General features: G+C 70.4%; 47 protein-coding genes (2 of these 47 running past the window's edge). 14 read left to right on the forward strand and 33 right to left on the reverse strand.

What is annotated here, in order from left to right; translation table 11 throughout:
• The 5 genes from OG698_RS19000 to OG698_RS19020 form a co-directional block, all read right to left on the reverse strand.
• On the reverse strand, positions 1-544 hold the 5' portion of the coding sequence (locus OG698_RS19000) for an ABC transporter ATP-binding protein (RefSeq protein WP_406104230.1). It extends 377 nt beyond the left edge of the window; only the first 544 of its 921 coding nucleotides appear in the window; it begins with the start codon at positions 542-544; its stop codon lies off the left edge, out of view.
• Between the two features lie 145 nt (positions 545-689).
• Complete coding sequence (locus OG698_RS19005) at positions 690-2,660, reverse strand: hypothetical protein (RefSeq protein WP_406104232.1); 1,971 nt, start codon at positions 2,658-2,660, stop codon at positions 690-692.
• Between the two features lie 143 nt (positions 2,661-2,803).
• Positions 2,804-3,283 (reverse strand): DUF6113 family protein, encoded by a 480-nt coding sequence (locus OG698_RS19010; RefSeq protein ID WP_406104234.1) that lies wholly within the window; start codon positions 3,281-3,283, stop codon positions 2,804-2,806.
• The gene (mshB, locus tag OG698_RS19015) at positions 3,283-4,176 is read right to left on the reverse strand and encodes an N-acetyl-1-D-myo-inositol-2-amino-2-deoxy-alpha-D-glucopyranoside deacetylase (protein ID WP_398375717.1); all 894 of its coding nucleotides are present in this window, start codon (positions 4,174-4,176) and stop codon (positions 3,283-3,285) included. The genes OG698_RS19010 and mshB overlap by 1 nt, the downstream gene beginning before the upstream one ends.
• A gap of 30 nt (positions 4,177-4,206) precedes the next feature.
• Positions 4,207-4,401 carry a hypothetical protein gene (locus OG698_RS19020; protein ID WP_406104236.1) on the reverse strand — a complete coding sequence of 65 codons (195 nt, stop codon included), beginning with the start codon at positions 4,399-4,401 and terminating at the stop codon, positions 4,207-4,209.
• 165 nt (positions 4,402-4,566) lie between these two features.
• Between OG698_RS19020 and OG698_RS19025 the strand changes: the two genes are divergently transcribed.
• Entirely contained in the window at positions 4,567-6,690 is a 2,124-nt protein-coding gene (locus tag OG698_RS19025) for a prolyl oligopeptidase family serine peptidase (protein ID WP_406104238.1), read from the forward strand.
• A 159-nt stretch (positions 6,691-6,849) separates the two neighbouring features.
• On the opposite strand, the gene OG698_RS19030 is transcribed toward OG698_RS19025, so the two are convergent.
• The 13 genes from OG698_RS19030 to OG698_RS19090 all read right to left on the reverse strand — a co-directional run bounded on the left by OG698_RS19030 (position 6,850) and on the right by OG698_RS19090 (position 25,810).
• Positions 6,850-7,923 (reverse strand): ABC transporter ATP-binding protein, encoded by a 1,074-nt coding sequence (locus OG698_RS19030; RefSeq protein ID WP_406104239.1) that lies wholly within the window; start codon positions 7,921-7,923, stop codon positions 6,850-6,852.
• The gene (locus tag OG698_RS19035; RefSeq protein ID WP_406104240.1) at positions 7,916-8,890 is read right to left on the reverse strand and encodes an ABC transporter ATP-binding protein; all 975 of its coding nucleotides are present in this window, start codon (positions 8,888-8,890) and stop codon (positions 7,916-7,918) included. The genes OG698_RS19030 and OG698_RS19035 overlap by 8 nt, the downstream gene beginning before the upstream one ends.
• 6 nt (positions 8,891-8,896) lie before the next feature.
• A complete protein-coding gene (locus tag OG698_RS19040) occupies positions 8,897-9,913 on the reverse strand; it encodes an ABC transporter permease (protein ID WP_406104242.1) in 1,017 nt (338 codons plus the stop codon).
• Entirely contained in the window at positions 9,906-10,829 is a 924-nt protein-coding gene (locus OG698_RS19045) for an ABC transporter permease (RefSeq protein ID WP_406104243.1), read from the reverse strand. The genes OG698_RS19040 and OG698_RS19045 overlap by 8 nt, the downstream gene beginning before the upstream one ends.
• A 63-nt stretch (positions 10,830-10,892) precedes the next feature.
• Positions 10,893-12,527 (reverse strand): ABC transporter substrate-binding protein, encoded by a 1,635-nt coding sequence (locus OG698_RS19050; protein WP_406104244.1) that lies wholly within the window; start codon positions 12,525-12,527, stop codon positions 10,893-10,895.
• A gap of 84 nt (positions 12,528-12,611) precedes the next feature.
• Positions 12,612-13,925, reverse strand: coding sequence for a serine hydrolase domain-containing protein (locus tag OG698_RS19055; RefSeq protein ID WP_406104246.1), 1,314 nt, complete (start codon positions 13,923-13,925; stop codon positions 12,612-12,614).
• Positions 13,926-14,065: 140 nt separating this feature from the next.
• Positions 14,066-15,193: an ABC transporter ATP-binding protein gene (locus OG698_RS19060; RefSeq protein WP_406104248.1), complete on the reverse strand. Its 1,128-nt coding sequence runs from the start codon at positions 15,191-15,193 to the stop codon at positions 14,066-14,068.
• A 12-nt stretch (positions 15,194-15,205) separates the two neighbouring features.
• A complete protein-coding gene (locus OG698_RS19065; RefSeq protein WP_406104250.1) occupies positions 15,206-16,267 on the reverse strand; it encodes an ABC transporter ATP-binding protein in 1,062 nt (353 codons plus the stop codon).
• Between the two features lie 10 nt (positions 16,268-16,277).
• Complete coding sequence (locus OG698_RS19070; RefSeq protein WP_406104252.1) at positions 16,278-17,255, reverse strand: ABC transporter permease; 978 nt, start codon at positions 17,253-17,255, stop codon at positions 16,278-16,280.
• 106 nt (positions 17,256-17,361) lie between these two features.
• Positions 17,362-19,152 carry an ABC transporter substrate-binding protein gene (locus OG698_RS19075; RefSeq protein WP_406104254.1) on the reverse strand — a complete coding sequence of 597 codons (1,791 nt, stop codon included), beginning with the start codon at positions 19,150-19,152 and terminating at the stop codon, positions 17,362-17,364.
• A 98-nt stretch (positions 19,153-19,250) separates the two neighbouring features.
• Positions 19,251-20,294 carry an ABC transporter permease gene (locus OG698_RS19080; RefSeq protein ID WP_406104255.1) on the reverse strand — a complete coding sequence of 348 codons (1,044 nt, stop codon included), beginning with the start codon at positions 20,292-20,294 and terminating at the stop codon, positions 19,251-19,253.
• Positions 20,295-21,180: 886 nt separating this feature from the next.
• Positions 21,181-23,055, reverse strand: a complete 1,875-nt coding sequence (gene typA / locus OG698_RS19085) for a translational GTPase TypA (RefSeq protein WP_100596599.1) — start codon at positions 23,053-23,055, stop codon at positions 21,181-21,183.
• Positions 23,056-23,392: 337 nt separating this feature from the next.
• Positions 23,393-25,810, reverse strand: a complete 2,418-nt coding sequence (locus OG698_RS19090; RefSeq protein WP_406111148.1) for an ABC transporter family substrate-binding protein — start codon at positions 25,808-25,810, stop codon at positions 23,393-23,395.
• Positions 25,811-26,242: 432 nt separating this feature from the next.
• Here OG698_RS19090 and OG698_RS19095 point away from each other — a divergent pair, with 432 nt between their 5' ends.
• The 4 genes from OG698_RS19095 to OG698_RS19110 are packed head-to-tail and all read left to right on the forward strand — an operon-like array spanning position 26,243 to position 30,118.
• Positions 26,243-26,530 carry a hypothetical protein gene (locus tag OG698_RS19095; protein ID WP_406104257.1) on the forward strand — a complete coding sequence of 96 codons (288 nt, stop codon included), beginning with the start codon at positions 26,243-26,245 and terminating at the stop codon, positions 26,528-26,530.
• A gap of 20 nt (positions 26,531-26,550) precedes the next feature.
• Positions 26,551-27,378: a hypothetical protein gene (locus OG698_RS19100; RefSeq protein ID WP_406104258.1), complete on the forward strand. Its 828-nt coding sequence runs from the start codon at positions 26,551-26,553 to the stop codon at positions 27,376-27,378.
• A 17-nt stretch (positions 27,379-27,395) separates the two neighbouring features.
• Positions 27,396-29,348, forward strand: coding sequence for a fumarate reductase/succinate dehydrogenase flavoprotein subunit (locus tag OG698_RS19105; RefSeq protein WP_406104259.1), 1,953 nt, complete (start codon positions 27,396-27,398; stop codon positions 29,346-29,348).
• The gene (locus OG698_RS19110; protein ID WP_326774265.1) at positions 29,345-30,118 is read left to right on the forward strand and encodes a succinate dehydrogenase/fumarate reductase iron-sulfur subunit; all 774 of its coding nucleotides are present in this window, start codon (positions 29,345-29,347) and stop codon (positions 30,116-30,118) included. The genes OG698_RS19105 and OG698_RS19110 overlap by 4 nt, the downstream gene beginning before the upstream one ends.
• 5 nt (positions 30,119-30,123) lie before the next feature.
• On the opposite strand, the gene OG698_RS19115 is transcribed toward OG698_RS19110, so the two are convergent.
• Positions 30,124-30,816, reverse strand: coding sequence for a hypothetical protein (locus OG698_RS19115; RefSeq protein ID WP_406104261.1), 693 nt, complete (start codon positions 30,814-30,816; stop codon positions 30,124-30,126).
• A gap of 124 nt (positions 30,817-30,940) precedes the next feature.
• Between OG698_RS19115 and OG698_RS19120 the strand changes: the two genes are divergently transcribed.
• Complete coding sequence (locus OG698_RS19120) at positions 30,941-33,037, forward strand: TPM domain-containing protein (protein ID WP_406104263.1); 2,097 nt, start codon at positions 30,941-30,943, stop codon at positions 33,035-33,037.
• 54 nt (positions 33,038-33,091) lie between these two features.
• Complete coding sequence (locus OG698_RS19125) at positions 33,092-33,805, forward strand: PspA/IM30 family protein (protein WP_406104265.1); 714 nt, start codon at positions 33,092-33,094, stop codon at positions 33,803-33,805.
• Positions 33,806-33,828: 23 nt separating this feature from the next.
• On the opposite strand, the gene OG698_RS19130 is transcribed toward OG698_RS19125, so the two are convergent.
• The 6 genes from OG698_RS19130 to OG698_RS19155 all read right to left on the reverse strand — a co-directional run bounded on the left by OG698_RS19130 (position 33,829) and on the right by OG698_RS19155 (position 40,875).
• Positions 33,829-36,537 (reverse strand): SpoIIE family protein phosphatase, encoded by a 2,709-nt coding sequence (locus OG698_RS19130; RefSeq protein WP_406104267.1) that lies wholly within the window; start codon positions 36,535-36,537, stop codon positions 33,829-33,831.
• 301 nt (positions 36,538-36,838) lie between these two features.
• The gene (locus tag OG698_RS19135; protein ID WP_406104268.1) at positions 36,839-37,306 is read right to left on the reverse strand and encodes an ATP-binding protein; all 468 of its coding nucleotides are present in this window, start codon (positions 37,304-37,306) and stop codon (positions 36,839-36,841) included.
• 154 nt (positions 37,307-37,460) lie between these two features.
• Positions 37,461-37,856 carry a (deoxy)nucleoside triphosphate pyrophosphohydrolase gene (locus OG698_RS19140; RefSeq protein WP_406104269.1) on the reverse strand — a complete coding sequence of 132 codons (396 nt, stop codon included), beginning with the start codon at positions 37,854-37,856 and terminating at the stop codon, positions 37,461-37,463.
• A gap of 31 nt (positions 37,857-37,887) precedes the next feature.
• Positions 37,888-38,079, reverse strand: a complete 192-nt coding sequence (locus OG698_RS19145; protein ID WP_100596587.1) for an SPOR domain-containing protein — start codon at positions 38,077-38,079, stop codon at positions 37,888-37,890.
• A gap of 203 nt (positions 38,080-38,282) precedes the next feature.
• Positions 38,283-39,968, reverse strand: a complete 1,686-nt coding sequence (locus OG698_RS19150; protein WP_100596586.1) for a cytosine permease — start codon at positions 39,966-39,968, stop codon at positions 38,283-38,285.
• Positions 39,969-40,122: 154 nt separating this feature from the next.
• Entirely contained in the window at positions 40,123-40,875 is a 753-nt protein-coding gene (locus OG698_RS19155; protein ID WP_399969927.1) for a GntR family transcriptional regulator, read from the reverse strand.
• 308 nt (positions 40,876-41,183) lie between these two features.
• Here OG698_RS19155 and OG698_RS19160 point away from each other — a divergent pair, with 308 nt between their 5' ends.
• Positions 41,184-43,835, forward strand: coding sequence for a glycosyl hydrolase family 65 protein (locus tag OG698_RS19160; RefSeq protein WP_406104272.1), 2,652 nt, complete (start codon positions 41,184-41,186; stop codon positions 43,833-43,835).
• An 82-nt stretch (positions 43,836-43,917) separates the two neighbouring features.
• Here the strand turns inward: OG698_RS19160 and OG698_RS19165 are convergent, their stop codons facing one another.
• The 5 genes from OG698_RS19165 to OG698_RS19185 all read right to left on the reverse strand — a co-directional run bounded on the left by OG698_RS19165 (position 43,918) and on the right by OG698_RS19185 (position 50,154).
• The gene (locus OG698_RS19165) at positions 43,918-45,345 is read right to left on the reverse strand and encodes a sodium:solute symporter family protein (protein WP_406104273.1); all 1,428 of its coding nucleotides are present in this window, start codon (positions 45,343-45,345) and stop codon (positions 43,918-43,920) included.
• On the reverse strand, positions 45,342-45,572 hold the full coding sequence (locus tag OG698_RS19170) for a hypothetical protein (RefSeq protein WP_406104275.1): 231 nt from the start codon (positions 45,570-45,572) through the stop codon (positions 45,342-45,344). The genes OG698_RS19165 and OG698_RS19170 overlap by 4 nt, the downstream gene beginning before the upstream one ends.
• A gap of 30 nt (positions 45,573-45,602) precedes the next feature.
• On the reverse strand, positions 45,603-47,054 hold the full coding sequence (locus OG698_RS19175) for an amidase (RefSeq protein WP_406104276.1): 1,452 nt from the start codon (positions 47,052-47,054) through the stop codon (positions 45,603-45,605).
• Positions 47,055-47,234: 180 nt separating this feature from the next.
• A complete protein-coding gene (locus OG698_RS19180) occupies positions 47,235-48,218 on the reverse strand; it encodes an Lrp/AsnC family transcriptional regulator (RefSeq protein WP_406104277.1) in 984 nt (327 codons plus the stop codon).
• 73 nt (positions 48,219-48,291) lie between these two features.
• A complete protein-coding gene (locus tag OG698_RS19185) occupies positions 48,292-50,154 on the reverse strand; it encodes a DEAD/DEAH box helicase (RefSeq protein WP_406104279.1) in 1,863 nt (620 codons plus the stop codon).
• 159 nt (positions 50,155-50,313) lie between these two features.
• Here OG698_RS19185 and OG698_RS19190 point away from each other — a divergent pair, with 159 nt between their 5' ends.
• Positions 50,314-50,547: a hypothetical protein gene (locus tag OG698_RS19190; RefSeq protein WP_406104281.1), complete on the forward strand. Its 234-nt coding sequence runs from the start codon at positions 50,314-50,316 to the stop codon at positions 50,545-50,547.
• A gap of 17 nt (positions 50,548-50,564) precedes the next feature.
• Here OG698_RS19190 and ychF read toward each other — a convergent pair whose 3' ends face one another.
• Positions 50,565-51,653, reverse strand: coding sequence for a redox-regulated ATPase YchF (gene ychF, locus OG698_RS19195; protein ID WP_376544793.1), 1,089 nt, complete (start codon positions 51,651-51,653; stop codon positions 50,565-50,567).
• Positions 51,654-51,802: 149 nt separating this feature from the next.
• On the opposite strand from ychF, the gene OG698_RS19200 reads away from it, so the two are divergent.
• Positions 51,803-52,474, forward strand: a complete 672-nt coding sequence (locus tag OG698_RS19200) for a DUF6542 domain-containing protein (RefSeq protein WP_406104283.1) — start codon at positions 51,803-51,805, stop codon at positions 52,472-52,474.
• A 50-nt stretch (positions 52,475-52,524) separates the two neighbouring features.
• Here OG698_RS19200 and ppgK read toward each other — a convergent pair whose 3' ends face one another.
• Positions 52,525-53,280, reverse strand: coding sequence for a polyphosphate--glucose phosphotransferase (gene ppgK, locus OG698_RS19205; protein ID WP_406104285.1), 756 nt, complete (start codon positions 53,278-53,280; stop codon positions 52,525-52,527).
• Positions 53,281-53,310: 30 nt separating this feature from the next.
• Positions 53,311-54,309 carry a 4-hydroxy-3-methylbut-2-enyl diphosphate reductase gene (locus OG698_RS19210; RefSeq protein WP_399969945.1) on the reverse strand — a complete coding sequence of 333 codons (999 nt, stop codon included), beginning with the start codon at positions 54,307-54,309 and terminating at the stop codon, positions 53,311-53,313.
• 98 nt (positions 54,310-54,407) lie between these two features.
• Here OG698_RS19210 and OG698_RS19215 point away from each other — a divergent pair, with 98 nt between their 5' ends.
• The 4 genes from OG698_RS19215 to OG698_RS19230 all read left to right on the forward strand — a co-directional run.
• Positions 54,408-55,796 carry an APC family permease gene (locus tag OG698_RS19215; protein ID WP_406104287.1) on the forward strand — a complete coding sequence of 463 codons (1,389 nt, stop codon included), beginning with the start codon at positions 54,408-54,410 and terminating at the stop codon, positions 55,794-55,796.
• Between the two features lie 169 nt (positions 55,797-55,965).
• Positions 55,966-57,192: an exodeoxyribonuclease VII large subunit gene (gene xseA, locus OG698_RS19220; RefSeq protein WP_406104289.1), complete on the forward strand. Its 1,227-nt coding sequence runs from the start codon at positions 55,966-55,968 to the stop codon at positions 57,190-57,192.
• On the forward strand, positions 57,189-57,425 hold the full coding sequence (locus tag OG698_RS19225; RefSeq protein WP_399969950.1) for an exodeoxyribonuclease VII small subunit: 237 nt from the start codon (positions 57,189-57,191) through the stop codon (positions 57,423-57,425). Before xseA ends, OG698_RS19225 begins: the two co-directional genes overlap by 4 nt.
• 192 nt (positions 57,426-57,617) lie before the next feature.
• On the forward strand, positions 57,618-57,671 hold the start of the coding sequence (locus OG698_RS19230; protein ID WP_406104291.1) for a malonic semialdehyde reductase. It continues 537 nt past the right edge of the window; 54 of the gene's 591 nt are visible here — the first part of the coding sequence; the start codon lies at positions 57,618-57,620; the stop codon falls past the right edge of the window.

A 57,671-nucleotide genomic window follows, 5' to 3' on the forward strand; every position in this document is an offset into this window, starting at 1 on the left:
CGGCCTGTTCGCGCATCGTGGCCCAGAACGCCTGGCGGGCCGAGACGTCCATGCCGGTGGTCGGCTCGTCGAGCACGATGAGGTCGTTGGCGCCCGCGGTGGCGAGGGCGAAGCGGACGCGCTGCTCCTGGCCTCCGGAGAGCTTGTTGACCTTGCGGTCGGCGATCTGCGCGATGCCCGCCCGGGACAGCACCTCGCCCGGCTTGTACGGCTTGGGGTGCAGGGCGCAGGCGAGCTTCACGAGCTCGGCCACGGTGACCTCGTCCATGAGGCCGCCGCTCTGCAGCATGGCGCCGACGCGGCCCTGGACTATCGCGTCCCGGGGGCTGGTGCCGAAGACGCGGACGGAGCCGGTGTCCGCCGGGCGCAGGCCGAGGAGGAGGTCGAGGGTGGTGGACTTGCCCGCGCCGTTCGGGCCGAGGAGGGCGACGGTCTCGCCCGGGTGCAGTTCGAGGGTGAGCCCGTCCACGGCCCTGACGTCCCCGTAGCTCTTGCTCACCCGCTCGAAGCTGACCACCTCGGTGGCCTGTGCTGTCGTTGTCATGGCATCCATGCTGGCGGGCGGGGGCGGGTGCCCGGCAGTGTCGGCAGGCCGGAGTCCGGGATGACAGATGTCATGTCCGCGGGCGGCAGCACAGCGGGCGGGCCCCCACGAAGGGAACCCGCCCGGTATGCGACGTACGTGCCGGCTAGCCCGGGTTGGTCTCGATGGTCCCGGTGCGCTCGGCGGGCGTCTTGCCCTTGAGGGCCTGCCGCATTGCGGCAGCCACGTCGTTCGCGTTCACCGGCGTCTTCTTGCCGGTGCCGCGCGTGATGAGGATGCCGTCGAACGTGTTGCCGTACAGCTTCTTCAGGGCCGGCAGGTCGTAGACGTCGACGAGCTTGCCGTTGACCGCCTTGACGCCGAGGATCTGCGGCAGCGACTTGGCGGGGCCGAACGGGATCTGTGCGTTGCCCGCCTTGATGACGACGTTCGCGGACATGGCGGGCTGCGCGAACTCCTTCATCATCCGGTCGACCTCGGCGTTCGAGACGGTGGGCTTGCGGGTCGTCGTCGCCATCGGCACGGCCCGCGCGGCGCCCGTCTCCACGTGCGCGCGGTACGCCTCCTCGACGGACGAGGAGGAACGGGCGACGTCGATGCCCTTGCCCGTCTTTCCGTACACGGCGATGGCCTTGCCCGGGACGAACTTGATCGTGCCGTCGCCCGTGGAGGCGTCGCCTGCGGCCCGTTCGAGGGCGGCCTGGAGCTTCTCCTCGTCCACGGGCATGACCGGCTCGACGACGCGTTCGTTGCCGAACAGCGAGCCGATCACGGAGACCGGGTTGTAGTCGCTGCCCGCGGCCGCCGCCACCGTCGCCGTGCTGTCCAGGCTCAGGCCCGCCTGGTCCGGCCTGAGCGGCACGGACTTGCCGTCGACCGACAGCTGGAGCGGGTCGGTGGTGCGCTTGCCGAAGGCGGTGTCGAGCTTGGCCGCGGCCTCGTCACGCGTGCCGCCGCCGATGTCGACGCCGAGCACGGTGGTGCCCTTGGGCACGTCCGAGTGGCTCATCAGCAGTCCGGCGCCGTACGCGACACCGACCAGGCCCACGACACCCGCGCCCGCGAGGACGAGCTTGTTGCGGCCCTTCTTCTTGCGGGGCGCGGCCGGGGCGCTCTGGCCGACCGGGTCGGGGAGCTTCGGCGGGGTGTGCGGCACCGGGCCTTCGGGGCGCGGGCCGGGCGCGAACGGCGCGTTCGGTCCGCCGAGGCCCGGCGGGACGACCGGGATACCGCTGGTCAGCGTCTCGCCGGAGACATGGCCGCCCGGGCCCGGCTCGGGCGCGGGCTTCTGCGGCGTCAGGATCGCGGTGTCGTCGCTCATCTGCGGCGGCCGCTGACCGCCGGGAGGGCCGCCGACCGGACCGCCCATAGGGCCGCCCATAGGACCTCCGGGAGGGCCGCCGACAGGTCCACCGGGGCGTGCCATCGGATTGTCACCGCCGGAGCGCGCCATGGGGCTGTTGCCGCCGACGGGCCCCGTGGTCGGTCCCGCGGGGCCACGCGGGGGGACGCCGGGGCCGGTGCCGTCGGCGTTCCCGGCGAAGTAGGGCAGGTCGCCGCGGTGCGGGTCGCCGGAGCTCCCGGGCTGCGGCGGCCGGCCGTGCGGCGCGGTGGCGCCGCCCGACTGGCCGGGCACCGTACCGGAGTTGCCCGGAGCGGGAGCGTCGGCGGAGGCGCCCCGCTGGGGCGGGCCCGACTTGCGCGGCGCGAACCAGTCGCTCGTCTTCTCCTCCGCGGCCGGTGCGCCCGGGCCGTCACCCGAAGGAGCGGACCGGGGAGCAGGCGGGGCGGGGGTCTCGGGTGCCGGGACCGGCGCGGCGGCCGGGTCCGGGGTGGCGGGTCCCGCGTCCACATCGCTCATGGGCGTGCGCATCACTACGGGCGGGATGGGGCGCGATCCGGGGATGTTGATCCGGATCCGCGTCGTCAGCGTGGTCTCCGTCTTGCGTTCCTCGGGGACCGGCCGGCCCTCGGCGGGCTGCCCGGCATCGCCGGGCGCACCGTCGCCGGACCCGGCGCCCTGGGCGGGGGTGCCGTACGGAGGCGTCCCCGAGGGGTACGCGGCACCGCCGCGCCCCTGGGGCCCGGAGGACGAACTGTCAGTTTCACGACTCAAAGCAGGTTCTCCCGGTTGGCTCCGCCGCCCGTCTCGACCTCACGCGGGCTGCTCGGCGGCGCGCACCACCATACTGGCCGCGGCCGGAACGCATCCGGTGACCGCCGACGAAACCCGTACGGGGCACGGGCCGAAGTGGTACGTCACTTCCCAAGTCGGGCGGCGGGTCGGGGTGGTTGCTGCGGCAGACCGAGGGTGGCGCACATCACAGCGACGGCCATCCCGCCGAGAAGGAACAGATAGGAGCCGGTTCCCGCGCCGAAGAGGAAGTCGCCCTCGGGCCTGGTCGCCGTGAGCAGGATGACCGTGACGGCCCAGCCCACGGCGGGCGCGACGGCCCCGCCCCGGGTGCCCGTCGCCCGTGCCCCGCCGAGGAACGCACCGGCCGCGCCGAGCAGCGCGAGGAGCAACCCGCCCGGAAACAGGCCGCCTTGGACCAGGGAACCCGCCACCCCGACAAGTGCGCCGAGCACGAGGAGCCCCGCCAGCACGGCGATGCGCCCGGCGCCGGGGCCGGTCCCCACCGGCTGGACCGCCGGGCCGGCCGGGGGCTTCGCGGCGCCGCTCGACGCCGCCGCCCGCCCGGACTTGGCCGGGTTGCCCGACTTTCCTGCGCCACTCATCACGCCACCACTCCCGCGAACAGGTCCGTCTCGTAGGGCGCCCCCGCCTCGCCCCGCGCCAGCTCGTAATACTCCACGTCGAAGACCGGCTGGGCGAGCCCGTTCGACAGGGCGAAGACCGGTTCGCCGCCGGGTGCGATCTCGACCTGGGTGGCGTGGGCGCGCATCGCGGCGGTCTTGGCCGCGGCGAAGGCCCTGCCGTCGATCTCGGCGGTGACCCGCTCGTCGTCCACGACGCCCGGTACGTCGCCGATCTCGGCCGCGGTCCCGTACGGAGTCGAGCCGAGGACACCGGCCAGCCAGCGGAAGCGCTCCTCGACCACGGAGCGGGGCACGCGGTTCCAGTAGATCTTCGCGACGGTGTGGGTGTCGCCGAGGTCCCGGCGGAACGCGGGCTCGGCCGCGAGCTCGGCGGCGCGCATGGCGACGCGGTGGGCCTTGATGTGGTCGGGGTGGCCGTAGCCGCCGTCCGGGTCGTAGGTGACCAGGACCTGGGGGCGGACCTCGCGGATCACCTCGACGAGATGGGCCGCGGCCTCGTCCAGGTCGGCGGCCCAGAAGGCGCCGGGCCGGTCGTTCTGCTCGGCGCCCATCATCCCGGAGTCGCGGAAGCGTCCGGGGCCGCCGAGGAAGCGGTGGTCGGTGACCCCGAGCTCCTTCATGGCGGCGGTGAGCTCGCCGATGCGGTGCGGGCCGAGGATGTCCTCGCGGTCCGGGGCGAGGTGCGCGAGAACGTCCGGGATGACCTCGCCCTCCTCGCCGAGGGTGCAGGTCACCAGGGTGACGTGGGCACCGTCGGCCGCGTACTTGGCCATGGTGGCGCCATTGTTGATCGACTCGTCGTCGGGGTGCGCGTGCACGAGGAGCAGACGCCGGTCGGGCAGTTCCGTCATGCGCCCCAGCCTAGGACGTCACGACTGGGCCTAGAACTTGATCCCGCCGATCACGCCCGCGACGTTCGTCGTGAGCTCGCTGATGGTGGGGGCGATGGAGGAGCTGGCGAGGTAGAACCCGAGCAGGACGCAGACGATCGCGTGTCCGGCCTTCAGACCCGACTTCCTGATCAGAATGAAGACGATGATCGCGAACAGCACCACTGCCGAAATCGAGAGTGCCACAGCGGTCCACCTCCCTTGATCCGAGTCCAACTGCCGTACGCCACGCGGGAGCCGACCGGTTTTTGCCCACGCAGCGCTATGGATCATAACTATCCGTCCCGCCGCATGAGTCGGTGCATGGCAGCAAGGGGGGCGCACGGCGGCACGGCCCCATAGGGTCGGGGGATGACCACCGAGCCTCTCTCCTTTCCGCGCCAGCACGCCCGCACCCAGCGCTTCACGCTCGGCGCACCACGGGCGTTCACGGTGGCGCCCGACGGCGAGCGCGTCGCCTTCCTGCGGTCCGGATCCGGTACCGATCGGGCGAACGCCCTGTGGCTCCTGGATGTGACGTCCGGCGAGGAGCGGATCGCCGCCGATCCCCGGGCCCTTCTGGGCGGCGCCGAGGAGGATCTGTCGGACGAGGAGCGCGCACGGCGCGAGCGCAGCCGCGAGGGCGCCGCGGGCATCGTCGCCTATGCGACGGACGCGGCCGTGGAGCTGGCCGCGTTCGCGCTGTCCGGCCGGCTGTTCACGGCGGAGCTGCGCGCGGGCACGACCCGCGAACTCCGCGTCCCCGGACCGCTGATCGACCCCCGCCCGTCTCCGGACGGCCGCCATGTCGCGTACGTGTCCGGGGGCGCCCTGCGCGTCGTCGGCGCCGACGGCGAGGGCGACCGGGCCCTCGCCGCTCCGGGCGAGGACGAGGCGTCGACCGTCACGTACGGGCTCGCGGAGTTCATCGCGGCCGAGGAGATGGGGCGCTCGCGGGGCTTTTGGTGGTCGCCCGAATCGGACCGGCTGCTGGTGGCCCGGGCGGACGACGCGGCGGTGCGGCGCTGGTGGATCGCGGATCCGGCGCACCCGGACCGCAAGCCCGCCCGCAACGCGTACCCGGCGGCGGGCACGCCCAACGCGCAGGTGCGGCTCTTCGTCATCGGTCTGGACGGGGCGCGCACGGAGGTGTCGTGGGACCGGGCGAGGTACCCGTATCTGGCGCGGGTGCACTGGTCGGCCGACGGGGCGCCGCTGATCCTCGTACAGGCCCGTGACCAGCTCAGTGAGCTGTATCTCGCGGTGAACGTCGGCGACGGTTCGACGCGGATGGTGCACGCGGACGAGGACGGGCAGTGGCTGGAGCTGTTCCCCGGTGTGCCGTCGTGGTCGCCGAGCGGGCAGCTCGTGCGGATCGCGGACGAGGGCGGGGCGCGGGTCCTCGCGGTCGGTGAACGGCCGCTGACCGGGCCGCAGTTGCATGTGCGGGCGGTCCTGGACGTGGGCGAGAGCGACGTGCTGATCTCGGCGTCCGCGGGCTCGGCGGCGGCGGTCCGGGAGACCGGCGAGGTGCATGTGTACCGGGTCAACGAGCTGGGCGTGGAGCGCGTCTCGGACGAGCCGGGCGTGCACTCCGCGGTGCGCGCGGGCGGCGTGACCGTCCTGGCGTCGGCGCGCACCGACGAGCCGGGCACGCGGGTGCGGGTGATGCGGGACGGCAAGCAGATCGCGACGGTCGCCTCGCACGCCGAGCGCCCCTCGCTGAGCCCCCGCCTGACGCTCACGGAGGCGGCCGGCATCCCGTGCGCCGTCCTGCTCCCGTCCTCGTACGAGCAGGGCGACGGACCGCTGCCGGTGCTGCTCGACCCGTACGGCGGCCCGCACGGGCAGCGGGTGCTCGCCGCGCACAATCCGCATCTGACGTCGCAGTGGTTCGCCGACCAGGGCTTCGCGGTGGTCGTCGCGGACGGCCGCGGCACCCCCGGCCACTCCCCCGCCCGGGAGAAGGCGATCCGCGACGACCTCACGCTCACGCTCGACGACCAGATCACGGCCCTGCACGCGCTGGCCGACGCTTTCCCGCTCGACCTGACCCGGGTGGCGATCCGCGGCTGGTCGTACGGCGGCTATCTGGCGGGGCTCGCGGTCCTGCGCCGCCCGGACGTCTTCCACGCGGGCATCGCGGGCGCCCCGGTCACGGACTGGCGGCTCTACGACACCCACTACACGGAGCGCTACCTGGGCGACCCGAAGGCCGCGCCGCAGGTGTACGCGAAGAACTCGCTGGTCACCGACGACGGTCTGGCCGAGGCGGCGGAGCAGCACCGGCCGCTGATGATCGTGCACGGCCTGGCCGACGACAACGTCGTGGTGGCGCACAGTCTGCGCCTTTCGTCGGCGCTCCTCGCCGCGGGCCGGCCGCACGAGGTGCTGCCGCTGTCGGGCGTGACGCACATGACGCCGCAGGAGCAGGTCGCGGAGAATCTGCTGCTGCTCCAGGTGGACTTCCTGAAGCGCTCGCTGGGACTGGTCTAGAAAGGCGACCGGCCGGAGCGACATGGCGCGCTCCGGCCGGTCCACGGCACCCGCACGGCCGTACGCTGTTCAGCCTGACGCGTTCGTATATCGGTGCCGCGACGGTCAAGTTGCCTGTGTGTTAACGAAGTTGATGTGCATTTATCACGACACGTACGCCTACTCGCTGGGGACGACGTGCTTCTCCTCGGCGAAGTGACAGGCCGAGTCGTGCTTCGCCGGCGACTCCCCGATGCGGAACACGGCGGGCACCGCGAGCGCCGGCACCTCCAGTTCGCACCGCTCCTGCGCCTTCCAGCAGCGGGTGCGGAAGCGGCAGCCCGAGGGCACGTTGGCCGGGGACGGCACGTCGCCGGTGAGGATGATCCGCTCGCGGTGCTCGCGCGCCTCCGGGTCGGGGACGGGCACGGCGGACAGGAGCGCCTGGGTGTAGGGGTGCGTGGGGTGTTCGTAGATCTGCTCGTCGGTGCCGATCTCGATGATCCGCCCGAGGTACATGACGCCGACCCGGTCGGAGATGTGGCGGACGATCGACAGGTCGTGGGCGATGAAGACGTAGGAGAGGTCGAACTCGTTCTGGAGGCTGTCGAGCAGGTTGATGACCTGCGCCTGCACGGAGACATCGAGTGCGGAGACCGGCTCGTCGGCGACGATGATCTCGGGGCGCAGGGCGAGGCCGCGCGCGATGCCGATGCGCTGGCGCTGGCCGCCGGAGAACTGGTGCGGGTACCGGTTGATGTATTCCGGGTTGAGCCCGACCACGTCCAGAAGGTCCTGCACCTTGCGGCGCCGGTCGCCCTTGGGAGCGACCTCGGGGTGGATCTCGTACGGCTCCCCGATGATGTCGCCGACGGTCATGCGCGGGTTGAGGGACGTGTACGGGTCCTGGAACACCATCTGGATGTTGCGGCGTACGGCCTTCAGAGCGCGCCCGGACAGCTTGGTGATGTCCTCGCCCCTGTACTTGATCTGCCCGGCGGTCGGCCGCTCCAGGTTGACCAGCATCTTGGCGACGGTCGACTTGCCGCAGCCGGACTCGCCGACGATGCCGAGGGTCTCGCCCTGGCCGAGCACGAAGTCGACGCCGTCGACGGCCTTGACCGCGCCGACCTGCTTCTTGAAGAGGATCCCCTGGGTGAGCGGATAGTGCTTGACCAGGCCGCTGACCTCAAGGATCGGCTCGCGGGCCGGCACGGGGGCGGCGGCTCGCGCCTCTTTCGCCAGGTCAGCCATCGAGCGTCTCCTTCCAGAAGTAGCAGGCGCTCCGGCGCGTCGGGCTCACCTCGAAGAGCGGGGGAACGTCCGCGCGGCACACGTCCTTGGCCAGCGGGCAGCGCGGGTTGAAGGCGCAGCCGGGCGGGATGTGCATCAGGTTGGGCGGCAGGCCCTTGATCGCGTACAGCTCCCGGCCCTTCTGGTCCAGGCGCGGGATCGATTCGAGCAGGCCCTTGGTGTACGGGTGGGCGGGCGCCTTGTAGATCTCGTGCACGGGCGCCGTCTCGACGATACGGCCCGCGTACATGACGGCGATCTTGTCGGCGACGTCGGCGACCACTCCGAGGTCGTGGGTGATGAGGATGAGGCCCATCCTGAGTTCGCGCTGGAGGTCGGCGAGCAGCTCCATGACCTGGGCCTGGACGGTGACGTCGAGGGCGGTGGTGGGCTCGTCGGCGATGATCAGGTCCGGTTCCAGGGCGAGCGCCATCGCGATCATGATGCGCTGGCGCATGCCGCCGCTGAACTGGTGCGGGTACTGGCCGACCCGCTCCTTGGCGGCGGGGATCCTGACGCGGTCCATCAGCTCGATGGCCTTGGCCCTGGCGTCCTTGCGGGACATCCCCTTGTGGACGGTGAACATCTCGCCGAGCTGATCGCCCACGGACAGCACGGGGTTGAGGGAGCTGAGCGCGTCCTGGAAGATCATCGCCATCTTCGCGCCGCGGACCTTGCGCCGCTCGTCCTCCTTGAGCCTCAGGAGGTCGGTGCCCTGGAAGAGGATCTCACCGCCGGTGATCTTCCCGGGCGGGACGTCGAGGATGCCCATGATCGCCTGCGCGGTCACGGACTTGCCGGATCCCGACTCACCGAGCACGGCGAGGGTCTCGCCCTCGTCGACGGTGTAGCTGACGCCGTTGACGGCCTTGGCGATCCCGTCGCGCGTGCGGAACTCCACGTGCAGATCGCGCACTTCGAGCAGCATGGGCGCCTACCTCAGCTTGGGGTCGAGGGCGTCGCGCACCGCGTCGCCGAGCATGATGAACGCGAGCACGGTGACCGCGAGGGCGCCGGCGGGCCAGAGCAGCATGTGCGGGGCGTTGCGGATGTACTGGGACGCCGAGGAGATGTCGATGCCCCAGCTCACGGTGGGCGGCTTCAGACCGACGCCGAGGTACGAGAGCGTGGCCTCGAGGGAGATGTACGTACCGAGCGCGATGGTCGCGACGACGATGACCGGCGCGATCGCGTTGGGCAGGATGTGCCGCAGCATCATCCGGGAGTTGGAGGCGCCGAGGGCCCGCGCCGCCTGCACGTAGTCGTTCTGCTTGGCCGTGATGACGGAGCCGCGGGCGATGCGGGAGAGCTGCGGCCAGCCGAGCAGCACCATGAACCCGATGACCGGCCAGACGGTCGAGCTGGTGACCACGGACAGGAGCACCAGGCCGCCGAGGACGACCGGGATCGCGAAGAAGACGTCGGTGATGCGGGACAGGATCGCGTCCCACCCCCCGCCGAAGAACCCGGCGAGCCCGCCGAGGACGCTGCCGAGGAGGGCGACGCCGATGGTGGCGCAGACGCCGACGGTGACCGAGGTGCGGGCACCGTACACGGTGCGCGTGTAGACGTCGCAGCCCTGGCCGTTGAAGCCGAAGGGGTGGCCGGGCTGGGAGCCCTCCTGCGCCTTGGCGAGGTCGCAGGAGAGCGGGTTGCCGGAGGCGATCAGCGAGGGCCAGAGCGAGATGATCACGAGGAAGACGATGATCAGGCCCGAGATGATGAAGATCGGGTTGCGGCGCAGATCGCGCCAGGCGTCCGACCAGAGGCTCCTCGGCTTGCCCGCGGGGCCCGTGCCTTCGGGGCCGCCCGGCGTCTTCTCCAGCGTCCTCCCCTCCTCGGTCGCGAGGTCCATGGCGCCGCCCATGCCCGTCGCGGCGATGGCTCCTCCGTCCTCCGGGACGCGGCCCCCGCCCGACGAGTAGGGCTCCGGCGGCTCGGGTTCAGGCATAGCGGATCCTCGGGTCGAGTACGGCGTACAGAAGGTCGACGATCAGGTTGGCCGCCAGGAAGACGAGGACGAGTACGGTCACGAAGCCGACGACGGTCTGGGTGTTCTGCCGGAGGATGCCCTGGTAGAGCTGGTAGCCGACGCCGTGGATGTTGAAGATCCGCTCCGTGACGATGGCTCCGCCCATCAGGGCGCCGATGTCGGTGCCGATGAAGGTGACGACCGGGATCAGCGAGTTGCGCAGCAGGTGCCGGACGATGACGCGGCGGCGCGGGAGGCCCTTGGCGATGGCCGTACGGACGTAGTCGGCGCGGCGGTTCTCGGCGATCGAGGTCCTGGTGAGCCGGGTGACGTACGCGAGGGAGACCGAGGCGAGCACGAGGCCGGGGACGATGAGTTCGGAGAACGTCGCCTCGGTGGACACCGCGGGTTTGATGATCCCCCACTCGACGCCGAGCAGGAGCTGGAGGAGCAGGCCGGTGACGAAGGTCGGGACGGAGATGACGACCAGGGTGAGCAGCAGCACGGTGGTGTCGATGGGACGGCCGCGGCGCAGCCCTGTGACGACGCCGAGCGTGATGCCGATGACGATCTCGAAGAGGATCGCCACGATGGTCAGGCGGATCGTCACGGGGAAGGCGGCCGCCATCAGTTCGGTGACCTTCTGGCCGTTGAACGCGGTGCCGAAGTCGCCGGTGAAGACGTTCCCCATGTACGTCAGGTATTGCTGCCAGACAGGCTTGTCGAGGCCGAACTCCTTCTCGAGCTGAGCGGCCGTGGCGGGATCGCACTGCTTGTCGCCGCACAGTCCCGCGATGGGGTCGCCCATCACGTTGACCATCAGGAAGATGAGCAGCGTCGCGCCGAAGAAGACCGGGATCATCTGCAGCAGACGCCTGATCACATAACGTCCCATACGGGGCTCCGGAATCGGGGGGAGCGGCCGCCCGTCAGTGCCCGGACTGCCGCTCCCCGGGCGTCATTTGACCTTGATCTCGTTGTAGACCGGAACGCTGAACGGGTTGAGGGCTACGTTGGAGACCTTGTCGGAGTAGCCGGCACTGCCGTTCTGGTACCAGAGCGGGATGGCCGCCATGTTGTCCCTGACGACGCCTTCGGCCTGCTGGAAGATCTTGACGGCCTTGGCGCGGTCGGACTCGGCGTTGGCCTGGTCGACGAGCTTGTCGAACTCCTTGTTGGACCATTTGCCGTCGTTGGACGAGGCGTTGGTGTAGTACAGCGGCTGCAGGAAGTTCTGGATGAGCGGGTAGTCCATCTGCCAGCCGGCGCGGAACGGGCCCGTCATCTTCTTCTGCGTGATCTTGTTGCGGAAGTCGGCGAAGGTGCCGGTGGGCAGGCCGACGCAGGCCTTGTCGTTCCCCAGGGCGTTGTTGATGCTGTTGCAGACGGCGTCGACCCACTCCTTGTGGCTGCCGGTGTCGGCGTTGTAGCCGATCTTCACCTGGCCGCCGGGGATGCCGCCGCCCTCCTCGACCAGCTTCTTGGCCTCGGTGGGGTTGTAGTCGCACCCGTCGCCGCACAGCCCGTCCTGGAAGCCGCCGTCCTTGCCGAGGACCGGCGAGGTCCAGTCCGTGGCCGGGGTTCGGGTCTTCTGGAAGATCGTCTCGGTGATCTGCTTGCGGTTGATCGCCATCGACAGGCCCTTGCGGACCTTGTCGCTGTCCGCCTTGTTCCACGCGGGGTCGTAGAACGGGAAGGCGAGCGTCTGGATGATGCCGGCGGGGGAGTTGATGTACCGGCCGCTGAGGTCGGCTTCGACGTTCTTGAGCTGCGAGGCCGGGACGTCGTCGACGAGGTCGAGGTTGCCGGCCGTCAGGTCGGTGTACGCCGTGTTGTTGTCGGTGTAGACCTTCAGGTCCACGCCGCCGTTCTGCGCCTTGTCGGTCCCCGGGTAGGCGTCCCACTTGCGCAGGGACATCTGGGAGCCCTTGGTGTAGCTGTCGATCATGTACGGGCCGTTGCCGACCGGCTTGCTCACCCACGCGTCGTGGTCGTCGAAGAAGGCCTTGGGGAGCGGGGCGAAGGCCGCGTAGCCGAGGGTGTCGGGCCACAGCGAGAACTTCTGGCTGAGCTTGACCGAGAAGGTGAGGGGACCGGTGACCTTGAGCCCGGACAGACTGGTGGCGCTCGGGGTTCCGGAGTCGGGGTGGACCTTGTCGTAGCCGTCGATCTGGCCGAAGAAATAGGCGTTCTTCTGGTTGTTCTTCAGGTCCGCGCCGTAGTTCCAGGCGTCCACGAAGGACTTCGCGGTGACCTTCTCGCCGTTGGAGAACGTCCAGCCGTCCTTGACCGTGATCTTGAAGTTGACCGAGTCCGTCGTCTCGATCTTGTCCGCGAGCATGTCCTCGGCGGCGCCGGTCTTCGCGTTGTACCGCTTCAGGCCGCGGAAGACCATGTCCAGGACCTTGCCGCCCTGCACCTCGTTCGTGTTCGCGGGTTCCAGCGGGTTCTGCGGGTCGCCCCAGGACGAACGGACGATCCCTGAGCCATCGCCACCGCTGCCGCCGCTGCCGCCCCCACCACCACAGGCCGTCGCCGCGAGAGCGACGGCCACCGCGCATACGGCCCACTTGGCGTGCGTGGCTCCACGCATGGAGTGCCTCCTCGGAGTGCTTCTGGGTCCGTGCCTCACGGCACTTAGGCCCAAATATCATCCTTAAAGGCTCATAACGCACTTTCAGCCCGCCCGTACGAGCCCCAGTTCGCACGGGTGGGTCAGCAGGTTGCCCATCAGCCCCTCCCGATCGCCCTCCTTGTAGACGCGGGCCACCCCGGTCAGCCGCCCCTCGTCCAGACGCAGTTCCAGACCGAGCACCGGACCGCTGACCCTGGCGTCGGCGGTCGGCAGCTGTACGGAGAAGGAGCCGCGCAGGGCGAGGGTGGCCGTGGCTTCGACGGAGGTGGTGGCGCTCTCGTCGCCGGTGGCGAGTTCGGCCCGGGCGCCCGGCAGGATCCGCAGCCGCAGCGGGACCTCGCCCTCCGGCGTCGAGGCGTGGCCCGCCCACTCCCCCTCCTCCAGGGCCAGCGGGCGCGCGGGCACGGAGAACACCGGTGAGATCAGTTCGGGCCTGAACCCGGGCACCAGCTCGCCCAGGACGTGCGCGACGACCGCGTCACGGGCCGCCTTCACCGTCGTGTTCGTCAGGACCGCCACCGACAGGCCCACCTCCGGCGCCGACACCGCCATCACGGCCACGCCGCCCATGCCTCCGCCGTGGCTCACCAGGAGCGGCCCCTCGCCGCGCGAGACGCACCAGCCGAGGCCGTACCCGAGGTGCTCGCCGATCGGGACGGCGTCGAGGACCGCGGCGGCCGTCTCCGGCTTCAGGAGCCGCGGCCACAACTGGGCGAAGAGGGCGAGCTGAGGTGCCGTCGCCCAGCCGAGCGAGGCGCCGGGATGGCTGGTGCGCAGGCCCTGGGGATAGGGGCGCCCGTCGGGGGTGTAGCGGGTCGCGGCGCCCGGGCAGTGCGCGGCGATGCGGAAGCCGTCGAGCCCGAGCGGCCCGAGGACCCGCTCCCGGGCGTACGTGGCGAGGTCCTGTCCGGTGGCGTCCTCCAGGAGCCGGCCGAGGAGCCGGTAGCCGAGGTTCGCGTACTCGAAGCCGGAGCCGGGCGCGCGCTGGAGCCGTGTGTACGGTTCCGCGTCGATGGCCGGCCCGCCCTCCTCGCCGTAGTGGAAGTCGTAGTGCGCGCCGAGCCCGCCCCGGTGCCGCAGGAGCTGACGCGGGGTCGCGCCGAGGGGTCCCGGCGCGTCCAGGTCGAGGAGCCCCTCGTCGGCCGCGACGCAGACCGCCGCGGCCGTGACCGGCTTGGTGACGGAGGCGAGGGCGTACGGGGTGCGGACGGTGGCGGGGATCCGCGCGCCGGTGTCGGCGAGCCCGTACGCCTCGGCGCGGATCACCTCGCCCCGCACGGCGACAGCGACCGAGACGGACGGGCACCCGTACCCCGCCATCGCCTCCGCGCACCGCGCCTCAAGGTCGTCCAGCATGTGTGGCCCCTCTCCCTCGCCCGCTCGTTCCTGGATCATCGCCCACGCCGGGACCGTCACGGCCGCCCGCCCGAAAACGCCGACGGCCCGTCACCGGTGCGTCACCGGTGGCGGGCCGTGGTCGGTCGGAGCGTGGACGGTCAGGCGTCCGCGCCGGACCCGTCCTCGAGGGCCGCGAGGGCCGGGTCAAGAACGATGTCCTCGCCGCGGTCCTCGGTGGTCGGCTCCTCCGGGAAGTGGCAGGCCGTCAGGTGACCGTCGCGGTTGCCGGAGATCTGGACGAGCGGGGGCTCCTCCGTGGCGCACTTGTCCTGCGCCTTCCAGCAGCGGGTGCGGAAGCGGCAGCCCGACGGCGGGAAGATCGGCGAGGGGACGTCGCCCTGCAGACGGATGCGCTCGCGGTCCTCGGCACCCTCGATCTCCACCTCCGGCACGGCCGAGAGCAGCGCGTGCGTGTAGGGGTGGCGCGGCCCGTTGTAGATCGAGTCGCGGTCGCCGATCTCGACGATCTTGCCGAGGTACATGACCGCGACGCGCTGCGAGAAGTGCCGCACGATCGCCAGGTCATGGGCGATGAACAGGAACGCGATCCCGAGCTCGTCCTGGACCTTCTTGAGCAGGTTGACGACCTGCGCCTGGATCGACACGTCGAGCGCGGAGACCGGCTCGTCCGCGATGATCAGCTTCGGGTTCAGGGCGAGGGCGCGGGCGACGCCGATGCGCTGGCGCTGACCGCCGGAGAACTCGTGCGGGAAGCGGTTGTAGTGCTCCGGGTTGAGGCCCACGGTCTCCAGGAGTTCACGGGCGCGCTTCTCACGGCCGCCGGGCGGCTCGATCCCGTTGACCTCCATCGGCGACTTGATGATCGTGCCGACCGTCTGCCGCGGGTTCAGCGACGAGTACGGGTCCTGGAAGATCATCTGGATCTCGGAGCGCACCGGCGCGAGCTGCTTACGGCTCGCCTTGGTGATGTCCTGACCCTGGTACGTGATCCTGCCGCCGGTGGGCTCCATCAGCCGCGTGATCAGCCGGCCGGTGGTCGACTTGCCACAGCCGGACTCGCCCACGAGGCCGACGCTCTCGCCCGCGTGCACGCTGAGGTCCACGCCGTCGACGGCCTGGACGGCGCCGACCTTGCGCTTGATGGGAAAGCCGCCGTAGATCGGGAAGTGCTTGGTCAGGCCCTCGACGTGGAGCAGCGCCTCGCCGGTCCCTGCGGGCTCTTCGCCAGGTCCCTGCTGCTTGGGAAGGGTGACGTTGTCAGTCATGTCGTGTACTTCCTAGCCGAGCCGGGGCTTGATCCGGTCGATGAAGATGGTCTGCCGCTGCTCCGAGGTGAGGTGGCAGGCGGCGGCACGGCCGTCCGCGAGCAGCGGACGCTCGGTGGTGCAACGGCCGCCGGACACCTGGTCGGGGAAGCCGCAGCGCGGATGGAAACGGCAGCCCGTCGGCGGGTTGAGCAGGGAGGGCGGGGCGCCCGGGATCGGTGTGAGCGCCTCGTTGATGTCGCCGCCGAGGCGGGGCATCGACGAGAGAAGACCCCAGGTGTACGGGTGCTGCGGCGTGCGCAGCACTTCGCGCACCGAACCGCGCTCCACGGCCCGGCCCGCGTACATCACGAGCAGGTCGTCGGCCATCTTGGAGATGACGCCGAGGTCGTGCGTGATGAAGACGATGGCGGAGCCGAACTCCTGCTGGAGGTCCTTGAGCAGGTCCAGGATCTGCGCCTGCACCGTCACGTCGAGCGCGGTGGTCGGCTCGTCGGCGATCAGCAGGTCGGGGTCGCAGACCAGGGCCATGGCGATCATCGCGCGCTGGCGCATGCCGCCGGAGAACTGGTGCGGGTAGTCGTCGACGCGCTGCTTCGGCTGCGGGATGCCGACCTTCTCGAGCATGTCGATGGCGCGGATCCTGGCGTCCTTCTTGGAAGCACCGGTGTGCTTCATGAAGGGCTCCATGATCTGGCGGCCCACCGTGTAGTACGGCGACATCGCGGTGAGCGGGTCCTGGAAGATCATCGCGGCCTTGTTGCCGCGGACCTTCTCCAGTTCCCTCTCGGTCGCAGTGACGAGCTCCTGGCCGTCCAGGATGATCTCGCCTTCCACGGTGGTGGACTTCTTGTTGTGCAGCCCGAGGACCGTCAGGTTGGTGACGGACTTGCCCGAGCCGGACTCGCCGACGATGCCGAGCGTCTTGCCCCGCTCCAGGTCGAAGGAGAGCCCGTCGACCGCCTTGACGATGCCGTCCTCGGTGGAGAACTGCACCCTGAGGTCACGGACCGAGAGGAAAGCCTCCGAACCGGTCGGGGCCGGGGTGTCCTCGGTCTTGGTCACAGTGGTCACGGTCGTTCTCCTAGGCGAGGCGCACGCGCGGGTCGATGTATGCGTATGCGATGTCCACGATGATGTTCAGGATCAGGATGAAGAAGGCCCCTACCAGCATCGCGCCCATGGTCAGCGGGAGGTCCTTGTCGGTGGACGACTCCACCGCAAGCCGGCCGAGGCCGGGAAGGTCGAAGGTGTACTCGGTGACCACCGCGCCGGCGAGCAGGCCGGAGAGGTCGATGCCGAGGATGGTGACGATGGGGATGAGCGATCCGCGCCAGGCGTAGCGGAAGAAGACGTACTTGCCGCCCATGCCCTTGGCCTTGGCCGTGCGGACGTGCTCTTCCTGGAGCTGCTCGATCATCGTGGAGCGCGCCATACGCGTGTACTGCGCGGTGAAGATCGTCGCCATCACGACCCAGGGGATGAGCAGACCCAGGAACCACTTGGTGGGACTGTCGAAGAACGGGACGTACTTCGGGTTGTCCATCCAGCCGGTGCTGTACACGAACAGGCCGAGGACGATCGGGCCCAGCAGGTAGATCTGGAAGGAGCTGAGCACGATCGAGGCGCCGGAGACGAGCCGGTCGAGCACAGTGCCGCGCTTCCACGCGGCCAGCAGACCGGTGCCGAGGCCCACCACGAGGAAGACGACCAGACCGCCAATGGTCAGCGAGAGGGTCAGCGGGAAGCGGTCGACGATCGAGTCCCACACGAAGTCGTTGGACTTGAAGGACACGCCCAGGCACGGAGCCGAGCAGTGGCCGACCCCGAAGTCGCGCCCCATCACGATGCCCCGCATGAACTCCCAGAACTGCGCGGCGATGGACTTGTCGAGGCCCAGGTTCTCGCGGATGACCGCGATGTTCTGCGGCGAGCAGTTCTTGCCGCAGGCGAGCTCGGCGAAGTCCTGAGGAACCGTATAGAACAGGAAGAACGTGAACGCCGCGATCAGAATCATGATCACGACCGCACCGGTCAACCGGCGGAAAAGAAACTGAAGCATGGCGGTCGGCTGCTCTCTTCGGAGGCGGTGGCAATGAGGGAGTCTGCAGGCCGTGGGGGTGCGCTCCGCCTGGCGCGCACCCCCACGGGTCAGCCGTGGTCGGCTACTACTTCACGAACAGGTCGTTGATGTCGACGTAGCTCGACTCGGTGCTGTACTTCGCACCGCCGATGCCGGAACCGAAGAGCTGGATCGACTTGGAGTAGTACACCGGAGCAGCCGGGTCGATCTCCTCGACGATGCGCTTGTGCAGCTCGGCCCACTTGGCCTTGGCAGCCGCCGGGTCCAGCTTCAGGGCGTCCTGGATGCCGGCGTCGACCTGCGCGTCCTTGATGTGGGAGTAGTTCGACCCACCGTCCTGGACCTGGGTACCGTCGTAGACCGGGGTCACGACCGTGCCCTCGGACGGCCAGTCCTGGCCCCAGCCGGTCATGTAGAGGTCGTACGGGTTCTTCAGCTTGCCGACCTGCTCGTAGAAGCTGGCCCGGTCGATCTCCTTGGCCTGAACGTCGAAGCCGAGCTTGGTCAGGGTGTCCTTGATGATGACCATCTGGGCCTGGCCGCGCGGGGTGTTCGAGTAGGCGTAGGTGAGCTTGGTGCCCTTCTTGACACCGGCTTCCTTGATCAGCTTCTGGGCCATCGCCAGGTCGCCGTTGGGCTTCTTGAGCTTGCCGAACGGGTCGAACTTCGGGTCGAAGTTCGGCAGGGTCGGGGCGAACAGGCCGCCCGCGATCTCGCCGCCGTACTTGCCGCCGTCCGCCTGGACCATCCGCTGGCTCGGGATGGCGTAGGTGATGGCGTCGCGGACCTTCTTGTCCTTCATCCGGTCCAGGTTGTAGGTCATCTGCCACACGTAGGGCTGGTAGCCCTTGATCGTGCGCTTGTTGACCTTCGGGTCGGTGACGACGTCCTGGAGCTGGGCCGGGTCGACGATGTCGGTGAACTGGATCGCCGTCTTGGCCTCGCCCTGGTCGGCGATCAGACGCTTGGTCTGGCTGTCCTGGGCGACCGTCAGCTCGAAGTTGTAGCCGTCGACGTACTGGTGGCGCACCGAGTCCGTCTTCGGGTCCCAGTTGGTGTTCTTCACCAGCGTGAGGGACTTGCCCGCCTTGTAGTCGGCGAGCTTGTACGGGCCGAGCGAGGCGGGGGCCTTGTCGTACTTCTCCTTGGTGTCCCGCTTCTCGGGGACGATGCCGTAACCGGCCATGGCAAGCGCCTGCGGCAGGTCGGGGCGGGCCGTGTCGAAGTGGAAGACCACGGTCTTGTCGTCCGGGGTCGACAGGACGGAGTCCGGCAGGTGCTTGCCCTTGAACGGACCGTCCGGCAGCTTCTTGCGGTAGTCGGAGCCGGAGAGCCAGGTCTGGACGTACGTCGGGCCGTCGAAGATGAACTTCGCGTACTGGCGCTCGATGGTGTGGCGGACGTCCTTGGACGTGATGACATCGCCCTGGTCGTCCTTGATGCCGTCCTTGATCGTGTACGTCCAGGTCTTACCACCGTCGGACGACTTGCCGGAGTCGGTGGCGACGTCACCGACGACGGTCAGGTTGCCCTTGGCGTCCTCCTGGAAGTTCGTCAGACCACGGGTGATCAGGTTGGCGAACTGGCCGGCGTCCGAGACGTAGGTCTGCCCCGGGTCCATGTGGGTCATGTCGGACTGCGCGTAAACGGTGATCTTGCCACCGTTCTTCGCGCCGGGGATGGCCTCCGCCGGGCCGTTGGAGGCGGCGGCGTCACCGTACGCGACGGGCTTGGACTGACTCGAAGCATCCTTCTGGTTCTTCGATTCGTCCTTGGCCTTGTCTTTGCTGCCGCTGGAGCATCCCGTCAGGGCGAGGGAGCCAGCCGCGATGGCGATGACTATGGCGCGTGTGGTGCGCGCGTTGAGGGACCTCATGATGCTTTATGCACCTACCTGTCTTGTTATCCACGTGTGCTGCCGGAAGGCTCCGGTTGCCCGGATCTGGGGTAGCAGCCACCCCCCACCAATGGACGTCAGCGTCCGGACTTGGGGTCGAAAGCGTCCCGGACGGAGTCACCGAGAAGGTTGAACGCCAGGACGAAAATCACGAGCGCAGCACCCGGGAACAGGAGGTAGTACGGGTCCTGTTCGTAATAGATGGAGCCCGTCCTGAACATGCGGCCCCAGTCGGGAGTGGGCTCGACGAAGCCGACGCCCACGAAGGACAGGAACGCGATGTTCAGGATGTTGCTGGGCAGCATGTACGTGGTCTGCACCAGGATCGGGGTGACGATGTTCGGCAGGACTTCCTTGCGGATGATCCGTGCCGGGGAGGCGCCGGAGACCTTGGCCGCCTCGACGAACTCCCGCTCGCGCAGGGAGAGTACGGAGCTTCGGACCAGTCGGGCCAGACCCATCCAGCCGAGGAACCAGGTCACGAGAATGATCGCGGTAACGCGCAGGTAGGTCGGCGTCTCATCGCGCGGCGACACGAACAGGGCCGTGACGACCGGCATGAAGGCGATGAAGAACAGCTGCGACGGGAACCCGAGGAAGAAGTCGGTGACCCGGCCGAGCCAGTAGTCGACCTTGCCGCCGAAGTAGCCGCCGACCATGCCGATGATGACGCCGGTCACGACGCTCAGGATGGTGATGGCCACCGCCACGTACAGCGAGGTCCGCATGCCGTACAGGAGCTGGGTGAAGACGTCCCGGCCGAGCCTGGGCTCGACACCGAACCAGAAGTCCCCCGACATGCCTCCGAACGGAGCGGAGGGCATCCCGAAGTCGTCGAGGATGTACGGGAAGTCCGGCTCGGCCGGGTACAGCGTGTACGGGTCCTTGCCGTAAATCTTCGAGATCACCGGCGCGAGTGCCGCGATCAGGAAGAACAAGATCACTACGGCTGCGGAGACCATGCCCGTGCGGTCGCGCTTGAAGCGCATCCACATGAGCTGACCGGGCGAGCGCCCCTCGAGCTTCTTGGGCTCCTCCGCGCCGTTCGGTTTCGTGGCGCCGGGATCGTCGTCCAAGACGACGGCGACCTTGGCGTCGCCGGCCTCAACTGGACTCGTCATGATTCGTCCGTTTCACAGGTTTCAGCAGCCAGTCGGCAACGCCGGCCGGCAGGTGTCGGATCAGTGTCTGGATCTGGCTCGGAGAGGGAGTACCGCCGCACATCCCTGGCAGAGTTAACGCACCGCCCCGACCCGTCCGAATGCACCAACACACCGCACCTGAGGCGGAGTTGGGGCGACGGTGAGTACCGGCGGCACGCCGGAGTGCAGCGGGACCTAACGGCCCGTGCGGCTCCCTGCGGGATCAACCGCGCACAGGGAACTGGATCCGACCACGCTCACCCTTGGGGACTTCGTGACCCAATAGGCGCTTGTGGCACCGAACATGGGCTACCTCCTCTTGAGACCGCTCGTTAATTACGAGGAGAGATGCCCTTCACCAGGTCGACACCCCTGACGACACGCGAACGACATCTCACACTGCTCGAAGAGTCCGCACTCCCCACAGTGCGTGACCCATTGACCCGAGCTCTACGCGCTCAACTATCTGGCATCAGAATCGGGCCGACCACAGTGTTTTGGTCTCGGTTCGATCACACCTGAAGCGTACTTAGCCCAAAATCCGGACAAACTGATCCTAGATAGATCCCTGCGAAACGGACTCGTTACACATCTATCGGTCAATGGAGTCCGGATTCCGGACACTCGCCTCTGGAAAACGAGTTGCACATCACGAGCCGTTGCGCAGGGCTGTGGGAAGTCTCTCGGCGGGCGAATCAACGCGCGTGGATCGCGCGGGATGGCGTCCAGGATGCCACGAGGGTAGTGAAGTACCACCTGGTGCGGGCGATGATCCTGTAAAAACTCCTGCGCGGACCTCGCGGCGCAGGACATACGACAAAGGCCCGGGCCCCCCGAAGGGGACCCGGGCCCGGCTGTCTCGGGATCAGGCGTTCTTGGCCTTTGAGGCCGCGCGGCCGCGCAGCTTCTGGTCCAGGACGACCTTGCGGATACGGACCGTCTCCGGGGTCACCTCGATGCACTCGTCGTCGCGGCAGAACTCCAGGGACTGCTCGAGCGAGAGCTTGCGGGCGGGCACCACGTTCTCCGTGGTGTCCGCGGAAGCCGCACGCATGTTGGTGAGCTTCTTCTCCTTGGTGATGTTCACGTCCATGTCGTCGGCGCGCGAGTTCTCGCCGATGATCATGCCCTCATAGACCTCGGTGCCGGCCTCGGTGAAGATGACACCGCGCTCCTGGAGGTTGACCATCGCGAACGGCGTCACCGTGCCGGAACGGTCCGCGACGAGCGAGCCGTTGTGACGGGTGCGCAGGTCGCCGAACCACGGCTCGTGACCCTCGAAGATCGAGTGCGCGATACCGGTGCCGCGGGTCTGCGTCAGGAACTCCGTACGGAAGCCGATGAGGCCACGCGACGGGACGATCCACTCCATGCGGACCCAGCCCGAACCGTGGTTCGTCATGGTCTCCATGCGGCCCTTGCGGGTCGCCATGAGCTGCGTGATGGCGCCGAGGTGCTCCTCGGGCGAGTCGATCGTCATGCGCTCGATCGGCTCGTGCGTCTTGCCGTTGACCTGCTTGGTGACGACCTCGGGCTTGCCGACGGTCAGCTCGAAGCCCTCGCGGCGCATCTGCTCGACCAGGATGGCGAGCGCGAGCTCACCGCGGCCCTGGACCTCCCAGGCGTCGGGGCGCTCGGTGTCCAGGACACGGAGCGAAACGTTACCGACCAGCTCGCGGTCGAGGCGGTCCTTGATCTGGCGGGCCGTGACCTTGTGGCCCTTGCCACCCTTGCCGACCAGCGGCGAGGTGTTCGCACCGATGGTCATCGAGATGGCCGGCTCGTCGACCGTGATGAGCGGCAGCGCGATCGGGTTCTCGGTGTCGGCCAGGGTCTCGCCGATCATGATGTCCGGGATACCGGCGATGGCGCAGATGTCGCCCGGGCCCGCCATCTCGGCCGGCTTGCGGGTGAGCGCCTCGGTCATGAGGAGCTCGGTGATGCGGACGTTGGACATCGTGCCGTCGCGCTTGATCCACGTGACGGTCTGGCCCTTGCGCAGCTCGCCCTGCTCGACGCGGCAGAGCGCGATACGGCCGAGGAAGTTGTCGGCGTCGAGGTTCGTGACGTGCGCCTGGAGGGGGGCGGCCTCGTCGAACTCGGGGGCCGGGACGTGCGCCAGGATCGTGTTGAAGAACGGCTCGAGGTTCTCGCTGTCCTGCGGGACGGTGCCGTCCTCGGGCTTGGTCAGCGAGGCGACGCCGTCACGGGCGCAGGCGTAGACGATCGGGAACTCGATCTGGTCCTCGTCCGCGTCCAGGTCCAGGAACAGGTCGTACGTCTCGTCGACGACCTCGGCGATCCGGGAGTCGGGGCGGTCCGTCTTGTTGATGCACAGGATGACCGGCATCTTGGCCGAGAGCGCCTTGCGCAGCACGAAGCGGGTCTGCGGCAGCGGGCCCTCGGAGGCGTCGACGAGCAGCACGACCGCGTCGACCATCGACAGGCCGCGCTCGACCTCACCACCGAAGTCGGCGTGGCCGGGGGTGTCGATGATGTTGATCGTGATGGCGTCGCCGCCATCCTTCGGGTGGTACTTGACCGCCGTGTTCTTGGCCAGGATCGTGATGCCCTTCTCACGCTCCAGGTCGTTCGAGTCCATCATGCGATCGTCGAGCGACTCGGCGGCGTGCGCCGCGAAGGCGCCGGCCTGCTTGAGCATGGCGTCGACCAGCGTGGTCTTGCCGTGGTCGACGTGGGCGACGATGGCGACGTTACGGATGTCGTGGCGCGTGGCCATATTGCGGCGTACTCCCGGAGTGAGTGGACGGCTGCGCGTACGTCTCTTCGTACGCGCGCCCTGCCGGGCTGGACACGCCACGGCCTCACCCCATCGTACGTGGCTTCGGCCGGGTAGGCCTTCTGGGGCTCTGGGGTCAGGGATGCACAGTGAGTGAACGTCGCGGAGAGGCGTGGGGGACGCCCCGGAGAAAACGCAGGTCAGCGGTGATACGAACCTTGCCCGCCGGAGGGACCGGCGGGCAAGGGACTTGAGCGAGATCTGAGCTGGGCGATCTTCGGGACTCTCCCCCAGGGGCGCTCAGGGTCGCTTCGTCGCACTCAGGGTGCGATGTGCGTCACTTCTTCTCGGACGGACTCGCGGACGGCTTCTCGGACGCCATCTCGGACGATTTCCCGGACCTCGCGGACGAGCTCGCCGAGCCGGAGGCGTTCGGCCGGGCACCCGGCCGCGCGCCCGGCTTCAGGAAGCCGATGTCCTCGTAATTCGGCTCCTGGAAGCCGAAGGCCCCCGCGTTGACGACGGTGCGACGGGCGGCCACCAGCTCCGGACGCTGAAAGAGAGGAATCGATCCTGCAGCGGCCCAGATACGAGCGTCGGCCTGCTTGACCAGGGAGCGCTCCTCCCCCTCGTCGAGCTCACCGATCGCCTGGTCGAAGAGCTGGTCGATGTGGTCCGTGCCGACCCGGGTGTAGTTCTGCTCGACGGTCAGCGAGCCGTCCGCGGCGGGTACCGGCTTGGCGTAGATCGGGCGGGCGTCGGTGGCCGGGAAGGCCGAGGCGGGCCACGAGTAGAGCGCCAGGTCGTACTGCCCGGACGCGATGTGGTCCTTGAAGTAGCTGGCGTCGGCGACCTTCGACGTCTCGGTGCGAATGCCGATCTTCTGCAGCATCTGCGAGATCCGGTCGGCGACCGCGCGCAGCGAGTCCGAGCCGGGGCCCGACGGGAGCACGAAGCGCAGGATCAGCGGCTTGCCGTCCTTGGCGAGCGGTCCGGCGGGAGCACCGGCGGGTGCGGCCGTCCCCTTCGGGGCGTACGCACCCGGGGCGCCGCCCTGGGCGGCCTCCTTCGCGTACTGATCGGCGTGCTTCTTCTCCTTGTCGGCCTCGCGCAGCTTCTGCGCGTCGGCCTGGTGCAGGAGCGCGGCGTGCTGGTAGGCGGCGGTGCGCTCGGGGGCGAAGAAGGGGGTCTGCCGGTCGCCCGGCTTCTGGTCGCTCTCGCCGACGATGTACGTGCCGTCGTCGGAGTCCTCGGAGGCGGCCCCCTTCCTGTCCTCCGTGCCCTTCTTGTCCTTGGCGCCCTCCTTCGCGCTGTCGGACTCACTGCCCGCCGTCTTCGGCTTGGTCTTCCCGGGCTCGTCCTTCAGGGGACCGCCCGGCACCCAGCCCGCGTCCGTGAGCAGCGCCCGGGCCTCGTTGGTGTCCTGGCTGCCGAGGGCGCCACTGCTGTCGGCGTACGCCTGCTGCCCGGCGAGGGCGAGATGGCTGCCGACCGTGTTCGCGGGCAGGCCGAGCGGCTTGAGGACGACCTCGGCGAGCTTCTTGCGGTCGATGGCGCGGGCCACGGCGCGGCGCACGCGCTCGTCGGCCAGCGGACCCTCGGCGCCGTTCAGCGCGAGCTGCGTGAAGGCGGGTTCGAGGGACTTGCGCACGACGTAACCGTCCAGGCGCGACTGTTCGCTCTCGTACTTCGTGACGGCCGCACGGGTCTTTTCGCGGGCGGCGAGTTCCTTGGCGGCCGCCTTCTCGTCGTCGCCGTGCGCGACGGCCCAGGACCGCATCGACTCGGCGGGCGTGAGCGCGGCGCCGGGGCCGTGGGCGAGCGGGCCCGAGCTGCCCTTGTCACGGCCGGCGAGGGAGATGCGGGACGCGTCCTCCGGGTCGACGGCGGCGAGGTCGACCTTCCCCGCGACGAGTGCGTCGGCGCGCTCCGCGCGGGGCACGGTCCGCAGGACGATCTGGTCGAGCTTGGCCTGGCGGCCCCACCAGTGCGGGTTGCGCACCAGCGTGACGTCCTTGGCGTCGCGGTCGACCTTCTTGAGCGCGAAGGGGCCCGCGGTGACCTTGAGCTCGCGCCGGGCTCCCTCGTTGAAGGCGTCCGGGGTCCCCATGACGTCCTTGGGGTAGAGCGGCGAGAACAGTGAGCGCCAGTCCGCGTACGGCTTCGCGAAGGTGACCCGCACCTCCAGGTTGTTCTTGCCGCGCTCGATCTTCTCGATGCGGTCGTAGCCCGCGTTGTGGGCCGTCCAGTACGCGGAGTCCTTGCCGGACAGGGCGCGCCACTGGGCGGCGAAGTCGGCGGCTCCGATCTCGCGGCCGTCGCTCCACACCGCCTGCTGGTTGAGCTTGTACAGGACGACCTGCTTGGGCTCGCGCTCGATGACCTCGGCCTTCTCCAGGAAGTCCGGGTCGCGCACCGCCCTGCCCTGGTTGTCGAGCCGGAACATGGAGGGCAGCACGGCGCCGGCGACACGGGTCGTACCCGCGTCGGCGTCGGCCTGGAAGGAGTTGAGGGTCCCCGGCAGGGCGTCGACCGCCCAGCGCAGGGTGCCGCCGTCGGCGATGTCGCCGCGGGACGCGGGCGCGATGTCCTGGGCGGCGGCCTGGCTGCTGGTCTCTTCTTCGTCGTCGCCCGAGCTGCAGCCGGCCAGGGCCGACACCGCGAGCGCCCCCGACACGAGGAACGCGGCCGAGCGCAGGACGGGACGCCGCGCGGGACGCCTGGCGAGGCGCGATGTGGCGCCGTCATGGGACATCACGGGAACCTCCGGGGCTAGCCCGCCCGCTTACCAGGACCGGGCCGGGTTTGATCTCGTTTGGCCGTATATGGAGCTGATCACATCTATGGCCCCACTGAAGAGGACGGGTCCAGCAGGCAGGAGGCGACACGACCATGTGTGCCCGGAACCCCACTCGTGCGGCCCAATCCGGCGCCGAGGGGGCGCGGTGGGGCTGTCTCGTGGGCGGGTGCGGCTGGTCGTCGGCCGGTCGCGCGGTTCCCCGCGCCCCTCAGGGAGCGCGGCCGCCGACATACCGGGACCCCGCCACCCCAGAGAGCGCAAAACAGGGGCGCGCGCCCATGCGCGCTTCAGGAATCCGCGCAGATCCCTTCACAAGGCGTGATGTGACGCGCGACACTCGCAGGCGCATGAGCATCTCCGCCGCACCAGCGGAAGCGAGGGCAAGTCATGTCCCTGAACGACGACTTGACGGCAGCCGAGCGCTGCCTCGACGAGCTGTGCCGGACCGTGGGGCGCCTCGAGCGGCAGCTCGACGGCGGCCTCGACGTACGGCGCGTACGCACCGACGCCGACCATCTGCGCGAGAGCGTCGCCCTGCTGCGGGCGGCCGCGGCCGGCGCCCCGCCACCGCTGCGGCCCGAGCTCGTGCCCATCCCCGACACCCCGTACGACAGCTCGCTCTGGACCGACTCGGACGACGAAGGACTCGGCGCCCGGGACCGGCACGCCCCCTGACCCTCTGAGCGGAGGCTTCGTTGGCCACCGGCACGGAACCCCATCCCCGATCGGACGCGCACGGCGTCCGGGACAGGACGCGCGCCGCGATCGCGTCCGGGCACCTGCGCACCGACCGCTGGTGGCTGGCGCCCGCCAGTACCGCCGCGGGGCTGCTCGCCTTCATCGTCTACTCGACGTGGCGGGCCTTCGCGAACACGGACTACTACCACGCGCCGTACGTCTCGCCGTTCTACTCCCCATGCATCGCGGAGAACTGCAAGCCGATGCACGCGGGCCCCAACTGGGAGATATTCGGCGGCTGGTGGGGCCTGTCCCCCGCGCTGCTCATCCTGATCTTCCCGCTCGGCTTCCGGCTGACCTGCTACTACTACCGGAAGGCCTACTACCGCGGGTTCTGGGCGTCTCCGCCCGCCTGCGCGGTCGCCGAGCCGCACAAGAAGTACACGGGCGAGACCCGCTTCCCGCTGATCCTGCAGAACATCCACCGCTATTTCTTCTACGCGGCGATCCTCGTGGCGGGAATCCTGACGTACGACACCGTGCTCTCGTTCCGCAACGAGAAGTACGAGTGGGGCCACATGGGTCTCGGCACGCTCGTCTTCCTGCTGAACATCACGCTGATCTGGGCGTACACCCTGTCCTGCCACTCGTGCCGGCACATCGTCGGCGGCAAGCTCAAGCACTTCTCCAAGCACCCGGTGCGGTACCGGCTGTGGCAGTGGGTCGGAAAGCTGAATGACCGTCACATGCTCCTCGCCTGGGCGTCGTTGATCAGCGTCGCGCTCGCCGACTTCTACGTGTTCCTGCTGGCGTCCGGCGCCTTCGACGATCCGCGCTTCTTCTAGATGGGGTGGCACTTCTGATGTCTCAAGTGGAGCGGCAGCAGTGGGACGTTGTCGTGGTGGGGGCGGGCGGTGCGGGCCTGCGCGCGGCGATCGAGGCGCGCGAGCGCGGCGCGCGTACGGCCGTGATCTGCAAGTCCCTCTTCGGCAAGGCGCACACCGTGATGGCCGAGGGCGGCATCGCCGCGGCCATGGGAAATGTGAACTCCGGCGACAGCTGGCAGGTCCACTTCCGGGACACGCTGCGCGGCGGCAAGTTCCTCAACCAGTGGCGGATGGCCGAGCTGCACGCGCGCGAAGCACCCGACCGGGTCTGGGAGTTGGAGACCTGGGGCGCCCTGTTCGACCGGACCGCGGACGGCCGGATCTCGCAGCGCAACTTCGGCGGGCACGAGTACCCGCGCCTCGCGCACGTCGGTGACCGCACGGGCCTGGAGCTGATCCGCACGCTCCAGCAGAAGATCGTGGCGCTCCAGCAGGAGGACTTCAAGGAGTTCGGCGACTACGAGGCGCGCCTCAAGGTCTTCCAGGAGTGCACGGTCACCCGCGTACTCAAGGCTGTGTCCGACAGCGGCTCCGCCGGGGGCGAGCGCGTTTCCGGCGCGTTCTGCTACGAGCGCGAGAGCGGCCGCTTCTTCGTCCTGGAGGCGCCGAGTGTGGTGCTGGCGACGGGCGGCATCGGCAAGTCCTTCAAGGTGACGTCGAACTCGTGGGAGTACACGGGCGACGGCCACGCGCTCGCGCTGCTCGCCGGGGCGCCGCTGCTGAACATGGAGTTCGTGCAGTTCCATCCGACGGGCATGGTCTGGCCGCCGTCGGTGAAGGGCATCCTCGTCACGGAGTCGGTGCGCGGCGACGGCGGGGTCCTGCGCAACTCCGAGGGCAAGCGGTTCATGTTCGACTACGTCCCCGACGTCTTCAAGGAGAAGTACGCCGAGTCGGAGGCCGAGGGCGACCGCTGGTACGACGACCCGGACCACAACCGGCGCCCGCCCGAGCTGCTCCCCCGCGACGAGGTGGCGCGCGCCATCAACTCCGAGGTGAAGGCGGGCCGGGGCTCCCCGCACGGCGGCGTCTTCCTCGATGTCTCCACGCGCATGCCGGCCGAGCGCATCCGGCGCCGGCTGCCGTCGATGTACCACCAGTTCAAGGAGCTGGCGGACGTAGACATCACGGCCGAGCCGATGGAGGTCGGCCCGACCTGCCACTACGTGATGGGCGGCATCGCCGTCGACTCGGACACGGCAGCGGCACGGGGTGTGCCCGGCCTGTTCGCGGCCGGCGAGGTGGCCGGCGGCATGCACGGCTCGAACCGCCTGGGCGGCAACTCGCTCTCCGACCTCCTCGTCTTCGGCCGCCGCGCCGGACTGCACGCGGCCGAGTACGCGGCCGGGCTCGACGAGCGGCCCGCCATCGACGCGGTCCAGGTCGACGCGGCGGCGGCGGAGGCGCTGCGCCCGTTCTCCGCGGAGGGTCCCGCGGACGGGGGCGTCGCCGAGAACCCGTACACGCTCCACCAGGAGCTCCAGCAGGCGATGAACGATCTGGTCGGCATCATCCGCCGCGAGGAGGAGATGGCCGAGGCGCTCGACCGGCTCGCCGGGCTGCGGCTGCGGGCGCGACGGGCCGGGGTGGAGGGGCACCGTCAGTTCAACCCCGGCTGGCACCTCTCGCTCGACCTGCGCAACATGCTGCTCGTCAGCGAGTGCATCGCGCGCGCCGCCCTGGAGCGCACGGAGTCGCGCGGCGGCCACACCCGTGAGGACCACCCGACGATGGACCGCGACTGGCGGCGCACCAACCTGCTGTGCCGGCTCGTCGATCCGACCGGCGGCCTCGCGGCCACGGATCCGGTCCGGGGCCAGATCGACCTCGTGCGTGACACCACCGAGCCCATCCGCCCGGACCTGCTCGCCCTCTTCGAGAAGGAAGAGCTGGTCAAGTACCTCGCCGAAGAGGAGCTGTACGAGTGAGTTCGTACGATGCGCGTTTCAGGGTCTGGCGCGGGGACGCCGAGGGCGGTGGCCTGACGGACTTCTCCGTCGAGGTGAACGACGGTGAGGTCGTCCTCGACATCATCCACAGGATCCAGGCGACCCAGGCGTCCGACCTCGCGGTCCGCTGGAACTGCAAGGCGGGCAAGTGCGGCTCGTGCTCGGCGGAGATCAACGGCCGGCCCCGCCTGATGTGCATGACCCGCATGTCGGTCTTCGACCGCGAGGACGTCATCACGGTGACGCCACTGCGCGCCTTCCCTGTGGTCCGCGACCTCGTCACGGACGTCGGCTTCAACTACGCGAAGGCCCGTGAGATCCCGGCCTTCGTCCCGCCGGCCGGGGTCGGCCCGGGCGAGTACCGCATGCAGCAGGAGGACGTGGACCGCTCGCAGGAGTTCCGCAAGTGCATCGAGTGCTTCCTGTGCCAGGACACGTGCCACGCGGTGCGCGACCACGAGGAGAACAAGGCGGCGTTCGCGGGCCCGCGCTTCCTGATGCGGGTCGCGGAGCTGGACATGCACCCTCTCGACGCGGCGTCGGACTCCGGCCTCGACCGCAAGCGCACGGCCCAGGAGGACCACGGCCTCGGTTACTGCAACATCACGAAGTGCTGCACGGAGGTCTGCCCGGAGGGCATCCACATCACGGACAACGCACTGATCCCCTTGAAGGAGCGAGCGGTCGACCGTAAGTACGACCCGGTGGTCTGGCTGGGGAACAAGATCCGACGGAGGTCGTCCTCCTGAGGCCCCTAGGGCGAGCCGACCCGGCGCATCAGCGCGGCGGCGTCCCCCGCCACGAGCGGCCGCAGCCGCTCCGGCGTGACGCCTCCCGCGGACGGTCCGGCGCTCACGCTCAGGGTGAACTCCGCGTCGCCGTCCAGGACGTGGACTGTCGCCGTCCGGCCATGGACGACCGTGTACGCCCGGTCGCCCAGGCCCTTCGCCGTACGCACCTCGGCCCGGCCCGGGATCCGCTCGGCGGCCGTCGTGCGCGCCGCGTCGAACTCCGCGCCGGGGTCGGTCCGCTTGTGCAGGACCACGGACGCCGAGATCGTGGCGGCTCGCGCCGGCCCCTCCTTGCGCTCGAGGTCCCCCGAGCAGTCCGCCGTGTCCACCGCCTCACTGCTGCTCCGCGTGGACTCCCAGCGGGATCCGCGGTCGAAGACCGTGGCGAGGTGGGGCATCGCGAGAAGGGAACAGAGGCGGTCACTCACGCGGTAGCCCCTGAGGTCGGGGCCCTGCGCGCCGAACGCGTACAGGCCGGCGCCCCAGACGGCGGACGCGGCGAGCGCGCCGACGAGCAGCGCGCCGAGAGGGCGCCGTCCCCTGCACCGCTGGGGACGGTCGAGGGGATCGGGCCGGACCGGGGAGCCGGCGGGTCCGGACACCACAAGCTCCGGCTCACTGATCGCGCCGCCCACGGCCCAGGGTCCGTTCTCCATGCCGGAAACCTACGTTGAGCAGCGGTTTTGCCGGAAGGGCCGGCGATAACAATGCGGATTCGCCACAACCGGACCGTGCCGATCCCGGTCGCGGTACCCCAGATCCGGTCATACGCTCCCAACTGTGACGCCGCCTCCGAGTCGCCCCCGTCCGGTACGGATAGCCGCGCGGTCGGCCGTGGCCGCCGTGCTCGCGCTCTGCTGGGCGCTGCTGCCCGCCACGACCTCCCGCGCCGACGACCCCATCACCCTGTCGAGAGCCGGCCAGATCACCGACAAGGTGGACGCCCTCCGAGACCGTGAGCCCGAGGTCGCCTCGGCCCTCGACTCGCTCGACAGCAAGCGCAACACCCAGCTCTTCGTGGTCTACGTACGCGACTTCTCCGGCCGCTCCGCCCAGGACTGGGCCGACGACACGGCCTCCAAGAACGGCCTCGGCCTCAACGACGTACTCCTCGCCGTCGCCACGCACGACCGGCAGTACGCCTACTCCGTCGACCAGGATTCCCAACTCACCGACGCGCAGCTCAAGGACGTCGCGCAGACCGCGATCGAACCGGCGCTGCGCAGGAACGACTGGGCGGGCGCCGCGATCGGCGCGGCGGGCGGCATCTCCGCCACCCTCGCGGGCAGCCCCGTCCCCACCCCGGCGATCACCCCGGGCCCGGCCGACCCCGGCGGCTCGGACACAGCTCCCAGCGCGGCCGATCTCGCCCTGCCCCTCATCGTGGTCGGCGGCGCGGGCGCCGTCGCGGCGTTCGCGTACACCCGACGCAAGAGGCGTACGAGTACCCGCACCACCCCCGGCGGCGGCTGGGGCGGCGGGGGCGCCGGACCGCAGGTCACGTCGCTGCCCGAGCTGGACAGGCAGGCCAGGCAGATGCTGGTGGAGAGCGACGACTCGATCCGCACCAGTACGGAGGAACTCGGCTTCGCCACCGCGCAGTTCGGCGAGGAGGCCGTCAAGCCGTTCACCCAGGCGGTGGCGTATGCGCAGTCGGAGCTGACGGCGGCCTTCCGGCTGCGCCAGCAGCTCGACGACGCGTACCCCGAGGACGACGCGACGAAGCGGCAGATGCTGGACGAGATCATCAACCGCTGCACCGAGGCGGGGCGCAGGCTCGACGCCGAGGCCGCGGACTTCGACCGGCTGCGGGCCCTGGAGCGCACCGCCCCCGAGGCCCTCGCGCACGCGGAGCTCGCCTCCCGCGACCTGGCCACCCGCACCACGACGGCCGAGGAGACGCTGACGGCGCTCGGCGCCCGCTACGCGCCGTCCGCGCTGCTTCCCGTGGCGGGCCACCTCGAGCAGGCCAAGGACCGGCTGGTGTTCGCCACGACGAACCTCGGACAGGCGCGGAGTGGCGTCGACGCCGGCGACAACGGCCGGGCCGCGGTGTTCCTGCGGGCCGCCGAGTCGGCCGTCGACCAGGCGGGCACCTTTGTGGACGCGATCGACCGGCTCGGCCATGAGCTGGCCGAGGCCGCCGAGAAGCTGCCGGGGGCGCTCACCGAGTCCGACTCCGACCTCGCGGACGCCCACGGACTGCTCGAAGGGACTGCCGAGGGCGCGTCCACGGCCGATCTGCGCGGGCGCATCGCGCGCGTGCAGACCGTCACCGCGGGCGTGCGCAAGGAGATGGCCGCCGGCCCCTACGACCCGATCGACGCGTTGCGCCGCGTGGAGGAGGCCGACTCGGCGCTCGACGCGTCCCTCGACGAGGCGCGCGAACGCGAGTCGGGCACGGCCCGCGCGCGCTCCCTGCTCGAACAGGCGGAACTCACGGCCCGCAGCAGCGTCGGCGCCGCGTCGGACTTCATCACCACGCACCGCGGGGCGGTCGGCAGCGAGGCCCGTACGCGCCTGGCGGAGGCGCAGCGGCACCTGGAGTACGCACGGACGACGGGGGAGGCGGATCCCGCGGCCGCCCTGGCCGGTGCCCAGCGGGCCGACGCGCTCGCCCGGCAGGCGCAGCAGCTCGCCGAGCAGAATGTGCGGTCCTTCGGGAATCCGTACGGCGGGGGCGGCGGGCGCGGCGGCGGGGGCATGGGAGGCGCGGTGCTCGGCGGGATCATCCTCGGCGAACTCCTGGGCGGCGGGCGCGGCGGCGGGGGGTTCGGCGGGGGCGGCGGCTTCGGGGGCGGGTTCGGTGGCGGCGGTCCGGGGAGTTTCGGCGGGGGCGGGACCCGTGGCCGGAGGGGCGGCGGCGGACGGTTCTGACCCGGCGGCATTGACCCAGTTCCCACGTAACTCCCTTGCACAAGGAGCACTCTCATGACCAAGCAGACCGTTCTCGGCCGCGTCGCCCAGCTCGCGAAGGCGAACATCAACGCCCTTCTGGACGGCGCCGAGGACCCGCAGAAGATGCTCGACCAGCTGATCCGCGACTACTCGAACAACATCGCCGAGGCCGAGCAGGCCGTGGCGGCGACCATCGGCAATCTGCGGATGATGGAGCAGGACCACAAGGAGGACGTCGAGGCGGCCGACGAGTGGGGCGGCAAGGCGCTCGCCGCGAGCAAGAAGGCCGACGAGCTGCGGACGGCGGGCAGCGCGGCGGAGGCCGACAAGTTCGACAACCTCGCCAAGGTGGCGCTCGGGCGGCAGCTGAGCTCCGAGAAGGAGGCGAAGGACGCCGAGCCGACGATCGTCGCGCAGAACGAGGTCGTCGGAAAGCTGAAGTCGGGCCTCGACCAGATGAAGACGAAGCTGGTCGAACTCCATTCGAAGCGCGATCAGTTGGTGGCGCGTTCGAAGACCGCGCAGGCCCAGAACCAGATGATGGACGCCGCCAAGAACATCAACGTCCTCGACCCGACGAGCGAGCTGAGCCGCTTCGAGGAGAAGGTGCGCCGCGAGGAGGCCAAGGCGCTGGGCAAGCAGGAGCTCGCCGACTCGTCGCTCGACGCGCAGTTCGAGCAGCTGGACGGCCTGGGCGACACGGCCGAGATCGAGGCGCGCCTGGCGGCGCTCAAGACGTCCGCGTAAAGGCGGGAAGGCGGCGCACCCGGTCAGTACAGGCTGAGCAGCGCCTCCGTCGGGTCCACGGCCGCCGAGTTGCCGTCCGGCAGAGGGAGTTCGAACCAGACGGTCTTGCCGCGCGGCGTCCTGCGCGAGCCCCAGGACGCGCTGAGCAGGCCGACGAGCTGAAGCCCGCGGCCGCCCTCGTCCGTATCGCGTGCACGGCGGCGGCGCGGCTGGACGAGGCCCGCGTCCCACACCTCGCACACGAGGGTGCGGTCGAGCAGGAGGCGCAGCCTGATGTCGCCCTCGCCGTACCGCAGAGCATTGGTGACCAGCTCGCTGACCAGGAGTTCCGTCGTGTCGACGAGCGACTCCAGGTCCCATTCGGTGAGCTTGGCGCGGGTGAACTCGCGGGCGCGGCCCACCGAGCGCGGCTCGCGCGGCAGCGTCCAGTCGCCGACGGCATCGGCCGGCAGGCCCTGCACGCGGGCCATGAGCAGCGCGATGTCGTCCTCGCCGTGATGCGTGTCGAGCGTGGCCAGCACGTGGTCGCAGACGTCTTCGAGCGCGGGCGAGGGATCGTCCAGGGCGCTGCGGAACGCGGAGAGGCCCTCGTCGAGGGGATGGTCGCGGGACTCTACGAGCCCGTCGGTGTAGAGGGCGAGGAGTGAGCCCTCGGGCAGCTCGACCTCGACCTCCTCGAAGGGTTCCCCGCCGACGCCGAGCGGCATCCCCGGGGGTACGTCGAGCATGAGCGCGCCGTCGCCGGGCTCGACCAGGACGGGCGGCAGATGGCCCGCGTTGGCGAAGGTGCAGCGCCGGGTCACGGCGTCGTAGACCGCGTACACGCAGGTGGCGAGGTAGACCTCGGAGAGGTCGGCGTCGCCGGTTCTGCGGGCGGCGCGGGTGGCCTGCTGGACGCCGCCGCGGGGGCCGAGGGCCGGCGACGACGGGCCGCCGGGCGCGCCGAGGCCACGGGCGATCTCGTCGAGGGCTGAGAGCACCTCGGCGGGTTCGAGGTCGAGGAGGGCCAGGGTCCGTACGGCGGTGCGCAGTTCGCCCATGGCGACGGCGGCGCGCAGGCCGCGGCCCATGACGTCGCCGACTACGAGCGCGGTTCTGTGCCCCGGCAGCTCGATGACGTCGAACCAGTCGCCGCCGACCTCGGTGGCCGCGTTGCCCGGCAGGTAGCGGCAGGCGATGTCGAGGCCGGACGCCTCGGGGTCGTCCGGCGGGAGCAGCGACCGCTGGAGTATCAGGGCGCGCTCGTGCTCGCGGCGGTAGAGGCGGGCGTTGTCGATGCAGACGGCGGCGCGGGCGGCGAGTTCGACGGCGAGGGCGCGGTCGCGGTCGTTGAAGGGCTCGCTGCCCTTCGTACGGGCGAAGCGCGCGAGGCCGACGACGGTGTCGTGGGCGACCATCGGCACGGCCAGCGTGGACTGGACGAGGCCGCCGGACGCGGCGGGGACGAACTGGGGGCGGGCGGTGCGCAGGGCGTCCGCGCAGGGCGAGTTGAAGGAGTAGCGGTGGACGGCTCCGACCTCGACGACCCCGTCACCGCCGGACGCTTCGAGGTACGGCACGTCGGCGACGGCGCTCGCGGCGGCGACCCTGCGCACCTCGGCGCTGCCGTCGGCGAGGCTGCGGCTGTTGAGCGCCGACTCGTCGCCCACGAGGAGTCCCTGGTAGAGGTCGACGGACGCGAGGTCGCAGAAGCCGGGGACGACGACGTCGAGGAGCTCGCGGGCGGTGGTCTCCAGGTCGAGCGAGTTGCCTATGCGGGCGCCCGCCTCGTTGAGGAGGGCGAGGTTGCGGCGGGCGTGGGCCGCCTCGCGGGCGGCGGCGTGCCGCCGGGTGACGTCGGTGGCGATCCCGGCGACGCCGATGGGCCGGCCGCTGCCGCTGTGCACGCGGTAGAGGTTGATCGACCAGTGGCGACGCTCGGCGGAGTCGGGCGCGGGCCCGACGAGCTGCATGTCGGTGACGGAGTCGCCGGTCTCCAGGACGCGGCGCAGCGCGGCCTGCACGCGGTCGGCCTCGCCGCGGGGCAGATAGTCGTGGACGGTGCGGCCGCGGTGGTCGTCGGCCCGGCCGCCGAAGACCGCGGCGAAGGGCCGGTTGGTCCGCTGCACCTTCAGGTCGGTGCCGAACAGCAGGAAGCCGAAGGGAGATTGGCCGAAAATGGCCTGCGACGCGGCGAGGTCCGTCTCGATACGACGCAGGGCGCGGACATCGACGACGATGCAGACGGCGGCGCGCTCGCCGGACTCCGTCTCGGTCGGCATCACATAGACCTCGGCGATCCCCTCCGTATACGGCTCGGGGAGGTGCCGGCCGGGGCTGCGCTGATCAGAGACGTGCGGATGGCGCTCGTCGGACTCGGTGCCGCCCGAGTCCGACGCCCGGCCCCTCGGCATCCGGAAGGGGACGACGCCGGTCCACTCGCGGCCGTCGAGGATCTCCGCCATCTTGCGGTGGCCGCGCTCGCGCAGTTCCGTGGAGACGAAGGCCTCGATGGGGTCCTTGCCCACGGCGTCCTGTGCGCAGACGCCGAAGAGCTGCGCCGCGCGCCGGCTCCACTGGTCGATCAGGCCGTCGGGGCCGATGGAGAAGGAGGCGACCTTGATGTAGTCGTACATGGAGCCGGGCGGACTGGTCTGCCATGTCTCGGCCCGGGGCGGGCCTGCCGCATCGCGCGCGGCCGTCCCGCCCGAGGTGTCCTCGGACGACGTGGCCTTCGCTGGTATCTCGCTCACGCGAACCGTCCCCTCCAGCTCACCGCGTCCGGCACCGGTCACCGGGGCAGCTGCCCGCAGTATCCAGCACTACGGCGCCGCGCAACACGGTGTTCACGATCACACCACGGTCCCGACGCTTTTTGGCCCGTCCCCGCGTAACAGGACGACAACCAGATCCGCGACTGTTCCGTGCCTTTTCCTGGCCGGCCTCTTCGCCGGTCGGCATGCTCCCTGTCTCCTAACCAGGGAGGGTTCCTCTTAACCGGCGCGACGCCACCGGTTCCGGCCGCCGGGTCCAGCCGCTGTTTCCGGCCGCCCGTCAGTGCCGACCGGGCAGCGACAGTTCGAACCACACCGTCTTGCCCGTGTCACCGGGCCGCGTCCCCCACCGCCGCGCGGACCCCGCGACCAGCTGGAGCCCCCGTCCGCTCTCCTCGTCCGGTCCCGCGACCCGCTCCATCGGCGGATCCGGAAGACGATCGGAGACCTCCACCCGCAGGGTGTGGGCCGGCTCCGCCGACCGCAGGAGACGTACGCCGACGGGGCCGGAAGCGTGCCGGAGGGCGTTGGTCACCAGCTCACTGACGAGCAGTTCGGTGACATCGCCGAGCGAATCGAGATCCCAGACGCCGAGCTGGCCGCGGACCGCGGCACGAGCGGAACGGACTGCGCCCGGCTCCTCGGGGAAGACCCACTCGGCGCACTCCCCGTCGGTGTCGATCACGCCGATCACTTCCCAGGCAGCAGTAGAACCCCGTCCGCCCCTTCGGATCACGTCCGATTTCATAGGGTTAATCGGGATATACCCGGGTGGGCGTAGGGGCTACCGTCTCACGCGAACACTCCGCGAACGGAGCACGCGGGGCGCCCGACCAGCGGCACGACGGGTGACACAACCCGCAGCGCGGCGGGCCCTGCGGACAGGTCCTCCGTCGTACGGGTCACGGCTGCCGCGCCGCGAGCACCGCCTTCACCGCCGGCACATCCTGGTCGAGCCAGTCCACGGACCAGATCTCGTCGGGCCCGAGCCAGCGCAGTTCGTCGTGGTCCTCCAGGGGGCGCGGCCGGCCGGACAGCAGGCGCGCGGTCCATACCCGCAGCACGTATCCGGGCTTCAGGGGCCATTCCCCCGGGACGCGCGCCACGAGCTCGGCGCCGATCCCGAGCTCCTCGCGCAGTTCCCGTACGAGCGCCTGCTTCGAGTCCTCGCCGGGTTCGACCTTGCCGCCGGGGAGTTCCCAGCGGCCCGCCAGTTCGGGGGGCGCACTGCGTCGTGCGGCGAGCAGGCGGCCGCTGTCGAGGAGGGCCGCCGCAACGACGACGGTCGGTTCAGTCATGTGCCGGAGCCTACGGCCGCGGACGGGAACGTCAGCGCGCGGTGCCGTTCTGCGCCTGGCCCAGGCGCTCGACCCAGTAGAGCTGCTTGTGGCCGCGGTCATCGAGACTGTCGGCGATCTGCTGGGCTTCCGCCCTGGTCGCGTACCTGCCGACGCGATAGCGGTTGCCGTTGTCGTCCTGGCGTATGACGAGCCACACAAGCGTGGTCGTGCCCTCGTTCATCCCGCCCCTCCACTCCCCGACCCCGGCCTGCACAGCGCCCCGCTTTCTGAGGAAACCCCACTCCGCATATGCCCGAGCGTACGCCTGACCTTCACGCAGCGGATACGCATTGGCACAAAGAGATACGCAACCAGCCAATCCGCAGGGGGCGCACTCCGAAGAGTGCGCCCCCTGGACGTTCCGTGACTTCCCCGCTCCGGGCGTCAGCCCGTACGCACCGTCGGCATCGGCATGAGCACCGGCCCCGCTTGCGGCTCCTTGCGGCAGACGTCGCCGCACTCCGCGTCGAGCGAGCAGCACAGCGAGCAGATCGGGCCCGACCGGACGGGGCAGTCCGCGATGTCGGGGAGTTCGTACGCCGTCTCGCAGACGCTGCACGTGTGGGTCGCCGTGATGTCGGCGATCTCGACGTCGGGGCCGTTCACTGGGTTGGGCCTGGCCAGGTAGTACTTGCCCTTGGTGGCCCAGGCGATCAACGGGCAGAGCGTCAGGGCGAGTCCGGCCGCGATGAACGTCGAGAAGGCCTCCGCGTACGCACCGAACACCCCGAAGAACGCGACGATCGAGACGGTCGACGCGATCACCATGGCGCCGAAGCCGGCCGGGTTGACGGCGTACAGATAGGCCCGCTTGAACTCGATGTACTTGGGGCTCCAGCCGACCCGCTTGTTGATGACGAGGTCGGCGGCGACGGCCGCGATCCAGGCGATGCCCACGTTCGAGTAGAACCCGAGCAGCTTGTTCAGGGCCGCGAACATGTTCATCTCCATCAGCGTCAGCGCGATGGCGAGGTTGAGGAAGATGTACCAGACGCGGCCCGGGTGCCGGTGGGTGATGCGGGAGAAGAAGTTCGACCAGGACAGCGAGCCGCTGTAGGCGTTGGTCACGTTGATCTTGATCTGGGAGACGACCACGAAGAGGGCGGCGGCGGGCAGGGCGACCGAGCCGAGCCACGGCTTGAGGGCCTCGACCTGCGGCGCGATGGGTTCCAGCGCGTGGGTCTTGCCGACTGCTTCGAGGGCTACGAAGGCGAGGAGCGCGCCGCCGAGTTGTTTCGCGGCGCCGATGATCACCCAGCCGGGTCCGGCCGCGAGAACGGCCAGATTCCATCGCTTCCGGTTCTGCTCGGTCTTCGCCGGCATGAATCGCAGATAGTCGGCCTGCTCGCCGATCTGCGCGATGAGGGAGAGCGCGACGCCGGTGCCGAGGCCGAAGCCGAGCCAGGAGAACCCGCTGCCCGCGCCCTCCGTGCCGCCGAAGTGGGTGAAGTCGCCGAAGGAGCCCGGCGAGTGGAAGGCCAGGATCACGAAGGGCAGGACGAGCCCGATGAGCCAGACCGGCTGCGTCCACGCCTGCACCTTGGCGAGCGCGCCCATGCCGCGGAAGACGATCGGGATGACGATGAGCGTGGTCAGCAAGTAGCCGACGGGCAGCGGCAGTCCGACGACCTCGTGCATGGCCTGCGCCATGATCGAGCCTTCGAGCGCGAAGAAGATGAAGGTGAACGAGGCGTAGATGAGGGACGTGAGCGTCGAGCCGAAGTAGCCGAAGCCCGCGCCCCGGGTGATGAGGTCCATGTCCAGGCCGTACTTGGCGCAGGCGCGGGCGATGGGGATGCCGGTCAGGAAGATGATCGTCGCCGCGCACAGGATCGAGGCGAGCCCGCTCGTGAAGCCGTACGTGAAGACGATGGAGGCGCCGATCGCGAAGTCGGCGAGATAGGCGATGCCGCCGAGCGCGGTGGACGCGACCATGGTCGGTGACCAGCGCCGGTAGGAGTGGGGCGCGTAGCGCAGCGAGAAGTCCTCGCGGCTCTCGTCCGCGGCGAGCTTGGCGTAGCTGCGCCGCGGCGCGGCTGCCTCCGTGTCACGGGTGACCGTGTCCGTCATGAGGGTTCCTGTCGTCCGGCCGATTGCGGGTACGGACGGAAGTTAGGAGCCGTGCATGACAATGCGGGGCGGCCGGTGATTGCCCCGGCGTTACGGGAGGCGGCCGCGCGTTAAGTCGTGGTCACACCCCGCGGACAGGGCGTTCGCGTATCGGTCACTTCACGGGCAGGTGGTATGCGATCCGGTACCGGTCGGCGGGGACGACGACGTCCGCCGTCTCGACCGGTCTGCCCGACGCGAAGTACGTGCGCTGGATGACGAGGACGACATGGCCGGGCACTCCGCCGAGCGCCATGAGCTCCTCGGCGAGGCCGGGGCGGGCGCCGACCTCCTCCGTCACGTTGTCCACGATCACGTCGATGGCGGACATGCGCTCGACGACGCCGCAGCCGCCGAGGGGGCCTTCCTCGGGGAGCATCACGGGGGTGCGCCCAGTGACCGCCAGGGGCTCCCAGGAGGTGGAGAGCATCATGACCTCTCCCGCGTCCCGGTAGACGTACTTCGTGCACATCACGCGGTCTCCGGTGCGGACGCCGAGGCGCTCGGCGATGGCGCTGCTCGCCTCGGCCTGCTCACTGCGGGACTCCCAGGTGCCGCGCGCCGTCTCGTCGGCCTGCTCCTGCTTGAAGGGGGTGGAGCCGCTGATCGGCCGGTACCCGGAGCGGGCCACGCGGCGCGGGACCGGCGTCTCACGCACATACGTGCCCGACCCCGAGCGTCCCTCGACGAGCCCTTCGGCCATCAGCACCTTGCGGGCTTCGAGGGCGACGGTGTCCGAGACGCCGTACTCCTCGCGGATCCTGGCCTGTGAGGGGAGGCGGGTGTGCGGTGGCAGCGATCCATTGACGATCTTCTGGCGAAGATCACCCGCGACGCGCAGATACGCCGGCTGCTCACCGAATGTCACTGGCTGCACTCCCTAAGACCCATGGCGACCCGTCAGATTGACAGACAGCAACAGCGTCGCAACCCTGGGTTGTGCGCCGCAAGCAAAGGCCAAAGAATCACTCGAAGTGATGACAAGTGCGGCCGCAGGCCTTTACGCAGGGAGTTTCTCCGGGTAAGGGAATCCTTACGCCCTGGCGTCGAGCAACACTCGACCGACCGTCGACCTTCCTTCGAGGCAGGGCCCGGCATGCGACACCCCCGCCATCCGTGGGACCTCCATCGCGGGTTGCCCGACTCCCGTCCGCAACCGCCCGCATCGTCGGATGCGTGACCCGATCCCGCCGATCCCCCGGCCGCCTCACCGTCCTCCTCGCGCTCGCGGTCCTCGGCGCCTCACCGGGCGCGGCCCTGGCGACGCCCGGCCCCGGCCCGGCACCCGCCCGCGTGCCCACGGGCTCCCCCTCCGAGGCCTGCACCGGCGACCCCGCCTGGGCCCCGACCACCACCCGTATCGACCCCGCGAACACCTATCACGCGTACACCGGCAACGGATATCTCGGCGTGCGCGTCCCCCCGTCCGGCGCGGGCTACGCCGAGGCCGGCGACAAGACCGGCTGGCCGCTCTACACGCCGCGCTACGACGGGGCGTTCGCCACCGGGCTCTACGCGCGCGGCCCCGAGAACACCGCGCACCGCGAGGCCATCGCCGCGCTGCCGAACTGGACCGCGCTCGACCTGACGGTGGGCGACGAGACGTACGGCCCGACGAGCCGGATCTCGCACTACCGGCAGACCCTCAGCCTGCGCTGCGGATTCGTCCGTACGTCGCTGACCTGGACGCACAAGGACGGCCGGCGCACCGATCTGACGTACGACGTGCTGGCCGACCGCTCCCACGCGCACACCGGAGCGGTGCGGCTGCGCGTCACGCCGCACTGGAGCGGTGAGGCCACCGTCACCGACCGGATCGACGGGCGGGGCGCGCGCCGGATCGCGCCCACCGGCGGCGGCCCCGCGGGCAAGCGCACGATGACGGTGGGCTTCCGCACGGACGGCACCCGCCAGGACGGCGTCGTCGCCTCCACCCTGCGTGCCCCCGGCCGCACCCACGCGGCGGGCCACACCGGCACGTTGACTAACCATCAGTCCGCCACGTTCTCCGTCGACACCGGCCGCACCTACACCGTCACCAAGTACGTGGGCGTGGACACGGCGCTCACCTCTCGCACCCCGCACGGCTCGGCCGTCGGCGCCTCCCAGCAGGCGGCCACCGCCGGATGGGACGAGCTGTTCCGCGAACACACCGCGGCCTGGCGGAAGTTGTGGACATCGGACATCGAGGTGCCGGACCGGCCCGAGATCCAGCAGCAGGTGCGGGCCGCGCGGTACGGGCTCCTCACGGCGGTGCGCGCCGGTGGCCGCGACAGCATCGCGCCCTCCGGGCTCACCAGCGACGCCTACGCGGGCATGATCTTCTGGGACGCCGAGACGTGGATGTTCCCCGCGCTGCTCGCGGACCGGCCCGACCTGGCGCGCCCCGTCCTCGAATACCGCTACCGCACGCGCGAGGCGGCCGCCGACAACGCCCGCAAGACATCGGTCAAGGGCCTCATGTACCCGTGGACCAGCGCGAGCCGCGGCGCCCTGTGGACGGAGTGCCAGAGCTGGTACCCGCCGCACTGCGTCACCCAGAACCACCTCCAGGGCGACATCGCGCTCGCCGCCTGGCAGTACTACCTGGCGACGGGCGACCGCGCCTGGCTGCGCTCGCACGGCCGGCCGCTCCTCAAGGGCCTTGCGGAGTACTGGACTTCACGCGTCACGAAGAACGCCGACGGCTCGTACTCCATCAAGGACGTCGCCGGCCCCGACGAGTACAGCAACGGCGTCGACGACGGGGTCTACACGAACGCCGTCGCGGCCACGGCCCTGCGCTCCGCCGCCCGCGCCGCCCGGCTCGTGGGCGCCGCGCCCCCGGCCGCGTGGACGACCATCGCCGACGGGCTCCGCATCCCGTACGACCCCAAGCGCAGGATCTTCCTCCAGTACGAGGGCTACAACGGCTCGACGATCAAGCAGGCCGACGCGGTCCTGCTGCTGTACCCGCTGGACTGGAAGCCGATGCCGAAGGGCGCGGCGGCGGCGACCCTCGACTACTACGTCGCGCACACCGACCCGGACGGGCCCGCGATGACGGACTCCGTGCACGCGGTGGCCGCCGCGTCGATCGGGGAGCCGGGCTGTGCCACGTACACGTTCCTGCGGCGCGCCTCGAAGCCGTTCTTCCGTGCGCCGTTCGGGCTGTTCTCGGAGGCACGCGGCACGAAGGCGGGGTCCAGTGACCCGCTCGCGGGCACGCCCGCTCAGGACTTCCTGACGGGGAAGGGCGGCTTCCTCCAGGTGTTCACGCACGGCCTGACCGGCCTGCGCCTCGAGGAGGACGCCCTGCGCCTGGACCCGTCGCTGCCGCCGCAGCTCGGCAGGGGCGTGACGCTGCGCGGGCTGACCTGGCGCGGACGGACGTACGACATCGCGATCGGGCCGGAGCGTACGACGGTCAGGCTGACCGCGGGCCAGCCGTTCCCCGTCGTCACGCCCACCGGACGCGCCACGGTCGACCGCGGCGGGCTCGTCCTGCGCACCCGGCGCCCCGACCTCGAACCCACCTCCGACCTGGCCCGCTGCCGCACCGCGACGGCGACGTCCGAGGAGCCGGGCCTGTACGCGGAGGCGGCGGTGGACGGCAACCCGGTCACCGCCTGGCAGCCGGCGACCGCGCACGCCTCCCTCACGGTTGACCTCGGCCGGACGGGGAAGGTCTCCGGCGTCGACGTGACGGGCACGCGCGCGTACGCGGTGACGACGTCGGCCGACGGAGCGGCGTGGCGGGCCTTCGCACCGGGGCGGACGGCCCGGTTCGTGCGGGTCACCGAGGATGGTGAAAAGCCCGAACCCGTGAAGGAGTTGAGGGTGAGGTAGGGCCCTGCCGCCGACCGGCAGGGCCCCAGGCCACCGGGCGCGGTGCGCGGCCCCACACCGCGCAACGGCACCCGGCGGCCGGTCAGTTGGCCTCGGCCGGTACGGCGGCCAGGGAGCGGGACCGCACGACGAACTGGGCGACCGCCGTCACCACCAGGTTCGGGACGAGCGCGATGAGCCCGGTGTCGACCGTGCCGACGTCCACGCTCCCGAAGGTGAGCCAGATCAGGACCCCGACGCCGGTCAGGATGCCGAGCAGTGCGGGCACGGCATCCAGACGCACCTTCTTCGCCAGCCCCATGACGATCGCCGGGGCGAGCTGGGTGAGGCCGCCGTAGGTGAGCAGCAGCAGGTCGGACAGGAGTCCGGGCCTGGTCAGGCCGAGCACCAGGGCGAGCGCGGCGGCGGCGACCACGCAGAGGTGGTTGGTGCGCAGCTGCGTACGTTCGTTGCGCGCGCTCAGCAGATTGCGGGACAGCAGGCTGGAGATGCCCACGACGATGGCCGCCGAGGGGACCATGGCGGCCGAGGCCGCGGCGACCGCGACGACGCCGACGAGCCAGCCGGGCAGGGTCTGGCCGGCGAGGGTGAGGGCGACGGAGTTCGCGGGCGATCCCGGCTTCACCAGCAGGATCCCGGCGAAGCCGACGATCACCGGGATACCGAGGGCTATCTGGTAGAGCGGCAGCCAGACCGCGTTCTTGCGCAGGGCGCGCCCGCTGCCGGCGGCGAGGACCGGCGGCCACAGATGGGCCATGGTGCCGAGTCCGCCGCCGATGCCGGAGATGATGACGGCCGTGACGAAGAATGTGGCGTCATAGCCTTCCTGATGGAGCGTCAGGAGCTGCGGGTGGCTGTCCCGTACGGTCTCGAAGAGGCCGCCGATGCCCCCCTTCACGGAGACCGTGACGCCGATGAACAGCACCACGAGCCCGACGATCATCAGGGCGTCCTTGAGGTAGGCGACGCGGGCGATGCCGCGGATGCCGGACCACAGGACGAAGCCGACGGTGAGGACGGTCGCCAGGACCATGCTGAGGTTGCCGCCCGTGCGGCTGCCGGTGGCGAGCTGGACGATCATGCCGAGCCCGGTGATCTGGAGCTGGAGGTACGGCAGCAGGAAGACCGCGCCGACGACGGCGACGACCTTGCCGAGCAGGGGGCTGCGGTAGCGGTCGGTGAAGAAGTCCGCCTGCGTCAAGTAGCCGCCCTTGCGCCCGAGTTCCCGCATGCGGGGCGCGGTGAAGTACTGGAGGACGAAGTTGATCGCGAGGTAGCACAGGGCGAAGGCGGCGGCGACGCCTCCGCCGAAGGCGATGCCCGCGAGGCCGAGGAAGCTGAAGGTGGTGAAGGCCTCGCCCGCCTGGAGGAACCAGGTGGTGAAGGTGGAGAACTTCCGTTTCCCCACGGTCCATTCGCCGAGTTCCCCGCTGCGCGGTCTGCGCCCGCTCACGCCGACGACGGCGATGGAGACCATGCCGATGAGAGTGATGGCCATGCTGGTGTTCATGCGTTGGCCTCCTCGGCCTCGTCGCGGTCGTCGCGTTCGTCGTCGGTGTGCGCGAAGTGCTCGACGAGGGCGAGCGAGGCCGTCGTACCGGCCGTCCACAGCAGACACCAGGCGAGGACGGACGGGATGCCGAACCAGAGGTACGGGCCGTTGACGAAGGGCAGGAAGGGCGTGCTGAGGAAAGCCAGTACGGGCACGAAGGCCCAGATCACGTGCGGATTTCTCATCAGGGCTCCATACGGCTGCGGGAGGTGCGGCTAGGCGAGGGAGGGGCGGCGGCGTCCGTGTCCGGTGGCGGCCTCGTAGGCGGCGCCGACCTGGAGCACGGTCCGCTCGGCGCGGGGCGGGCCGACGATCTGAAGGCCGACGGGGAGCCCCGCAGCCGAGAAACCGGCCGGTACGGAGAGGGCGGGTGCGCCCAGGACCGAGATGAAGTACGCCGAGCGCATCCAGTCGAGATAGGTGTGCTGCGACTGCCCGTCGATGACGGTCGGGTACTCCGCCTCGACGTCGAAGGGGGTGACCTGACTGACGGGCGCGACCAGGACGTCGTAGCGCTCGAAGAAGCCGACGGCGGCGAGGTGGATGCGGGCGTGCTCGGCGGTGGCGCGGGCGAGGTCGGCGCCGGTCAGGCGCCGCCCCTCCTCGATGTTCCGGACGAGGCTGTCCTTGAGGGAGGCACGGTCGCTGTCGAGGAGCGCGCCGAGGCCCTGGTTGAACTCCTGGGCGCGCAGCGTGCGGAAGACGTCCTCGGCGCCGTCCAGGTCGGGGCAGTCCTCGACGACGGCGCAGCCGAGGTCCTCGAAGACCTCGGCCTGCCGCTCGAAGACGTCGCGCACGTCGCGGTCGACGGCGACCCGCCCGCCGAGGTCGGGCGCGAACGCCACCCGCATCCCGGCCACGTCCCGCCCGAGCGGCGCGCGGAAGGCGGCGCCCGGCCCCTCCAGGGAGATCGGGACGCGCGGGTCGGGCCCCGCCATGACGGACAGCAGCAGTGCGGTGTCGGCGACGGTACGCCCCATGGGCCCGGCGACGGCGAGGGTCTCCCACAGGTTGCCGGCCGGGTGCGAGGGGACGCGGCCGGGGGTGGGGCGCAGGCCGACGACGTTGCAGAAGGACGCCGGGTTGCGCAGGGAGCCGCCCATGTCGCTGCCGTCGGCCAGCGGGTGGAACCCGGCGGCCAGCGCGGCCGCGGCCCCGCCACTGCTGCCGCCCGCCGACCGCTTCGTGTCGTACGGGTTCCTGGTCGCGCCGAAGACAGGGTTGAACGTGTGCGAACCGGCCGCGAACTCGGGGACGTTGGTCTTCCCGATGCGGAGGGCGCCCGCGTCCTGGATGCGCCGCACGAGCAGCTCGTCCTCGTCGGGGACGTGGTCGGCGAAGAGGGGCGAGCCGTGCGTGGTACGCATGCCGCGGGTGAGGTGGGTGTCCTTGAACGCGATGGGCAGGCCGTGCAGCGGCCCGAGCTCCTCGCCGCGCGCCTGACGCTCGTCGGCGGCGGCGGCCGCCGCGAGCGCGCCCTCGGGGTCGAGGGTGACGATCGCGTTGACGGCGGGGTTGAGGCGCTCGATGCGGTCGAGGTGGGCCCGGACGACCTCACGGGCCGACAGCTCACCACGACGGACACGCGCCGCGAGGTCGACGGCGTCGAGGGCGCAGAGTTCGTCCGGGACGGGAGCGGAGTCGGCGGGGCCGGTGGAAGCGGGCATGGCAGTCCTAGGGCAGCGGGCGCGGGGGACGTCGCCGTGCCGGGCCGGACAGGTCCGGGGCAGCGGCGCGCGTGGTGCACCACACTGAAGCCACTGACCGTTTCAGTCAATACCTAAGACTCAATGCACTTTTAAGACGCCACCCATTCACCTGTGAATATTTTGGTCGCGCTATGGACGTCAACTGGACGTCGGAAACTCCACCCCACTGCGCTTGAACGCGTCGACCACCAGATGCGACTGCACGGCCTCCACATGCCGCACCCAGGGCGAGGCGGTCAGGAACTCGTACAGCGCGGCCTTCGACGGCTGCGTCACGTCGACCAGGAGCTGATGCTCACCCATGACCACGGCCGCGTACCGCACGAGCGGCGACTCCACGAGCAGCCGCCCGACCTTCTCGACCTCGTCGGGGCGGGTCCTGATCCACAGGAGCGCCTCGACCGGGAGGCCGAGCAGCGCGGGCTCGACGGCGGCCCGGATGCTCACGTGCCCGTCGCGGGTGAGCGTCTCGACGCGGCGGCGGGCGGTCGCCACGGAGACCCCGGCGACGGCAGCCAGGTCCTCGTGCGTGCGCCGCCCGTCCTCGGCGAGCGCCCCCAGGATCGCGTGCTCCTCGGGCCCGACCTCGACCTCCGGGAGCCCGATCTCGTCGACGATGCCCGACGGCCCGCCGAGCGCCTCGATCTCCCCGGCGCCGAGGATCCCCGGCGACCACTCGTGCACGGTCCTGAAGTACCGCAGCACCGGCGACACGCTCTGCGAGACGAGACCCGGCAGCGCGGGCACCTCGTCGAGCATCAGCGGCCCCAACTGCCCCTGAGGAAACTGAAGTTCGGCCACGCAGTCGACGGGTCCGGCGAGTGCGTACGAGAAGATGCAGTCAGCGCGCCGGGCCGCCGCCACGGCCGCGTCGCGCACCGATCCCGGCCGGCACGTCATCCGCAGAATCACGGTCTCGCCCCGCACGACGAGCCCCCGCACGGCCACGTCCCCACTCTCCAGCAACCGCAGACCCCGCCGCGCCACCTTCCGCTCGGGCTCCCCGATCGCGGCCGCGATCCGCCGCCACGACGCCCGCCCATCGATCTGAAGGGCGGCAACGATGCGCCGGTCGAGGGGGTCCAGGGGGGCGGTCGGGGTGGCCGGTACTGGGTGCGTCACAGGACTGACCATAACGAGCGGGGGTGGTGGGGTGAGCCGGGACCGTGTGGCGAACCGGAACCGGGCCTCGTCCTTACGCCCCCATGGCGAGCCGAGCCTGCTCGTCCTCCACGATCCGGCGGGCCAGCGACGTATCGGAGACGTCCACGGCGTCGGGGGTCGCCTCGGCCGTCGCGCTGCGGCGCGCGTAGGCGTCGAAGAGCCGGGACTTGTTCTCGAGGAGCTTCACCATGCGCTCGTCCACGCCTCCCGTGGCGAGCAGCCGGTGGACCTGGACCGAGCGCACCTGCCCCATGCGATGGGCGCGCGCCACGGCCTGGTGCTCGACGGTCGGCTTGACCTGGGGCTCGCAGATGATCACGACGGTCGCGGCCTGCATGTTGAGCCCCACGCCCCCGGCCTCGATCTGCGCCAGGAGCACCGCGTGACCGGACACGGCGGCGAACTCGTCGACGAGCTGCTGCCTGCGCGCGGGCGGCACGCTCCCCGAGATCGGGCCGAACAGGGCGGCGCCGTCGAGCGCGTCCTTCACCACGGCGAGAACGTCACGGAAGGTGGAGAACACCACGACCTTCAGCCCGTTCTCCGCCGCGTCCTCGACGATCTCGCGCAGCCGGTTCAGCTTCGCCGACGACTCGGGCCGCGCGTATGCCGCACGGCGCATCGCCATGAAGTTCCCGGCCCGGACCGCCTCCCGATAGGCCTCCTCGTCCGACGCGCTCAACTCTTCCCATTCGTCGGTGTGTTGGAGCGCCGGGAGTTCGGTCAGTACGTCCTGCTGGTTGCGGCGGAGATAGACGGGGGCGACGGCCTTGCGGAAGGCTTTCGAGCCGGCCACTCCGTCGCGGTCGCCGACGACGTCGGCCAGATCGGGCCTGAGGATCTGCACGAGGTTGCGGAACTCGGCGACGCGGTTCTCCATCGGCGTACCGCTCATGAAGAGCACGCGTTCGCAGCGCTCGGCCCACTCGGCGACGGTGCGGGAGCGGCGGGTCTGCGGGTTCTTCACGTAGTGCGCCTCGTCCACGACCAGCATGCCGAGCTCGCCGCCGCCGGGGACGGGGAAGCGGCGCAGCGCGTCGAAGGTCGTCACGCCGACACCGCCGCGGCCCTTCCAGTCGGCGTACGCGTCCTGCCGGTCGGGGCCGTGCAGGGGCAGGACGCGCAGCTTGCTGCGGGACTCGATCTCGCGCGTCCAGTTGATCAGCACGCTCGCCGGGCAGACGACCATGAAGTGGCTCCTGCCCTCGGCGGCGAGATGCGCCAGGGCGGCGATGGCCTGGATGGTCTTGCCGAGCCCCATCTCGTCGCCGAGGATCACCTTGCGCTGGGCGAGGGCGAACCGGGCGCCGAAGGCCTGGTAGCCGCGCAGCGACACCCGGCGCCGCGTGTCGTCGAGCGCCTGCCCGCGGACCCGTTCGGCGACCTCGTCGGGCAGGAACCCTTCGGAGGCGGCCGTGTCGGGGGCGCGCCCCGAGATCTCGGCGAGCAGGCTGTAGTACTCGGCGGACCGCAGCTCGAAGTCGACCCAGGCGGCCACGTCGTCCGAGGAACCGCGCAACAGGTCCACCGACGCCTGGGCGAGCAGCTCCGGGTGCCCGGCGCGCACCGCCTCCTCGGTCAGCTCACGGATCTCCGCAACAGCCTCAAGTGCCTGCGCCCGCTTGGCCTTCCCGACCAACAGCATCCGAAGCCGCCCAGCGGCCGGCCGAGCGTCGGCCAGCAACGGACCGAGCCGCTCGGCAAGAGCCGCGGCGGTCTCGACGGCACGCCGCGCCTCGGGCCCCGCCTCCACCAGAACATGCAGGGCGGTGACGAGTGCGGTGGTACGCGGCTCGGGCCGGTCCACATCGATGTGGACCGCGACGGTCTCCCGGACGGCATCAGAAATCTGCCGAGCGGCAGCGACCAACTGATTGGCGGTCTGCTCCCCCACGCCAGGAATCTGCCTCAACCGATAGGTCCCGGCCTCAAGAACCTGAAGAACGGAGGACAGCCCGCTCCTCTCCACCTCCCCGAGCCTCAACCGACCCTCGGTGACGTCCTTGAGCCGAGCAACAGAAATAGCCCCCAAGGCCTGCGCGGCCTCGGCCTCATGAATCGGCTGCAAAGCGCCCCTGACGGCCTCAACGGCCAGGGCATGATCCCCGACAACTCCCCGAGCGGCCCCCTCCAGCCACACGCCCCCACCGACAACCCCCCGCTCCCGCCGCCCCATCCCAGCCCTTTCTCGCTCCCGTCCCGGCATCCTGCCACCGCCGACCCCACGGACAACGCCCGCCCGAACAACGAACCAGGGCCCACCCCCGAAGAGGCGGACCCTGGATGACCTGCGAGTGAGGCGGATCAGACGTTGAAGCGGAACTCCACCACGTCCCCGTCCTGCATCACGTAATCCTTGCCCTCCATGCGGGCCTTGCCCTTGGCGCGGGACTCCGCGACAGAGCCCGTTTCCATCAGGTCGTCGAAGGAGATGACCTCCGCCTTGATGAAGCCCTTCTGGAAGTCGGTGTGGATCACGCCGGCTGCCTCGGGGGCCGTGGCGCCCTTCTTGATGGTCCAGGCGCGCGTTTCCTTCGGGCCTGCCGTCAGGTACGTCTGGAGGCCGAGGGTGTCGAAGCCGACGCGGCCGAGCGTGGCCAGGCCGGGCTCTTCCTGGCCCATCGACTGGAGGAGTTCGAGCGCCTCGTCGTCGTCGAGTTCGATCAGCTCGGACTCGATCTTGGCGTTGAGGAAGATCGCCTCGGCGGGGGCGACCAGGGCGCGCTGCTCGTTCTTGAAGTCCTCGTCGACCAGCTCGTCCTCGTCCACGTTGAACACGTAGAGGAAGGGCTTGGTGGTGAGGAGGTGCAGCTCGTGGAGCAGGCGGCCCTTCTCCGTGCCGGCGGTGATGCCCGCGGCGAAGAGCGTCGTGCCGGACTCGAGGATCTTCTGCGCCTCCTCGACCGCGGCGAGCACCGCGACCTTCTCCTTCTGGAGGCGGGACTCCTTCTGAAGGCGCGGGACCTGCTTCTCGACGGACTGGAGGTCCGCGAGGATCAGCTCGGTGTTGATCGTCTCGATGTCGTCCTTGGGCGAGACCTTGCCGTCGACGTGCACGACGTTCTCGTCCTTGAAGGCGCGGATGACCTGGCAGATCGCGTCCGACTCGCGGATGTTCGCGAGGAACTTGTTGCCCAGGCCCTCACCCTCGGAGGCGCCGCGCACGATGCCCGCGATGTCGACGAAGTCGACCGTCGCCGGGAGGATCTTCTGCGAGCTGAAGACCTCGGCGAGCTTGGCGAGGCGGGGGTCGGGGACACCGACCACGCCCACGTTCGGCTCGATCGTGGCGAACGGGTAGTTGGCCGCCAGCACGTCGTTCTTGGTCAGGGCGTTGAAAAGGGTCGACTTGCCGACATTCGGCAGGCCGACGATTCCGATCGTGAGCGACACGTTGCGACTTCCCGTACGTGAGGATGGAGGACCCCCAGTCTACGGCGTGCCGCACCACCCCCCGGCGCCCTATCGAACGCTTGGCCAAGGTCGGCGAAACCGCGTGTCCCGGAGCGGATTCCACACATAAACCGACCTAAGTTGGTGTGGTGGATCAACCCAGTCGCACTCCGCCGCGCGCCCCGCAGAACCGGACCCGCCGCACGCCCCCGCTCCCCCCGCAGGCACAGGGCGGCAGCGACGGACGCGACGGGCCATCCGGGTCCCGTTCCGGAACGGTGTACCGGGCGTCGGGCAAGGGCGGCGGCAAGGCGCCGCGCCCCGTGCCGCCGGTCGTCCTCGCGCTGCGCCGCTTCCCCGATCCGCGCCTCACCGGCCTGGGCAGCGGGCTGTTCTGCACAGCCGCGATGTTCGCGCTCGCCTGCCTGGACGCACTGCTGTTCGGCGGCTCGATCGTCGTGTACGGCGTGCTGTTCCTGCTGGTGAGCACACTCACCGCGATGTGGGTGCGGCGCGCCGACCTGGTGGCCGCGCCCGTCGCCGTGCCGATCGGCTTCGCCGTCGGGATCCTGCCGGTGGCCGACGGCTCGGGCGGGTTCGACGGGCAGGTGATGGGGCTGGTGACGGCCCTGGCGATGCACGCGGGCTGGCTCTACGGCGGCACGCTCGTCGCCGGACTCGTCGTGACCGTGCGCGGCATCCGCCACATGGCCCGTCGCGCGGCCCGCCGCCGAGCCCTCGCCCAGGCCCGCGCCGGCTCCCCCGGCACGCCGGCACAACAGGTGGCCTCGGCCCCGCGCCCCCGGCGGCGTACGGCCTGAGGCCAGGGGTCCCGCGCCCGTCACCTCTACCTCTGCCACCTCTGCTTCTGCTACCCCTGCTTCTGCTGCGCCGCCGCCATGGCCGCCCCCACGATCCCCGCATTGTTCTGCAGCTGCGCCGGGACGATTTCCGCCTTGATGCCCTCGATCAGGGGCAGGAATCTGTCGGCCTTGCGGCTGACGCCGCCGCCGATGATGAAGAGTTCGGGCGAGAACAGCATCTCGACGTGCGCCAAGTACTTCTGGACGCGGTGCGCCCAGTGCTCCCAGCTCAGGTCGTGGTCTTCCTTCGCCTTCGTCGAAGCGTGCTTCTCGGCGTCGTGGCCGTGCAGCTCCAGATGGCCGAGCTCGGTGTTCGGGACGAGCTGACCGTCGAAGAACAGGGCGCTGCCGATGCCGGTGCCGAAGGTGAGGAGCAGGACCACGCCCTTGCGGCCGCGGCCCGCGCCGAAGTGCATCTCGGCGACGCCTGCCGCGTCCGCGTCGTTCAGGACCGTCACGGGGAGCCCGCCGAGCCGCTCGCCGAGGAGGGCGCGGGCGTCGACGTCGATCCACGACTTGTCGACATTGGCAGCCGTACGGATCGTGGCGCCGCCCGTGACGACGCCGGGGAAGGTGATGCCGACCCGGTCGGGCCGGGTGCCGAAGTGCTCCACGACCTGTTTCACCCCGTCGGCCACGCCGTCGGGCGTGGCCGGGTGCGGGGTGAGGACCTTGAACCGTTCCTGTGCCAGGTCTCCGCGGTCCAGGTCAACGGGTGCGCCCTTGATCCCTGATCCGCCGATGTCCACGCCGAAGATCTGCATGGACACCACGTTACGACGAGTGGCTGAACGTCACTTCTCGGAAGAGCCGTCTCCCGTGAGGGCTGCGGCCTCCGCGCGCAGGTCACGGCGGAGTTCCTTCGGCAGCGAGAAGGTGATGGACTCCTCGGCGGTCTTCACGGTCTCCACGTCGGCGTAACCTCGCTCGGCCAGCCACTCCAGTACGCCGTCCACCAGCACGTCGGGGACGGAGGCGCCGGAGGTGAGGCCGACCGTGGTGACGCCCTCGAGCCAGGTCTCGTCGATCTCGGCGGCGAAGTCCACCAGGTGGGCGGCGGGCGCGCCGGCGTCCAGGGCGACCTCGACCATGCGGATCGAGTTCGAGGAGTTCTTGGAGCCGACGACGATGACGAGCTCGGCGTCCTCGGCCAGCTTCTTCACCGCGATCTGGCGGTTCTGCGTGGCGTAGCAGATGTCGTCGCTGGGCGGCGAGAGCAGGTTCGGGAACTTGGCCTTGAGGGCGTCGACCGTCTCCATGGTCTCGTCCACGGAGAGCGTGGTCTGGGAGAGCCAGACGACCTTCGACTCGTCCCGCACCTCCACGTTCGCCACGTCCTCGGGGCCGTCGACCAGCGTGATGTGGTCGGGGGCCTCGCCCGAGGTGCCGATGACCTCTTCGTGTCCCTCGTGGCCGATCAGGAGGATGTCGTAGTCCTCCTTCGCGAAGCGGACGGCTTCCTTGTGGACCTTGGTGACGAGCGGGCAGGTCGCGTCGATGGTGGCGAGCTTGCCGGCCGCGGCCTCGTCGTGGACGACGGGCGCGACGCCGTGCGCCGAGAACATCACGATGGAGCCCTCGGGGACCTCCTGGGTCTGCTCGACGAAGACGGCGCCCTTCCGCTCCAGGGTCTGCACGACGTACTTGTTGTGGACGATCTCGTGGCGGACATAGATCGGGGCCCCGTACTGCTCAAGGGCCTTCTCGACGGCGATCACGGCACGGTCCACACCGGCGCAGTAGCCCCGGGGGGCGGCGAGCAGGACGCGGCGGGGGCCAGTCGTAGCAGTCATGCCCACCATCGTAAGGCCGCGTCCAACAGGTCAAAGATCCGCCGTTTGACGAGACTGGAAGCCCGTGCGCGACAACGTGCGCGACAAACGGAGGCCCGATGTCCGCCCACACCGCTCCACCAGCCGGGGAAGAAGGACAGCCGTCCGCGGGAGAGGACACGCTGCGGCGCAGCCTCGGCTTCCGGGACCTCGTCGTCTACGGGCTCCTGTTCATCGCCCCGATGGCCCCCGTAGGCGTCTTCGGCACCCTCGACGCCAAGTCGCACGGCGCAGTCGCACTGGTGTACGTCGTCGCGACCGTCGCGATGGCGTTCACCGCGTTCAGCTACGCGCAGATGGTGCGGGTCGCCCCGCAGGCCGGCTCGGTCTTCACCTACGCGCGCGTGGGGCTCGGTGAGGCGCCGGGGTTCATCGCCGGGTGGATGGCGATGCTCGACTACCTGCTCATCCCGGCGGTCGCCTATCTCTTCTCCGGGATCGCGATGAACGCGCTGGTGCCGTCGGTCTCGCGCTGGGTGTGGACGGCGCTGGCCGTGATCATCACGACGCTCCTGAACCTGTGGGGCGTGCGGGCGGCGGCCCGGGCCGGCTTCGCGGTCCTGGCGATGGAGATCGTCGTTCTGCTCGTGTTCCTCGCGTCGGCGATCGTCGTACTCGTACGCGACGGGGCGGAGCGCGGCTGGCTGTCGCCGCTGACAGGGGACGGCTCGCGGGGCGCGTTCGCGCTGTCGGCGGTCGTCGGCGCGGTGTCCGTCGCCGTGCTGTCGTATCTGGGCTTCGACGCGATCGTGTCGTTCGCGGAGGAGGTCACGGGCGGCTCGGCGAAGGTGGCGCGGGCGGTGCTGTTCTGTCTGGCGCTCGCGGGTGTCCTGTTCATCGCGCAGACGTATCTCGTAGCGCTGCTCGAACCGGTGTCGTCGGCGGAGCTCGCCGCCGACCCGGCCAAGCAGGGGTCCGCGTTCTACGACGCGATCGACGTGTCGGTCGGCGGGTGGCTGCACGACCTGGTGGCGGTCAGCAAGGCGATCGGCGCGGCGTTCGCGGCACTGGCCGGGCAGGCGGCGGCCGGGCGGCTGCTGTTCGCGATGGCCCGCGACCGGCGGCTGCCGAAGGCGCTGTCGCGGACGGACTCCGGGGTGCCGCGGGTCGCGCTGCTGTGCGCGGCGGTGGTGACGCTGGTGGCGGCGGTCTGGGCGGCCCGCAGGGACGACGGCCTCGACCATCTGGTCTCGGTGGTCGACATCGGCGCTCTCACGGCGTTCGTGCTGCTGCACGCGAGCGTGGTGGGCTGGTTCGTGGTGCGGCGCGGCGCGGGGACATTCAGCTGGTGGCGGCATCTGTTCGTGCCGGTGCTCGGCGCGGCCATCACGGTCGCTGTGATCGTGGAGGCGTCGGGCACGGCCCAGGTGGTGGGCGCGAACTGGCTGGCGGTGGGGCTCGTGGTGCTGGTGGCGCAGAGGGGGCGGCGGGGCGCGCGGGTCGTCTGACGGGGCGCGCGGGTGGTCCGACGGGACGTCCGGCTGCGGTGGTCGTACGGGCGCCGGCCCCGTCCCCGTACAACCGGGCTCCGCCCGATCCCCGTACGCCCCCCGTACACCGTCCGTACGTCCTTCGCGTCACGGAGCGTTGTCGGTGGGTGCGGCTACGCTCACCGGCATGGCTGTGAATACGTCCGCGGACGCCCCGCTGCCCGTCGGGGAGGTGTCGCGGCTCATCGGGCGGTGGATCGACCGGCTCGGTGCCGTGTGGGTCGAGGGACAGATCACCCAGCTGTCCCGGCGCCCCGGCGCCGGCGTCGTGTTCCTGACGCTGCGCGATCCGTCGCACGACATCTCGGTCGGCGTCACCTGCTACCGGCAGGTGTTCGACGCGGTCGCGGACGTCGTGACGGAGGGCGCGCGCGTCGTCGTCCAGGCGAAGCCGGAGTGGTACGCGCCGCGCGGCCAGCTGTCGCTGCGGGCCTCCGAGATCAGACCGGTGGGAGTCGGTGAACTGCTCGCCAGGCTGGAGCAGTTGAAGAAGTCCCTGGCCGGCGAGGGGCTCTTCGCCCCGGAGCGCAAGAAGCCGCTGCCCTTCCTGCCACAGCTCATCGGGCTCGTGTGCGGGCGCGCGTCGGCCGCCGAGCGGGACGTCCTGGAGAACGCGCGGCACCGCTGGCCCGCCGTCCGCTTCGAGGTGCGCAATGTGCCGGTCCAGGGCGTGCACGCAGTGCCGCAGGTCGTGCAGGCGGTCAAGGAGCTGGACTCGCTCGACGACGTCGACGTGATCATCGTGGCGCGCGGCGGCGGCAGCGTGGAGGACCTCCTGCCGTTCTCGGACGAGCAGTTGGTCCGGGCGGTCGCCGCCTGCCGTACGCCGGTCGTCTCGGCGATCGGCCACGAGCCGGACAACCCGCTCCTCGACCACGTCGCGGACCTGCGCGCCTCCACACCGACCGACGCGGCGAAGAAGGTCGTGCCGGACGTCGGCGAGGAGTACGAGCGGGTGCAGTGGCTGCGGGACCGAGCGCGGCGCAGCGTCGAGTCGTTCCTGGACCGGGAGGAGCGCGGGCTCGGACAAGCCCTCGCCCGGCCGGTCATGGAGGACCCGCACCGCATGATCGAGGTGCGCGAGGAGCAGGTGACGGCGCTGGCCGAGCGCGGCCGGCGCACCCTCGGACACCTCCTCGACCGCGCCGAGTCGGAGCTGTCGCACACGCACGCGCGCGTGGTGGCCCTGTCCCCCGCCGCGACCCTCAAGCGGGGTTACGCGGTGCTGCAGAAGGCGGACGGGGACGTCGTGCGCGCCGCGGACGACGTGGCGGCGGACGAGGTGCTGCGGGCGCGGGTCGCCGAGGGCGAATTCACCGTACGGGTCGAGACCGGGAACCAGGAGAGCGCATGACCACGAAGACCGACGAGGCCGGGCTCGGCTACGAGCAGGCGCGGGACGAGCTGATCGAGGTCGTCCGGCGGCTGGAGGCGGGCGGCACGTCACTGGAGGAGTCGCTCGCGCTGTGGGAGCGGGGCGAGGAGCTGGCGAAGGTGTGCCGGCGCTGGCTGGACGGTGCGCGGGCGCGCCTGGACGCGGCGCTGGCGGAGACCGGGCCGGACGGGGGCGCGGACGAGGAACAGTGAACGGCGGGAACCTGCGGACGGTGAGCGGGACGAGACGCGGCGTCAGGAGGTTGTGAAGCGGGTCACGAGATTCCGCTTTTGGTTGAAAGTTAAACGGTGCCGACGTACTGTCGTGTGCATCGGCCGATCCGTTCGCAGCGTCGCGACGGACCGGCCGCACCCCCAGCACGTACGTATCGAGAAGGTTGATCCATGTCTCTCGTTCTTGACCCCGCCGCCCAGGACCTGCTGTTCCGCGAGGCCCGC

The organism is Streptomyces sp. NBC_01003, assembly GCF_045162695.1.
In the GTDB taxonomy this organism is placed as follows: domain Bacteria; phylum Actinomycetota; class Actinomycetes; order Streptomycetales; family Streptomycetaceae; genus Streptomyces.

Excerpts from the sequence above, each read along its gene's own strand:
- OG698_RS19010 (WP_406104234.1), bottom strand. The coding sequence starts at position 3,283 with ATGAGTGGCGCAGGAAAGTCGGGCAACCCGGCCAAGTCCGGGCGGGCG.
- mshB (WP_398375717.1), bottom strand. The coding sequence starts at position 4,176 with ATGACGGAACTGCCCGACCGGCGTCTGCTCCTCGTGCACGCGCACCCC.
- OG698_RS19025 (WP_406104238.1), top strand. The coding sequence starts at position 4,567 with ATGACCACCGAGCCTCTCTCCTTTCCGCGCCAGCACGCCCGCACCCAG.
- OG698_RS19030 (WP_406104239.1), bottom strand. The coding sequence starts at position 7,923 with ATGGCTGACCTGGCGAAAGAGGCGCGAGCCGCCGCCCCCGTGCCGGCC.
- OG698_RS19035 (WP_406104240.1), bottom strand. The coding sequence starts at position 8,890 with ATGCTGCTCGAAGTGCGCGATCTGCACGTGGAGTTCCGCACGCGCGAC.
- OG698_RS19040 (WP_406104242.1), bottom strand. The coding sequence starts at position 9,913 with ATGCCTGAACCCGAGCCGCCGGAGCCCTACTCGTCGGGCGGGGGCCGC.
- OG698_RS19045 (WP_406104243.1), bottom strand. The coding sequence starts at position 10,829 with ATGGGACGTTATGTGATCAGGCGTCTGCTGCAGATGATCCCGGTCTTC.
- OG698_RS19050 (WP_406104244.1), bottom strand. The coding sequence starts at position 12,527 with ATGCGTGGAGCCACGCACGCCAAGTGGGCCGTATGCGCGGTGGCCGTC.
- OG698_RS19055 (WP_406104246.1), bottom strand. The coding sequence starts at position 13,925 with ATGCTGGACGACCTTGAGGCGCGGTGCGCGGAGGCGATGGCGGGGTAC.
- OG698_RS19060 (WP_406104248.1), bottom strand. The coding sequence starts at position 15,193 with ATGACTGACAACGTCACCCTTCCCAAGCAGCAGGGACCTGGCGAAGAG.
- OG698_RS19070 (WP_406104252.1), bottom strand. The coding sequence starts at position 17,255 with ATGCTTCAGTTTCTTTTCCGCCGGTTGACCGGTGCGGTCGTGATCATG.
- OG698_RS19075 (WP_406104254.1), bottom strand. The coding sequence starts at position 19,152 with ATGAGGTCCCTCAACGCGCGCACCACACGCGCCATAGTCATCGCCATC.
- OG698_RS19080 (WP_406104255.1), bottom strand. The coding sequence starts at position 20,294 with ATGACGAGTCCAGTTGAGGCCGGCGACGCCAAGGTCGCCGTCGTCTTG.
- typA (WP_100596599.1), bottom strand. The coding sequence starts at position 23,055 with ATGGCCACGCGCCACGACATCCGTAACGTCGCCATCGTCGCCCACGTC.
- OG698_RS19090 (WP_406111148.1), bottom strand. The coding sequence starts at position 25,810 with ATGTCCCATGACGGCGCCACATCGCGCCTCGCCAGGCGTCCCGCGCGG.
- OG698_RS19095 (WP_406104257.1), top strand. The coding sequence starts at position 26,243 with ATGTCCCTGAACGACGACTTGACGGCAGCCGAGCGCTGCCTCGACGAG.
- OG698_RS19105 (WP_406104259.1), top strand. The coding sequence starts at position 27,396 with ATGTCTCAAGTGGAGCGGCAGCAGTGGGACGTTGTCGTGGTGGGGGCG.
- OG698_RS19115 (WP_406104261.1), bottom strand. The coding sequence starts at position 30,816 with ATGGAGAACGGACCCTGGGCCGTGGGCGGCGCGATCAGTGAGCCGGAG.
- OG698_RS19125 (WP_406104265.1), top strand. The coding sequence starts at position 33,092 with ATGACCAAGCAGACCGTTCTCGGCCGCGTCGCCCAGCTCGCGAAGGCG.
- OG698_RS19135 (WP_406104268.1), bottom strand. The coding sequence starts at position 37,306 with ATGAAATCGGACGTGATCCGAAGGGGCGGACGGGGTTCTACTGCTGCC.
- OG698_RS19140 (WP_406104269.1), bottom strand. The coding sequence starts at position 37,856 with ATGACTGAACCGACCGTCGTCGTTGCGGCGGCCCTCCTCGACAGCGGC.
- OG698_RS19145 (WP_100596587.1), bottom strand. The coding sequence starts at position 38,079 with ATGAACGAGGGCACGACCACGCTTGTGTGGCTCGTCATACGCCAGGAC.
- OG698_RS19150 (WP_100596586.1), bottom strand. The coding sequence starts at position 39,968 with ATGACGGACACGGTCACCCGTGACACGGAGGCAGCCGCGCCGCGGCGC.
- OG698_RS19165 (WP_406104273.1), bottom strand. The coding sequence starts at position 45,345 with ATGAACACCAGCATGGCCATCACTCTCATCGGCATGGTCTCCATCGCC.
- OG698_RS19170 (WP_406104275.1), bottom strand. The coding sequence starts at position 45,572 with ATGAGAAATCCGCACGTGATCTGGGCCTTCGTGCCCGTACTGGCTTTC.
- OG698_RS19175 (WP_406104276.1), bottom strand. The coding sequence starts at position 47,054 with ATGCCCGCTTCCACCGGCCCCGCCGACTCCGCTCCCGTCCCGGACGAA.
- OG698_RS19190 (WP_406104281.1), top strand. The coding sequence starts at position 50,314 with ATGAATCGGCTGCAAAGCGCCCCTGACGGCCTCAACGGCCAGGGCATG.
- ppgK (WP_406104285.1), bottom strand. The coding sequence starts at position 53,280 with ATGCAGATCTTCGGCGTGGACATCGGCGGATCAGGGATCAAGGGCGCA.
- OG698_RS19210 (WP_399969945.1), bottom strand. The coding sequence starts at position 54,309 with ATGACTGCTACGACTGGCCCCCGCCGCGTCCTGCTCGCCGCCCCCCGG.
- OG698_RS19215 (WP_406104287.1), top strand. The coding sequence starts at position 54,408 with ATGTCCGCCCACACCGCTCCACCAGCCGGGGAAGAAGGACAGCCGTCC.
- xseA (WP_406104289.1), top strand. The coding sequence starts at position 55,966 with ATGGCTGTGAATACGTCCGCGGACGCCCCGCTGCCCGTCGGGGAGGTG.
- OG698_RS19225 (WP_399969950.1), top strand. The coding sequence starts at position 57,189 with ATGACCACGAAGACCGACGAGGCCGGGCTCGGCTACGAGCAGGCGCGG.